The 57,671-nt window shown below is 41.4% G+C and carries 37 protein-coding genes; 31 read left to right on the top strand and 6 right to left on the bottom strand.

Features of this window, described 5'->3' with window-relative positions; all coding sequences use genetic code 11:
- Window positions 1-401 precede the first annotated feature (401 nt).
- From BLR37_RS10160 to BLR37_RS10190, 7 genes are all read left to right on the top strand, one after another.
- A complete protein-coding gene (locus tag BLR37_RS10160; protein WP_090768064.1) occupies window positions 402-716 on the top strand; it encodes a hypothetical protein in 315 nt (104 codons plus the stop codon).
- A 278-nt stretch (window positions 717-994) separates the two neighbouring features.
- Window positions 995-1,672, top strand: coding sequence for a TolC family protein (locus BLR37_RS10165; RefSeq protein ID WP_090768066.1), 678 nt, complete (start codon window positions 995-997; stop codon window positions 1,670-1,672).
- A gap of 5 nt (window positions 1,673-1,677) precedes the next feature.
- The gene (locus BLR37_RS10170) at window positions 1,678-3,831 is read left to right on the top strand and encodes a GumC family protein (protein WP_143009560.1); all 2,154 of its coding nucleotides are present in this window, start codon (window positions 1,678-1,680) and stop codon (window positions 3,829-3,831) included.
- Window positions 3,832-3,840: 9 nt separating this feature from the next.
- Window positions 3,841-5,298, top strand: a complete 1,458-nt coding sequence (locus BLR37_RS10175; protein ID WP_090768073.1) for an O-antigen ligase family protein — start codon at window positions 3,841-3,843, stop codon at window positions 5,296-5,298.
- Window positions 5,282-6,481 (top strand): glycosyltransferase family 2 protein, encoded by a 1,200-nt coding sequence (locus BLR37_RS10180; protein WP_090768076.1) that lies wholly within the window; start codon window positions 5,282-5,284, stop codon window positions 6,479-6,481. Before BLR37_RS10175 ends, BLR37_RS10180 begins: the two co-directional genes overlap by 17 nt.
- A 97-nt stretch (window positions 6,482-6,578) precedes the next feature.
- Window positions 6,579-7,802, top strand: a complete 1,224-nt coding sequence (locus tag BLR37_RS10185) for a glycosyltransferase (RefSeq protein WP_090768080.1) — start codon at window positions 6,579-6,581, stop codon at window positions 7,800-7,802.
- A gap of 35 nt (window positions 7,803-7,837) precedes the next feature.
- Window positions 7,838-8,752, top strand: a complete 915-nt coding sequence (locus BLR37_RS10190; protein WP_090768083.1) for a glycosyltransferase family 2 protein — start codon at window positions 7,838-7,840, stop codon at window positions 8,750-8,752.
- Between the two features lie 3 nt (window positions 8,753-8,755).
- On the opposite strand, the gene BLR37_RS10195 is transcribed toward BLR37_RS10190, so the two are convergent.
- On the bottom strand, window positions 8,756-9,505 hold the full coding sequence (locus BLR37_RS10195; protein ID WP_167356586.1) for a glycosyltransferase family 2 protein: 750 nt from the start codon (window positions 9,503-9,505) through the stop codon (window positions 8,756-8,758).
- A 112-nt stretch (window positions 9,506-9,617) separates the two neighbouring features.
- Between BLR37_RS10195 and BLR37_RS10200 the strand changes: the two genes are divergently transcribed.
- Window positions 9,618-11,144 (top strand): lipopolysaccharide biosynthesis protein, encoded by a 1,527-nt coding sequence (locus tag BLR37_RS10200; protein WP_090768089.1) that lies wholly within the window; start codon window positions 9,618-9,620, stop codon window positions 11,142-11,144.
- Window positions 11,141-11,875: a glycosyltransferase family 32 protein gene (locus BLR37_RS10205; protein WP_090768092.1), complete on the top strand. Its 735-nt coding sequence runs from the start codon at window positions 11,141-11,143 to the stop codon at window positions 11,873-11,875. The genes BLR37_RS10200 and BLR37_RS10205 overlap by 4 nt, the downstream gene beginning before the upstream one ends.
- Before the next feature lie 10 nt (window positions 11,876-11,885).
- Here the strand turns inward: BLR37_RS10205 and BLR37_RS10210 are convergent, their stop codons facing one another.
- On the bottom strand, window positions 11,886-14,102 hold the full coding sequence (locus BLR37_RS10210) for an ATP-binding protein (protein WP_090768095.1): 2,217 nt from the start codon (window positions 14,100-14,102) through the stop codon (window positions 11,886-11,888).
- 444 nt (window positions 14,103-14,546) lie between these two features.
- On the opposite strand from BLR37_RS10210, the gene BLR37_RS10215 reads away from it, so the two are divergent.
- The 5 genes from BLR37_RS10215 to BLR37_RS10235 all read left to right on the top strand — a co-directional run bounded on the left by BLR37_RS10215 (window position 14,547) and on the right by BLR37_RS10235 (window position 25,581).
- Complete coding sequence (locus tag BLR37_RS10215) at window positions 14,547-14,951, top strand: response regulator transcription factor (protein WP_039471118.1); 405 nt, start codon at window positions 14,547-14,549, stop codon at window positions 14,949-14,951.
- Complete coding sequence (locus BLR37_RS10220; protein ID WP_208599629.1) at window positions 14,951-16,153, top strand: sugar transferase; 1,203 nt, start codon at window positions 14,951-14,953, stop codon at window positions 16,151-16,153. The genes BLR37_RS10215 and BLR37_RS10220 overlap by 1 nt, the downstream gene beginning before the upstream one ends.
- A gap of 169 nt (window positions 16,154-16,322) precedes the next feature.
- The gene (locus BLR37_RS10225) at window positions 16,323-20,654 is read left to right on the top strand and encodes a PAS domain S-box protein (RefSeq protein WP_090768097.1); all 4,332 of its coding nucleotides are present in this window, start codon (window positions 16,323-16,325) and stop codon (window positions 20,652-20,654) included.
- 355 nt (window positions 20,655-21,009) lie between these two features.
- Window positions 21,010-23,214, top strand: a complete 2,205-nt coding sequence (locus tag BLR37_RS10230) for an alpha-galactosidase (RefSeq protein ID WP_090768100.1) — start codon at window positions 21,010-21,012, stop codon at window positions 23,212-23,214.
- A 9-nt stretch (window positions 23,215-23,223) separates the two neighbouring features.
- Window positions 23,224-25,581: a family 20 glycosylhydrolase gene (locus BLR37_RS10235; protein WP_208599630.1), complete on the top strand. Its 2,358-nt coding sequence runs from the start codon at window positions 23,224-23,226 to the stop codon at window positions 25,579-25,581.
- A gap of 75 nt (window positions 25,582-25,656) precedes the next feature.
- Here BLR37_RS10235 and BLR37_RS10240 read toward each other — a convergent pair whose 3' ends face one another.
- Window positions 25,657-27,084 carry a Gfo/Idh/MocA family protein gene (locus tag BLR37_RS10240; protein WP_090768104.1) on the bottom strand — a complete coding sequence of 476 codons (1,428 nt, stop codon included), beginning with the start codon at window positions 27,082-27,084 and terminating at the stop codon, window positions 25,657-25,659.
- A gap of 373 nt (window positions 27,085-27,457) precedes the next feature.
- Window positions 27,458-30,526 (bottom strand): beta-L-arabinofuranosidase domain-containing protein, encoded by a 3,069-nt coding sequence (locus BLR37_RS10245; protein WP_090768107.1) that lies wholly within the window; start codon window positions 30,524-30,526, stop codon window positions 27,458-27,460.
- Between the two features lie 316 nt (window positions 30,527-30,842).
- Here BLR37_RS10245 and BLR37_RS10250 point away from each other — a divergent pair, with 316 nt between their 5' ends.
- Together BLR37_RS10250 and BLR37_RS10255 are read left to right on the top strand one after the other, a co-directional pair.
- Entirely contained in the window at window positions 30,843-32,420 is a 1,578-nt protein-coding gene (locus BLR37_RS10250) for a phage tail sheath family protein (protein ID WP_167356587.1), read from the top strand.
- Between the two features lie 25 nt (window positions 32,421-32,445).
- Window positions 32,446-32,907, top strand: coding sequence for a phage tail protein (locus tag BLR37_RS10255; RefSeq protein WP_090768110.1), 462 nt, complete (start codon window positions 32,446-32,448; stop codon window positions 32,905-32,907).
- A 43-nt stretch (window positions 32,908-32,950) separates the two neighbouring features.
- On the opposite strand, the gene BLR37_RS10260 is transcribed toward BLR37_RS10255, so the two are convergent.
- Complete coding sequence (locus BLR37_RS10260) at window positions 32,951-34,315, bottom strand: DUF6055 domain-containing protein (RefSeq protein ID WP_090768113.1); 1,365 nt, start codon at window positions 34,313-34,315, stop codon at window positions 32,951-32,953.
- A gap of 271 nt (window positions 34,316-34,586) precedes the next feature.
- On the opposite strand from BLR37_RS10260, the gene BLR37_RS10265 reads away from it, so the two are divergent.
- Window positions 34,587-36,761: a family 43 glycosylhydrolase gene (locus tag BLR37_RS10265; protein WP_090768116.1), complete on the top strand. Its 2,175-nt coding sequence runs from the start codon at window positions 34,587-34,589 to the stop codon at window positions 36,759-36,761.
- A 7-nt stretch (window positions 36,762-36,768) separates the two neighbouring features.
- On the opposite strand, the gene BLR37_RS10270 is transcribed toward BLR37_RS10265, so the two are convergent.
- Window positions 36,769-36,984 (bottom strand): S1 domain-containing protein, encoded by a 216-nt coding sequence (locus tag BLR37_RS10270; protein WP_090768118.1) that lies wholly within the window; start codon window positions 36,982-36,984, stop codon window positions 36,769-36,771.
- 416 nt (window positions 36,985-37,400) lie between these two features.
- Here BLR37_RS10270 and BLR37_RS10275 point away from each other — a divergent pair, with 416 nt between their 5' ends.
- From BLR37_RS10275 to BLR37_RS10335, 14 genes are all read left to right on the top strand, one after another.
- Window positions 37,401-38,252: a DUF5694 domain-containing protein gene (locus BLR37_RS10275; RefSeq protein WP_090768122.1), complete on the top strand. Its 852-nt coding sequence runs from the start codon at window positions 37,401-37,403 to the stop codon at window positions 38,250-38,252.
- 110 nt (window positions 38,253-38,362) lie between these two features.
- Window positions 38,363-40,153, top strand: a complete 1,791-nt coding sequence (vgrG, locus tag BLR37_RS10280) for a type VI secretion system tip protein VgrG (protein ID WP_090768125.1) — start codon at window positions 38,363-38,365, stop codon at window positions 40,151-40,153.
- Window positions 40,154-40,170: 17 nt separating this feature from the next.
- The gene (locus BLR37_RS10285; protein WP_090768128.1) at window positions 40,171-40,470 is read left to right on the top strand and encodes a PAAR domain-containing protein; all 300 of its coding nucleotides are present in this window, start codon (window positions 40,171-40,173) and stop codon (window positions 40,468-40,470) included.
- Window positions 40,471-40,764: 294 nt separating this feature from the next.
- On the top strand, window positions 40,765-41,328 hold the full coding sequence (locus tag BLR37_RS10290) for an RNA polymerase sigma-70 factor (RefSeq protein WP_039471095.1): 564 nt from the start codon (window positions 40,765-40,767) through the stop codon (window positions 41,326-41,328).
- Window positions 41,329-41,403: 75 nt separating this feature from the next.
- Window positions 41,404-42,570, top strand: coding sequence for a FecR family protein (locus BLR37_RS10295; protein ID WP_090768131.1), 1,167 nt, complete (start codon window positions 41,404-41,406; stop codon window positions 42,568-42,570).
- A gap of 294 nt (window positions 42,571-42,864) precedes the next feature.
- On the top strand, window positions 42,865-46,275 hold the full coding sequence (locus BLR37_RS10300; protein WP_167356588.1) for a TonB-dependent receptor: 3,411 nt from the start codon (window positions 42,865-42,867) through the stop codon (window positions 46,273-46,275).
- 27 nt (window positions 46,276-46,302) lie between these two features.
- Entirely contained in the window at window positions 46,303-48,060 is a 1,758-nt protein-coding gene (locus BLR37_RS10305) for a RagB/SusD family nutrient uptake outer membrane protein (protein WP_090768137.1), read from the top strand.
- Between the two features lie 215 nt (window positions 48,061-48,275).
- Window positions 48,276-48,443, top strand: a complete 168-nt coding sequence (locus BLR37_RS25330) for a hypothetical protein (protein WP_156131365.1) — start codon at window positions 48,276-48,278, stop codon at window positions 48,441-48,443.
- A gap of 25 nt (window positions 48,444-48,468) precedes the next feature.
- On the top strand, window positions 48,469-48,861 hold the full coding sequence (locus tag BLR37_RS10310; protein ID WP_090768140.1) for a VOC family protein: 393 nt from the start codon (window positions 48,469-48,471) through the stop codon (window positions 48,859-48,861).
- Between the two features lie 559 nt (window positions 48,862-49,420).
- Complete coding sequence (locus BLR37_RS10315; RefSeq protein WP_090768143.1) at window positions 49,421-50,503, top strand: efflux RND transporter periplasmic adaptor subunit; 1,083 nt, start codon at window positions 49,421-49,423, stop codon at window positions 50,501-50,503.
- Between the two features lie 23 nt (window positions 50,504-50,526).
- Window positions 50,527-53,694 carry an efflux RND transporter permease subunit gene (locus BLR37_RS10320; protein WP_090768145.1) on the top strand — a complete coding sequence of 1,056 codons (3,168 nt, stop codon included), beginning with the start codon at window positions 50,527-50,529 and terminating at the stop codon, window positions 53,692-53,694.
- Window positions 53,687-55,123, top strand: coding sequence for a TolC family protein (locus BLR37_RS10325; RefSeq protein WP_090768148.1), 1,437 nt, complete (start codon window positions 53,687-53,689; stop codon window positions 55,121-55,123). Before BLR37_RS10320 ends, BLR37_RS10325 begins: the two co-directional genes overlap by 8 nt.
- Window positions 55,124-56,023: 900 nt before the next feature.
- Window positions 56,024-56,485, top strand: a complete 462-nt coding sequence (locus BLR37_RS10330) for a VOC family protein (protein WP_090768151.1) — start codon at window positions 56,024-56,026, stop codon at window positions 56,483-56,485.
- Window positions 56,486-56,506: 21 nt separating this feature from the next.
- Entirely contained in the window at window positions 56,507-57,646 is a 1,140-nt protein-coding gene (locus BLR37_RS10335) for a serine hydrolase domain-containing protein (RefSeq protein WP_090768154.1), read from the top strand.
- Window positions 57,647-57,671: the final 25 nt, after the last annotated feature.

The raw sequence follows: 57,671 nt of genomic DNA on the forward strand, positions 1-57,671 counted from the left end.
ATTATTTATTCGCTGGCATTGTACAGGCCTAATTTCTCTGCCAATATAGAGGCTTACTTCAACTATAGCAATGAAAACAGATGATTCTCTGGAGTATAATTTTTATCCTGATGTGTATTGCGGTGAGCATTGCAGTTGAGGCATACCTTAATCGCAATAAATAACATTTCTTTCGGGATAATAACCAACTCTGGCTGTGTTTTTTTTTAATCGAATTTATTATTTACTCCATTTAGATGGTTGTATTTTCCTAAGGCTGATGAAGTTCAGTAAAGAGCCTTTTTTAAGTAGGTAATAGTCATTATTAGGCTTTAAATTGTGCAAAAATAAAATCTTTCTCTTTTCCAATACGTTACCTCTGGCGGGTTTGCGGATGTTTCAGAAGATGGTAATTTTGCCCTATGAGGGTTACGGTAGTTGCTATTTTAGAGACAGATTTCAAACAAGATCTGGCTTTGGCTAAGATTATGAACAGCAGGTTGCTCAGGGTAGCAAAAGAACTGCAAGACATACACTTAGTGGGCTTACAAGGAAGAAGATCTGTGGTACATAGCCTTACCATTCAGCTAAGTTATAACCAAAAATATAAGATCCGTTACCGGATCATGAATGAAGTACCACCAACCGTAGCCTGCCTGGTGGCAGAAAGCTGTAGCCGCCTGGGCTACATACCCAACAGGAGCGTGGTACGGGAGCAGAGCAGCATGTTAGGCTAAAGAAGATTAACGCATGCAAAACCAGTTAACAGGGATGGTATTATTCGACCACAAATAATTGCGTAGGCAAAGCAGCGGTTAATTATGCAGCATAACAAGTAGTTAGCACTAACTTTGTCTGATTTATAAGCAGTACACAAGGCCTAAATGTGGCTTAAGGTGCTGCCAAGCAAAAAAAAATGCCGGTTTTTAGGAAAACAACATTCTATTTAATTAGATTTGAAGTGTATCCTAAAAAATACTACCCTTTTGGAGGGGAATGTTAAATCCCACAATCAATGACCCGGTTTATCCTATTATTTGTTACATTTTTTTATACGATCTCTGCTGTTAATGCTCAGGAAAGCTTTATCGGTGATATCAACTACCAGTTATTAGAGAAATACGTTGATCTGGCCCTTAAAAATTACCCCAAGCGTAAAATGTATAAAGCCAGCGAACTTAGCGCCAAGGCTAAAATCGGCGTGGCAAAAGCGACCTACCTGGATGCATTTACAGCATCTTATAATTACAGTCCTAACAATGCGGCCAGGTACAATACCGCAAATCCCTATACCTTAAACGGCATACAATTCGGGATTTATTTTAACATCGGCATTTTGTTCCGCACGCCGGCACTGGTAAGGCAGGCTAAAGAAGAACACAACGAGAAGTTTTATCAGGCCCAGGAATATGATATCCTGCTCAGGTCTGAAGTTAAAAAAACGTATTACGAATACCTCCGCGAGAGTGCCGATTTGCGGGTAAAAGCGCAAACTTATATCGACAATAAAGCTGCCAGCGATGGCCTTCGATACAAGTTCGAAAAAGGAGAGGTGAGCCTGGATGATTACACCAAAGCCAAAACCTTGACCTCCTATGCTAATTCTGAAAGGCTGCTTGCCGAGCTTAATCTCTTAAAAGCTAAGGAAGAGTTGGAAGCGCTGATTGGTGAAGAATTAAAAAACGTGAAATAAGACAAATGAACATACAGAAATCCTTAGATACAGTAATCAGATACAGGTGGATTATCATCGCGATCTTCATTTTGACGATAGTTGTTAGCTTTTTTGTCTTGAGAAACCTGCCAAAAGATTATAAATCTGAAGCCAAACTCTCAACCGGTTTGCTCGATCCATCCAGGCAGCTGGCACCCGATCGCGCCAGTTATACCGGACCTGATATCATCATTAAACTTAATCAACAGTTTTCAACGATTATGGACATCATGCGCATGCCCAAGAATATCAGTTTGCTGTCTTACCGCCTGATTTTGCATGATCTGAAAGATGAAAAAACATCATTTAAACCCTGGAGTGCAGAGCTGAAAGCTTTAAGTGATGCAGAAAGACAGGAAGCGATTGCCTCGTTTGAAACACGTTTGAACAGCAAACAGGTGCTTACACCACTCGATAACGGTAAAATAAAACTTTATCAGCTGGTAACTTCAATGGGTTATGAGGAGAAAAGTCTTAATAAAAAACTCGATATTAACCACGAGCAAAACAGCGATTTTATTTCGGTAGCCTATACCTCTAACAATACGCTGCTTTCGGTTTTTGTGGTAAACACTCTTTCCAAAGATTTTATCAATAATTACAGTCTGGAGCAAATCCTGAATAAAAATACAGCCATTGTAGTGCTCGATTCGCTGTTGAAAAAGAAAGAAGCTGTAATGAACGAGCGGATAAAGCAGTTAAAAGACTATAAAATCCGTAACGGTGTGCTCAATCTCGATAAGCAATCGCAAATTGTTTATCAGCAGATTACCGATAACGAGAACAAGCGGAATCAGGCCCTGATTGACAGACAGGCCGCGCAAGCCGCATTAAAAAGTGTAAATGATAAACTGGCGAGCAGAACCAGCGATAAATATCTCGGTGCAGAAGTAATTGAAGATAACCGTGCCATTATTAACTTAAAAAATAAAGTTCAGGCCGCCGAAGATAATTATTTGCGTAACGGTTACAAACCTGCTGATAAAAAAACGGTAGATTCATTACAAGTGCTGCTGAGTTCAAGATTAGTCCAGTCTAATGATCAGTATGTAAGCGATCCGCTTATTGCCAAACAAAGTCTTGTTCAGCGCCGTATCTCGCTGGGAATTGAAGTGGAAAGGGCAACTGCCGGCATAAACGATATTGATAAGGAACTGGCCAAGCTGAATGCCAAATTTACCGGGATGGTTCCTTTTGATGCGGGCGTATCAGACTACGAACGCAATGCTGATGTAGCCACAAAAGAATACCTGGAAATTTTAGCGCGTTATAATCAAACCAGTCTCGATAAAAATGTAAGTTTACGCCTGCAATTGGTTCAGGAGGGGATACCAACTCTCCCTGAATCGTCAAAGAAAATGATATACATGGCGCTGAGTGCGATTGCCAGTTTCGCAATTTGCTTTTGTACCATATTTCTGATCTCTGTTTTAGACTATTCGGTTAATAACGGAACAGAATTAAAGTCTGAACTGAATGCAAAGCTTATCGGTGAACTGGATTTCATCAGGGCGGGTAGCGACAGTATTCCTCAAATTTGGTCAGGACAGCAGTCTGAAAGTGAATATGCTGTTTTTAAGAACCAGATAAGGGCACTGCGTTTCGAGCTTGATAACCAACTTTTTAACCACAATGAGAAAGTATTGGGCTTAACAGGTTTTGGCGCTTCAGGATCGCAGTCATTTACAGTATTAAATTTAGTCTATGCCTTTGCGCAGCTCAATAAAAAAGTCTTACTCATTGGGAATCAGGAGCTCGTATCAGCTTTGCAAAAGTTAAAGGTACCTGTAAATCAATCCCTGAAAGCAGTATTACAGGCTGCAGATATTGTTGAAAACAAGCCTTTTACTTTCGTTAGTTACGATCTGAACGGGCAATCACTTCTGGAAATAAAAGACCGCGAAGGGCTTTCATCAATTTTTACTGCGATTAAAGATCGCTTCGATTTAATTATTGTGGCGCTTGATTCTATGGAAGACGATGTAGATAATCGCGAGTGGATGTCGTTTATAGGATTGTACGCAGCAATTTTTGTAGCAGGATCTGCATTGCACGATAAGCAGAAAAAAGCACTTGCCGCATTAAACGGAGATGAAAATTTTGCAGGCTGGATCGTTACCGGAGTGAAACAAAAATAGTCAGCAGTTATGCTTGAAAAGTTAAATGCATATATCGTTGACCACAAGAAAAAGATTGTTTTTTTTATGGTCTCCCTATGCCTTTCGGTTCTGGTAGCTGGCTCTACTTATTCATTTGGGGTTTTAGGGCCATTACTGGTGTTGGCTTTCGCTGCGCTGGGTACATTTTTGATTGCACTTTTCCATAATCCACGTACCGGCTTTTGGGTGTATTTAACCTATTGCTTTATCCTCGGCTTTTTAGTCAAGTCTTTTTTAAACATACCTGTCGGTTTGGCCCTCGATGCCATATTGGTGCTTACCTGGGCCAGTATGCTGGTTAATGTAAAACATTTCGATTGGAATAAACTAAAAAATGATCATGTTATAATCGCTCTTGTTTGGTTTATCATTAGCTTTTTACAGCTTTTAAATCCCTATGGCGGTAGTATTGCAGCCTGGTTTAACGAGCTGAGGTTTGCCGCACTGAGCTGGCTGCTTATCGCGCCATTTGTGTTCCTGCTATTTAACCGGATAACTGATTTGAACAGGTTTATCCTGGCAGTGTTACTGCTTTCGCTTCTGGCCACATTATACGGTATGAAACAGCTTTATCTCGGGCTTTCAACGGGAGAACAAACCTGGTTAAACGCGGGTAATGCAGGTACACACATTATTAACGGTAAACTCAGGGTATTTTCGATGTATTCTGATGCAGGGCAATTTGGTGCTTCGCAGGCAATTATGGCTGTTATTGCTTTAACATTGGCTACAGGGCCCTTCGGCTTCACTAAAAAAGTAATTTTTGCCCTTTTTGCATTGGTTTTCTTATATGGTATGGCCATATCTGGTACCAGGGGTGCCCTGTTCGCTTTGGCCGCAGGACTTTTTGCTGCACTTTTTTTAAACAAAAATTTCAAAGTATTAATTGTAGGTGTAGTATTTTGTTCAGCAGGTTTTAGCATATTAAAGTATACGACTATTGGCGATCATATTTTCCAGGTTAACAGGCTGCGGAGTGCCCTGGATCCCAAAGATGCATCATTAGGCGTGAGATTGGATAATCAGCATAAATTGAAAAGCCTGCTCGATGATCTACCCTTTGGCGCTGGATTGGGCATGAGTGGGATGAATGGTACCACTTATAATTCGGATCGGCCCATAGCCAATATTCCGCCTGATAGTTACTGGGTAAAAGTTTGGGTAATGTATGGCGTGGTAGGACTTGTAATCTGGTTTGCGCTTACCAGTTATATTATTGGAAAATGCAGTGGCATTGCCTGGAAAATCCGCGATCCGAAGTTGAGGGTAAAAATGATTGCCCTTACTGCTGGCACCGTGGCTTGTTTTATTTGCAGTTATGGTAATGAAGTGATGAATGGGATGCCTTCATCGGTAATTATGTTTATGTCGTGGTCATTCATTTTCATCGCGCCGGCGCTTGATCAAAAGTTAATAGAAGGAGGAACGGATGGCGCTGATATATGATGTGATACACCTATTTTTGTGGGTTCTGGCTGTTTACCTGTCATTTAATTGCCTGTATCTGGCTTTTTTTGCACTTGCCGGACTTTTTCCTTTAAAACCTGCGCAAAAAACAGCCGCTACATATAAAAAAATAGCCGTGCTGTTTCCTACCTATCATGCAGATGAGGTGATAATAGAAAGCACACATGCAGCGCTTACACATGATTATGATGGAGAATTCGAAATTGTGGTTATTGCTGATGGATTAATGCCACAAACCAATGCCCAACTTAAGGCGATGGGTGCAGAGGTAATAGAAGTGTTTTTTGAGAAAAGTACCAAAGGCAAAGCATTGTTATATGCAATGGAAAAACTTAAAGATCGCGCTTTTGATATTGCCCTGGTGCTCGATGTAGATAATTTAATGGGTGCTGATTGCCTTAATGCGGTAAATAATGTATTTGAGCAGGGGCATCAGGTTGTTCAGTTACATCGCACAGCGAAAAATTTGGATACCAGTTTTGCCTTTCTCGATGCCTGCAATGAAGAAGTCAATAATCATATCTACCGCAAGGGACAAGCTGTGCTGCGGCTTTCTCCTGCCTTGATCGGCTCCGGAATGGCTTTCGATTATACTTATTTTCACTCCCTGTTAAAAAAAGTTGGCGATACCGTTGGTGAAGATAAAAAAATGGATTTCCTGATTGCCGGCGACAGGGTGGAAGTAGCCTACCTGAACGATGTTTTTGTTTATGATGAAAAAGTGAGCAATGCCAGTGTGTTTACCACACAAAGAACACGGTGGATCGCATCACAAATAGAGTTTTTACGTACCTATACGCTAACAGGGTTGAAGGAACTGTTTAAGGGGAACATCGAATTTTTTAATAAAACCCTGCAAACCATGTTAATGCCGCGCATATTATTGCTGGGCTTGCTGTTTGTGATGACGCTACAATCGTTTTTCAACCCCTTTGGACCAGCAAAAGGATTATGGCTAACTTTGTTTGCCAGCATCTGTATAACTTTGCTGATTTCGGTACCTAGACGATTTTATGGAGATAAAAGACTTTATCTGGCCATTTGGCAAATCCCCCGGGCTATGATTGGGATGGTGATTGCACTATTTAGCATCGGAAAGGTCAAAAAGTCTAACTTAGCAACACCGCATCAAAATACAAACACCAGCGAAAATAAAACTTAAGTTATGCCGATACTACTACTGATTATTACCGGTGCTGTTGCCGGCATTTTTGGCTTTATTAAAGGAATAAAAACACCAAAACAAAAAACATAAACCAATGGCTATTTTAAATAACAGGGATATAATCATTGTAGGGCAACAGCCCTGGGATACCCCCATTGGTAGTAATTGTAAGGATTTGGCGCTGGAGTTTAGCAAAAACAACCGCGTATTGTATGTTAATGCACCACTGGATAGAAAAACGAGCCTGTTGCAGCGCGATACAGATGGGGTAAAGAAAAGGTTGCGTATCATTGCTGGTCAGGAAGAAGCTTTAACCGAAGTATCCTCAAATCTCTGGGTTTATTATCCTCAGGTTATAGTAGAATCGGTAAACTGGATCAGGTTCAGTACGCTGTTCAGGTGGTTAAACAAAATTAACAATGGCAGGTTTGCCAAATCCATTCAGGATGCCGTTAAGCAACTGGGCTTTACAAACTTTATCCTGTTTAACGATAACGATATTTTCAGGAGTTTTCATTTAAAAGAACTTTTAAAACCTGCGGTAAGCGTTTACTATTCGCGCGATAATGTTGTGGCGACGCCTTACTGGAAACGCCACGGTGGTTATATGGAGCCTGAATTAATTGCCAAAAGTGATTTATGCGTGGCCAATTCGGTTTATCTGGCAGGCTATTGCCGTAAGTATAATCCCAATTCTTTCTACGTGGGTCAGGGTTGCGATTTGCAGCTTTTTAGTAATGGCGAAGCTTTAACGGTCCCTGCAGATCTTTCAGTGATTAAAAAGCCGGTTTTAGGTTATGTGGGTGCTTTGTTGTCGATAAGGCTTGACGAAAAGATCCTGCTCCATCTGGCAAAAGAAAGACCTAACTGGAATATTGTGCTCGTAGGACCACAGGATGAAGATTTTAGCAGGAGTGAGCTTCATAAATTAAGCAATGTTTTTTTCCTCGGACCTAAAAAGCCCGAAGATTTGGCAGCCTACATTAAAGGTTTCGATGTTTGCCTCAATCCGCAGGTGATTAATCCCTTAACTATTGGTAATTATCCCCGTAAAATTGACGAGTACCTGGCTATGGGTAAACCCACGCTGGCTACCAAAACCGAAGCGATGGATATCTTTGCAGATCATGTTTATCTGGCCGATACCAAAGAAGACTATCTGCAACTAGCCGAAAAAGCCCTGGCAGAAGATAGTCCGGCATTGAGCCAGGATCGAATTAGTTTTGCGGCTACCCATACCTGGGAGGCCAATGCCCACGACATTTATAAAGCCATAAATGCGGTAGAAGGTGGTATGTTAACACATGAAGCAACATAGAATTTAAACAAGCAAAAAAACTGTAAATATCAGATATGCCATTAACCTCCATTATCACTGTTAATTTCCATCAAACGGCTGTAACCATAGCCTTGCTCGAGTCTATCGGCAAGTCTTATCATGCAGCAGATGTTGAAGTGATCCTTGTAGATAATGGTGCCGGTCAGGATCAGGCAGATGTGTTTAAACCTTATTTTGAAAATCTCCAATATATCCGCTCCCCAGAAAATCTCGGTTTTGCCGGCGGAAACAATCTGGGTATTAAACAAGCCAAAGGCGATTATATTCTGCTCTTAAATAACGATACCGAAATACCGGCCGGATGTTTAGAGACCATGCAGGCAGAATTGGATGACAATAAAAAAATAGGATTGCTTTCGCCCTTGTTACTGTATTTCGATCAAAAAGATTTGGTGCAGTACGCTGGTTTTACCCCTTTAAATTATATTACTGGCAGGAATGAAATTATTGGTGCATTTGAGCAAGACCGTAGTCAGTTTAACGAGAGTTATGCAACAGGCTTTTGCCATGGTGCGGCAGTAATGTGCCGTAGGGCAGATTTAAGCAAAGCCGGTTTGATGGATGAAAATTATTTCCTCTATTACGAAGAGCTCGATTGGTGCGAGAAATTTAAACGAATAGGCCAGGAGATCTGGTTTACCGGCAAAACCCGGGTTTACCATAAAGAATCAGTAAGTGTAGGGAAGGGGAGCCCCCTAAAGGTTTATTTCAATACCCGAAACAGGATGCTGTTTATCAGGAAAAACACAGGCTTTATAACTACCTTATTGTTTTCGCTATACTTTACCTTAATCGCCTGCCCAAAAGCGATATTTGGTTACCTTTTACAGAAACAGAATAATCTGGCAAAAGCGGTGCTTAAAGGGCTTTGGTGGAATTTTACGCATGCAAAGGACAGCAAGAATTTGGGCTGGGCTATTACGCATTAAAGCTCATCTTAATCTTTTCAGGCTTGCAGAAACCGCATATCTCCCCAACAGGATTGCCGAGCGGAGAAACCCAATGCCTTCGCTTTCCCTGAATATTTTCCAGGTATAGCCAATTGCTTTAAGTTTGTTTGATGAAACAGAGTTTTGTCTAACCCGATAAAAAGCCAGTGGCTGGTTAATGCCATAACCTTGTCCGCATCGTTTTAGCAATTGAAGCAGAAAGATCCAGTCTTCGTGACCGGCACGGCTAAACTTTAAATCGCCAATGGCACTTTTCAGCATCATCGAAGTCGAAAAAATAACCACATTATGCGCAAGCAGGGCGTTATAATTCACCGAAGCGGGCACAGGGATCTGCCCTGAAATTTGTTTCCCCTGCTCATTAATGCGTTTATAGGCACAAAATGTAAGCGGCAGCAGTTCTTTTTCCATCAAATTTACCTGCCTGCTAAGCTTGTCTTTCAGCCAGATATCGTCACTATCCAGAAATGCAATATATTTTCCCTTTGAGGCTGCCATACCTATATTTCTGGCATTAGCTACTCCGCCGTTTTCGTTGAGTGCAATCAAATGTATACATTCGTGTCTCTTAGTGAATACCTCCACAATCTGGCAGGTGTTATCGCTTGAGCGGTCATCTACAACGATCACTTCCCAGTTTTTATAGTCCTGGGCAATTACAGATTCCAGTGTTTCTCTTATAAAGGCAGCTGAATTATAACAGGGGGTAACAATTGATACAAGTGGCTCCAATCTTTTCGGGTTAAGTCTTTTTGTGTGACCAAAATAGCTAAAATTTTGCGATAAATGCATCTTTGCGCTCACAATATTCAAATAAAACCGTTACTTTAGGGCAGCTATTGATATGGATAGAAGACGTTTTGTAGTTAACCTGGTCTCCAATTTTTTTAGTGCACTTTCGGGTGTAGGTATTTCGTTCTTTCTTACACCTTACATTGTAGCACACCTGGGCAAAGAGGCTTATGGCTTCTTTCCTTTGTCTAATAACTTTGTAATGTATGCAGGTATTATTACAACTGCTTTGAACTCCATGTCGAGCAGATATATTACCATCAGCCTCGAAAAAAAGGACATCAAAGAGGTAAATGTTTATTTCAACTCCATCCTGTTTGGTAATTTGCTCATATCACTGGGCTTTATCGTGTTAAGTGCCTTATTCTGCCTGTTTATCAATAATATTCTTGATATCCCGGCGGCACTTTTTCATGATGTACGCCTGTTGTTTGTATTTATCCTCTTTAGCCTCATCATTAATGTTTCTTCTGCCGTTTTTTCGGTTGCGGCATTTGCGGTTAACCGGTTCGATAAGCTGGCTTACATCAATATCATATCCAACGTGCTAAAACTGGCTGCGGTTGCGTTCCTGTTTTATCTCTTTAAGCCGCAAATCTACTTTTTAGGGGTAGTAACCGTGTTGACGGCAATTTATATGTGTTTTGCCAATTACAGGCTTACCAAAAAACTGTTGCCCGAAGTGGTAATCGACCGATCGTTTTTTTCCTGGAGTGCACTTTCGCTCATAGCGGGTTTCGGTATGTGGAATTCGCTCATAGCCTTATCAAACGTAATTAATACCCAGCTGGATTTATTGATTGCCAACCACTTTTTTGGTGCTTCGGGTATGGGTTTTCTTTCGCTTACCAAGTTTATCCCCAATGCCATTTACATCCTGCTGGGGATTGTTGTACCCATATTTCTGCCCGAAATGCTAAAAGCCTATGCACAGGATGACATGGAAAAACTTAAAAGCACGCTAAACCTCTCGTTTAAGGCCATTTTTATAGTTGTGCTGTTACCTTTGGCCGTATTTTTTGTTTATGGCGGCGATTTTTTCAGGTTATGGCTGCCTACGCAAGATTCCAGTGCGCTCCATTTACTTTCGGTTATCACTTTGCTGCCCTTTATTGTTCACGGCACTGTAGAAACGGTACACCATGTTTTTATCATTACCAATAAGCTGAGAATTGCATCGATCTGGGGCATTTTCATCGCTGTGCTCAACTTTATATTGGTGATCTTACTTTGCCTGTACAGCAGCCTGGGGATATACGCCATACCAGCTGCTGCGGCTATAAGCGGAGTGTTTAGTCACCTTACTTTTACGCCAATTTATGCCGCGCACTGCCTCAATGAGAAAAGGAGTTATTTCTTTTTAAAGATTATCAGGGGCCTGGCAGGTTTTACCTTTTTAATTGCGGTTACCTATGGCTGGAGAAGAGCAGACTTAATTACGGTCAACTCTTGGTTTACCTTTATCCTCAATTGTATATGCATCGGTCTCGTTTTGCTCGTAATTACTTTGTTTATGCAGTTTGATCGGGTAACACTGACTGATGGTTACAGGAAGATCCTTAAAAAAGTAAAGTTATGATACCAAAAATAATCCACTATTGCTGGTTTGGTAAAGGGGTAAAGCCCGAACTTGTGACAAGTTGTTTGGCTTCTTGGCAAAAATACCTGCCTGATTATCGTATTGTGGAATGGAACGAAGAAAATTTTGATATCAGCAGTTACCGGTATAGTGCAGAAGCTTACCGCGAACGTAAATTTGCCTTTGTTGCTGATGTTTGCCGCCTATTTGCATTGAAAAGTATGGGGGGGATTTATCTCGATACAGATGTGGAGTTCTTAAAGCCATTGGATGAAGCCATGCTCAGTAATGTGGCTTTTACGGGCTTTGAAGATAATCTTTTGCTTTCATCGGCCATTATGGGGAGTGAGCCCGATAGCCGCTGGATTAATGATTTGCTAACTTATTATGATGACAGGAGTTTTTACCTGCCCAACGGAAAGCCAGATGTCTTGCCCAATACCGAAAGCATAACTGCTTTTATGAAAGCAGATAAGGGATTGCAATTAAATAATTCCTTTCAGCAAATTGAAGGTTATTGTACTGTTTATTCAAGCGAATTTTTTAGTCCTAAAAGCTGGAAAACCCTGAAAATAAAAGTTACAGCAAATACCTGTTGCATACACCATTTCGCGGCTTCATGGATTGCTGACTCAGATTACAGCCTGATAGGCAAACTGTCTAACCGTTTATTAGGTAAAAGAGTCTCCAATTTTTTAGCTAAAATATACAGGGACCTCCTGGGGCGTTAAGATTTCCGGCTTATTGATTGTTCCTGATAGTAATTTCTTCCGTCAATTCTGCTATCACCTGGTTCAGTACATCGTTTACTTCTTTAATCATTTCAGCCAGGTTAGCAGCAGAAACATGCCCCTCGTCCACGGCTTCGATTTCCCTTATGGTACGTTGAAGTGGCAAAATGGCCAGATGATCGATGGTAGATTTGAGTTTATGGGCCAGTTTTGATACCTGTTCCAGATCCCCTTCGTTGTGTGCATGGTTGAGTTGATTCAAAGAATCAGGCATCTGTCCGCAAAACATTTCGATCATTTTGGTTACAAAATCTTCCCGTCCTTTACTGATTACACGCAGGCCATCGAGGCTATAGAGCGGTAAATCGTTAACAGGAGCAACAACGGGGCCTGCCTTTTCCTGAATCCACTTGTCAATCACACTAACCAGTAACTCTTCGTTTATCGGTTTGGTAATATAATCGTCCATACCAGAGGCTAAACATTTTTCTCTTTCACCTTCAATGGCCGAGGCGGTTAGCGCAATGATTACGCCAGCGTATCCGCGCGCTCTGAGGGCCTTGGTGGTATCATATCCGTTAAGTACTGGCATTTGTATATCCATTAAAATAATGTCGTACACTTCCTCATCCAACATGTCAAGGGCTATTGCACCATTATCGGCAATCATTACCTGCGGACCATAGCCAAGCAAAACGGTACTGGCCACCAGGCGGTTCATTTCGTTGTCGTCTACAATTAGAATTCTGCGTCCGGCAAATAAATCTTCGTTATGCACAACCTTTGTTTCTGCCGGTATATCTGCAGTTTTCCCTTTCTCCAGTTTAATTACAAAAGAAATTTCGGAGCCCAGGCCTTTCTGGCTTTTAACATTGAAATAGCCTCCCATTTGGGCTACGAGTTTTTGCGAAATGCTCATGCCCAAACCCGTACCGCCGTATTTACGGGTTACCGATTCAAATTCCTGGCTGAAATTATCGAATAAGCGGCTTAAAAACTCGGGATCCATCCCAATTCCGGTATCTTTTACCAATACCTCTATTTCCTGGTGGGTATCAGTATCTTCAAGTACGGTAGCCGTTAACAACACCGATCCTTTTTCGGTAAATTTAATGGCATTGGTCATTAAATTAAGCACAACCTGCGTAATCCGGTAGGGGTCGCCAATCAGCACCGAAGATATTTCTATATCTTTAGGTGGAATGTAGTCGATTTCAAGTCCACGTTTAACAGCTTTGTGCGTAATTACCTGCATCACTTCGCTAAATACCATGGGCAGGCTGAAGCCAATATGCTCGAGGTTCAGCTTACCGGCATCGATTTTAGAAAGGTCTAAAATGTCATCAATAATAACCAAAAGACTTTTAGAAGCGGTTTGAACGGTTTGGAGATAATAATCCTGTTCGTCGGTAAGTGTTGTTTTAGAAAGTAGATTTGCCATACTGATAATGGCATTCATCGGCGTTCTGATTTCGTGACTCATATTGGCCAAAAACATGGCCTTAATACTGGCAGCACGTTCAGCATCTTTTTTAGCGTTAATCAGTTCCTGTTCAAAATTTTTGTGCTCACTTACATCAAAACAGATACTGGCCCAGCCTATGTTTTGGTTACTTTCGTTGTAATTTGCCGCGCGGCCTGCCAGCCATAACCTTTGATTGCCCTGTGCATCAGTAAATACAATCTCATGTAATTCGGCATCCTTATCTTCCGATTCCTGATTAACCACATCTTTTGAGAAAAAATCATTGTTAAACAGCAGATCGGGCATTTGATTGCGTATACTGGTCAAATCATAGCCAGACATATCGCAAAAGCGACTATTGGCATAACGTATGCGCCCTTCGGCATCCATTTCTATAAAGCCGAAGCCCATATTACCCAAAATCAGGTCGAAATGGTAAGTATTGGGTATGGACAGAATATCTGTAGTATAGTTTATGCCTGCAAAAAATAAAGAAGACTGATCTGCAGACTTTTCCCAGCTGCCACTTATTTGCTCATTTCCGTGCCTGATGTAGCTGGTTTTGCCCAAAGGTGGCTGCCCATCTCCATTTAATTCCTCCAGCTCAAAATAATCGTACAGGTTTTCGTTCAGGCAATCTTTACAAAGATCCTTCAATTTATCGCCAATATGTAATATCTTCATATCGCCATCCAGCAGGATAAAATAAGGGAAAAGCCTGTTCAGTTGAGCAGGTTCAAGGGATAAAGAAAAGCCGTTCATGAAGATAGATTTTATTACTGGCTAAATTTATAAAAAAATAACCCGCTATAACAGTACCCGGATAAATTTCGTATCTAAAAGCCCAATTTATCTATTAAAAAATTAGTTACAAACCGGTAATGCTACCTGTACATCCGCTAAATGTTTTTTGTACGGTTAAAAATATTGACTTTTGTCAAATATGACGCTCACCCACAGGGTTTTATGTATTCTTTAAGCGTTGATGAAAATAATAGGGAATAATCCGATTTTTTTTTATAATTGTACTACGACATTGATATCATCAAATTCAGACTGCTGGCATTTAAAAATCAGCTGTTCTTTTTTGAATTTAAAACTGGTCATAGTGATCATAGTGAAACCGTTTCCGTCTAGAATTGTTTTACTATTATCTTTTCCAGGCTGGTTTTATTAAAAATCAATTGACTACAATTCATCCCAATAATGACCCAGATCAATAATCCAAAAACTCGTTTACTCCTGGTTGAGGACGACGAATTTATGCAAGCCATACTGGAGGAAATCCTTGCAGCAAACTATCAGATCGATATCAGGCCTGACGGATTGAGTGCATTGTCTTTTCTGCAGAGTGGAAATATACCTGACCTTATCATATCTGATCTGAATACGCCGAATATGAATGGTCTTGAGCTAATTGAACAATTAAAAGTTAGCGATTTTTTTCATTCCCTGCCTATTATGATCCTCTCTGGCGAGGAAAGTTCCGATAAACGGATTAAATGCCTTGATGCGGGGGCAGATGATTTTGTAATTAAGCCCTTTAACCCCGCGGAGCTCGAAGCCAGGATAAAAATGGTATTAAGGCGCGCAGGTAAAAATCTTTCGTAATGGAAAATGCTGTGAAGCCTGATCAAATGAATAACCCGATCATTGCCCTGGTAGGTTTTGAAAAGGATTTTCAGCACATTGATTTTGATGCCTGTAATTTTGGCAATCTACACATTGTTCATTTTGAAAATGGATTAAGGCTTGTGCAGGAATGGACAGAACAACAGTTAAATGTTGCAGCTGTTATTTCCAATAGTGAAATCCTCTCGAACGGTGGACTTTCTTTGCTCGAAACATTGAAAAAGAGGCAAATGCCTTCAACACCCTTTTTTCTGGTTGTACGGTATTTCAATGCAAACTTGAGGATATTGGCTTTAACAGCAGGAGTTTCAGATGTTTTCAGGTTACCGGTTGAAAAAGAACGTCTTGAAAAACGGCTAAACTTCCTGGTACAACACTGGACTTCGTTAAACCGCGAAGTTAAGATAATCAGCAGGCCGGTGTACCGTATCGGATTTGCCAAGCGATTGTTCGATGTGTTTTTTGCTGGCTTAGCGTTGATTTTACTGTTTCCAGTATTTCTAATTGTGGCTATTTCGATATGGGTAGAATCGAAGGGACCTGTGTTTTATTATTCTTTACGGAGTGGTACGGGGTTTAAAGTTTTTCGGTTTTACAAATTCAGGTCGATGTATGTTAATGCCGATCAGAAGGTTAAAGACCTGAAACACTTAAATCAATATGATCTCGACCAGGAAAAAAAAGAAGTCCGGAAGCCAGAATTGCAGCTTTGCAACTCGTGTGTGGCGTTAGGCAAATGCCAATATCCTGTTTATGCCGATGGGGCTCAATGGTGTGAAAAGGATGATCTGTACATCAATTCGCAAAAGAGCGGATCGGCGTTTTTTAAAATAGCCAACGATCCGAGGGTAACCAGGGTGGGGCATTTTATCCGGAATACCAGTATAGATGAGTTGCCGCAACTTTGGAACGTGATAAAAGGTGATATGAGTATTGTAGGAAACAGGCCATTACCCATTTATGAAGCAGAGAAACTCACCACCGATAAATATGTATTGAGGTTTGCCGCACCAGCCGGAATAACGGGTTTGTGGCAGGTTGAAAAACGAGGCCGGGGTGAAATGAGCGAGGAAGAGCGGCTGGTACTCGATAATACTTATGCATTAAAACAAAGTTTCTGGAACGATATCAGGTTGATTTTAAAAACTATACCTGCGCTTTTCCAGAAAGAAAACGTATAGCAGCAAAGTATAATTGTGAGATAAACAAGCTGCTTATTCATTTGCATGATTAAAAACAGCTCATAAAAAGGAAACCCCTGTGGCGCAGCTGCTATTTTTTTCACATCTTTAAGCGGTAACCACCATCTGTAGGCCTGATATAAGGGCCGTTGAATAAAACATTATTGGAATGCAAGAAGATCTAACCATACGTTTAAGGAAATCCTATAGTGACGAGATCATAGGGAGGGACCGTGAAAGTGATTTTGACAGGATTGCTGAGATGGCAGCTTTGATTTGTGAATGCAAAATTGCATCCATTTCCTTTTCAGATGGTACCCGGTTATGGCATAAAGCAGTGAAGGGCCTGGTTGCAACAGAAATAGCTGCAATCTCTGACTTTTGCGAATATCCCCTCATTTCAGGTGAAGTTTATATCGTAGCAGACACCTTTTCCGATCAACGTTTTAAAGGTCATCCCGATTTGGGAGATGAAAAAACGATAAGGTGTTATTTCGCTTATCCCTTAAAAGATAAAAACGGGATTGTATTGGGAGCTTTATCGGTTATGGATACGGTTCCCAAAAATATCACAGCTGCTCAGCAAAAGTTGCTTGCTATGTTGGCAGAAGGGATTACCTCACTCATTCAGGGTAGGCTTAAAAGAGCTGAAAACAGGAATATTGGTCTGCTTTTCGAGCAATCAGACGATCTGATTTGTATTCTGGACCGGAATCTGAAATTTAAGCGGATGAACCCAAGTTTCGATAAAAAATTAGGGTGGACTGAGCAGGAACTTTTCCATAAAACAATTCTTGACATTGTTCCTGAAGATGGTTTAGAACAAGCCGGCAGCATTTGGAGCAATCTGAAAAACCGTGTACAAGGAGATGATCCTACGCATCAGCTAGCAACAAAAGATGGTGGGTTCAGGATGATTGAGTGGACGGCTACTGTTGAGGAAATTAACGGTGATGTATTCGCCATTGGCCGGGACGTAACTGCCGAAATGGAAAAGAACCAGGCTTTAAAGGTGAGCGAGCAGAAATTAAAAGCATTTTTTGAAAGCTCGCAGGGATTAATGTGTACGCATGATGTAGCAGGAAACCTGATTTCGTTAAATCCTGCCGGGGCCAGATCGCTCGGATACCGCAGGTCGGAGTTGATTACTAAAAGCCTTTTTGATATTATTCCAGCCGAAAGACATCCAAATTTACGCGATTATCTGAGAGATATAGTTGAAAAGGGGCATTCTACCGGTTATATGATTATTAAGCGTAAATCGGGCGAAGAGCGTTTATGGCTATATTCTAATATCCTCCAGAAAGACCTCCAGGGCGAACCTTACATCGTTGGCAATGCAGTAGATATCACAGATCAGAAAAAACTGGAAGCCGATTTGATCCATACCAAAAACCAGCTCGAAGAAACCAGCAGTTTGGCAAGAATAGGGGGTTGGGAGCTTAATCTTAAAGATCAACAACTCCATTGGTCAAAAATAACCCGCGAAATCCACAGTGTACCTGAAAGTTTTATCCCTACCATAGATAATGCCATTGATTTTTATCCGCCTGGCCCCAACAGAGATAAATTACAGCAAGTGATTGATGAATGTCTGCGCAGTGGCAAGGAATATGATGAAGAGCTCCAGATTACCGATTTCAAAGGTCGCGATATTTGGGTAAGGGCCATAGGTAAAGCTGAAATGGAAAACGGCGCTCCGGTGAGGATGTATGGTACCCTGCAGGATATTGATGTATATAAACGTGCGCAGCTTGAAGTTATAGAATCGAAGAAATTGCTCGATGAGGTACTCTCTGCAGCTACTGGTGTGAGTATTATTGCAACCGACCTTGAAGGAACAATTACAGTTTTTAATAAAGGCTCAGAACGAATGCTGGGTTATACGGCCGATGAAATGGTCGGAAAACAAAGCCCAATCATATTTCATGACGAGAAGGAGGTAGAAGAAATTTGCGCCGATTTCAGTTCTGCCAGCAATACTGAAGTTTCGGGCTTTGGCTTTTACGCGCAATGTGCAGATAGCCCTGAAGAGGAAAGGATTTTCACCTTTATCACCAAAGACGCAAAGCGGGTACGGGTATCACTATCTATTACCGCTATTCAGAACAGTAATGGCGAAACGGTTGGGTATCTCGGTATTTCGGTAGATATTACCCATAAAGAGGCGATTCAACAGGAGTTGGCGCTCGAAAAAGCACTTTTGCTGGCTTTTATCGAAAATGCCCCGGCATCAGTGGCCATGGTTGATAACAATATGCAGTTTTTGATTGCGAGCCGTACCTGGATAAAAGCCTATACACAGATTGAAGGTAGCATTAAAGGCTATTCTTATTATGAAGTGTTCCCCGAACTTTCACAAGAGCGTAAAGATGTGCATCAGGAAGTTTTAAAAGGGCGGACAATTAAAAAAGATGAAGATGTTTATGTTGAACCTATAAATCACGGTTTACAACATATTGCCTGGGAAATGACCCCATGGTACACCGCAGATCAAGCTATCGGTGGCATGATGATCTTTACGCACGATATATCTGCCGCTGTACAGCACCGTCAGGAGCTAACTGCCGCCAGGTTACGTGCCGATATTGCCAATTTTGCCAAATCAGAATTCCTGGCCAATATGAGCCACGAGATCAGAACGCCACTTAATGGGGTAATTGGTTTTACAGATCTGGTATTAAAAACACAGTTGAATGGTACCCAGCAGCAGTACCTGAAAATTGTTCATCAATCAGCAAACTCACTGTTGGGAATCATTAACGATATCCTTGATTTTTCAAAAATCGAGGCGGGTAAGTTTGAGCTCGATGTAGACCGCTGCGATCTTTATGAACTGGCCTGGCAGGCGAGCGATATAACCAATTATCAGATCCATACGAAGAACCTCGAGATGCTGTTAAACCTCCATCCCGATCTGCCGAGATTTATCTGGGCTGATGCCATCAGGCTGAAACAGGTATTGATTAATTTGCTGGGCAACGCAGCCAAATTTACAAAAGAGGGCGAAATTGAGCTTAAAATAGAATCGCTGCAAAGCGAAGAAGATCATCACCTGATCAGATTTTCTGTTCGGGATACGGGGATCGGGATTGCAAAGGCCAAACAGGCTAAAATTTTCGAAGCCTTTTCGCAGGAAGATTCGTCTACCACCAAGAAATACGGTGGAACAGGCCTTGGCTTAACCATCTCCAATAAATTGTTGCACATGATGGAAAGCCGGCTAAATCTGGAGAGTGAGCCGGGTGTAGGCAGTACCTTCTATTTTGATGTAAAGCTCCGTGCAGAGCAGGGAGGGCTGATTGAATGGATGGGGATGGAAAGCATCAGCAAGGTGCTGATTGTGGATGATAACGACAATAACCGGGCTATATTAACGGATATGCTTGCGCTGAAAAATATCGGCTCAGACCATGCTAAAAATGGCTTCGAGGCACTTCAGCTGCTGGCTGGTGAAGAAACCTACGATGCTGTTTTGCTGGATTACCACATGCAGTATATGGATGGCCTGGAAACCGCTGCCAAAATCAGGGAGAATTTTTCTGATGATGTTGGAGAGATTCCTTTAATCCTTTTACATAGCTCATCAGACGATGGAAAGATTATAAAAGCCTGCAACGATCTGCATATCGATAACCGTTTGCTCAAACCGATCAAAATGAACGATCTTTATCTGGCCTTAACCAGAATAAGGACCCGTGAAGCATTTGATCAAAACAGGCCTTACGCTGCTTTGGCAAATCAGAGACAAAACCAGAATTACCGGTTCTTGATCATTGAAGACAATGCCGTGAACAGGTTTCTTACGCGCTCGCTGCTGGAAGAATTATCGCCTGGAAGTATGGTAACTGAGGTAGAAAATGGCGTTTTAGGCGCTGAGCTTTGTCAGCAGCAAACCTTCGACCTTGTTTTTATGGATATCCAGATGCCTGAAATGAATGGATACGAATGCGCCCGTAAAATAAGATCGCAGGAAGTAGAAACAAGGGTGCCTATAATTGCCTTAACTGCGGCAAATGTAAAAGGCGAAAGAGAGAAAAGCCTTGCTGCCGGTATGGATGATTTTATTACCAAACCGGTTTTAGAAGAACATATTGCAACTATACTCGATAAATGGCTGGTACGGCCTGCCGATCCGCTTACTGACGAAAATGATGACGGAAATACACCGAAATCACATTTTAATATCAGCAAGCTGGATTTATATTTTAAGGGCGATACGGTAAAGCTCCGTAAAATTATCAGAATAACAATTGATCAGCTGCATGCTGCACTTAAAGAATTAGACTGCCAAATCGGTACCGAAGACTGCGAGATCGTAATTTCACTGGCGCACAGGCTTTACGGCATGTCGAGCTCTGCAGGTCTCGAAAATCTGGCCTGGATTAGCGGACAGCTGCAAAATATCTCCTGTTCTGATGCTGCTTTCCCGCAGGTGGTCGATGAACTAAAGCTGGCAATTAAAGCTGCGCTTCCAATTTTGGAGGTGTATATTCAATAACAAATTTTAACCGCTTAAAAAAAGAAAGCCTTTAAATCTGAGATTTAGGGGCTTTTGTGTTTCGGCTTAAATCATACTAAACCTAATTTGTTGTGCTGTTAATGCTTGAGCTGATTTTTCTTATGCCAATATCGCTCAATGATTTGATGAAATAATTAAACATTCAAACAAATAAAAAAGCGCTATTTGAAATCAACCAAATATCCCATCCATGTGTACAATTCATAGCCTTCAACAAGCTTTTAAACAGGTATATATCAAAGCTTTTTATCCTGTCTCCAGCAGGTTTGCAGAATAGTCACCGATCTTTATTATTTTAGACACACTAAACAAGTAGTAAACAAATCAAACACAAATGAAACTGAGAAAATTACCGATTTTATTATTAACGCCATTAATTTTTAGCGGGATGCCCAGGGCATTTACGCAAAATATTCCGATACAGGATTGGCTGGTTAAACCTGTGGCTGCCAAAGCCCAGGTGATTAAAAGTACCGATGGAAAAGATCTTGTTTTACAAAACGGACTGGTGAAACGCGTTTTCAGGCTTTCGCCCAATCTGGCCTGCATCGATTATACCAATTTAAGCACTGGTCAGCAATTGTTACGATCGGTGAGGGAAGAAGCCCGATTAACCATTAACGGCAAAACATACAACATAGGCGGACTAACCGGGCAAACAGAAAAGGCCTATTTACTACCCGAGTGGGTTGATGGATTTAAAGCCGGTGCAATCGATTTTAGATATGTTAGCTATGATGTTAAGCCCATTACACCGCGCATAAAATGGAACGATAACCGTTTTTGGTCACTGGCGGCCAAACCCGCGACTGGTAAAACAGTTTCCTTTTTGTACAAGCCACAGGCAGAAGAACTTAGCGGGCTGGAAGTTAACGTGATATATGAAATTTATGATGGTATTTCGCTCATTGTGAAGTCGTTAAAGGTTGAGAATAAAGGAGCCAAACTGTTTAAAATAGATCAGGTGGTGAATGAAGTTTTGGGCATGGTAGAAGAAGAAAGTTCGGTAGAAGGGAATTTCGAAATCATGAAGAAACCCAGCGGAATTTATTTTGAAACCAATTACGCCTTTAATAATTCGATGAATTATGCCAATAGTGATCAAACCACACATTGGAAAGCCGATTCTACCTATACCTCACAGGTACATTACCGTTATCAAACGCCTGTACTTTTAGAAATTTACCCAGAAAAAGCCAAAGGGATTGAATTGAAGGCAGGTGCTACGCTTAATTCCGTTCGTACACACGAATTGCTGATGAACAGGGATGACAGGGAAAGCTGTGGGCTGGCTGTTCGGAAAATGTACCGTACGGTAGCACCCTGGACCTCGGCCAATCCTATATTTATGCATTTGGTATCGAAGAATGAAAATCAGGTACGTACCGCCATTGATCAATGTGCAGCCACAGGTTACGAAGCACTTATTGTTAGCTTTGGCAGTAACTTAAACATGGAAGATACCACGCAGGCAAACCTGAATAAATGGAAAGCACTTGCTGATTATGCTCACAGTAAAAATATAAAAATTGGCGGCTATTCTTTATTTAGCTCCAGAAGTATAAGTCCGGATGACGATGTGGTTGATCCTAAAACGGGTAAACCAGGAGGTGCCTTTTTTGGCCATGCGCCTTGTTTTGGAAGCAAGTGGGGGCTTTGGTATCGCGATAACATTAAAAATTTCTATACCCAAACCGGTTTCGATATCTGGGAAAATGATGGTCCTTATCCGGGCGATGTTTGTGCTTCGACCACACACCCGGGGCATACAGGTTTAGATGATTCGCAATGGAAACAAATGGAAATCCAGAAAGAATTATATACCTGGCTTAATGAAAAAGGGGTTTACATTAATGCGCCCGACTGGTATTTTTTAGATGGTACCCATAAAATTGGTTTAGGCTACCGCGAGGTGAATTTTTCTTTGCCCAGAGATCACCAGAAAATACTTAACCGGCAGAATATCTTCGATGCAACCTGGATTAAAACACCATCGATGGGCTGGGGTTTTGTGCCACTTACACAATATCAGGGCGGAGGAAGCGCAGCAACATTAGAACCGCTTGCCGAGCACTTAAAAGATTATGAGCAGTTAATGGTGCAGTATTATGGTGCTGGTGTGCAGGCTTGCTATCGTGGCCCGCGTTTATACGATACCGAAGAAACCAAACAAACCGTTGTAAACGTAATTAACTGGTACAAAAAGTACCGCAATATCCTCAATTCGGATGTAATCCACTTACGCCGTGCCGATGGACGCGATTGGGATGGCATATTACATGTTAATCCCGATCAGAAAGAAAAAGGTTTAATGATGTTGTACAACCCCACCAAAGAAAAAATAACAAGAACCATTAAAGTGCCTTTGTATTATACCGGCTTAACCGACATGGCAAAGGTTAAAGAAAAAGAAGGCAGCTTTAAAAACTATAAATTAAACAGAGATTATACCATCGACCTCACGTTTACGATCGCACCGGAGAGCTATACCTGGTTTGTAATAGAAGGATCAACCAGTACTAAAACATCTGCTTTATAACATCTATTTATGAAATTAAAAACAAGTTTAAACAAGCAAATCAGCGCCGTAAAGATAACCGGAGCGCTGCTTTGTGCACTATTCATGGGCAATAGCGTATATGCCCAGGAAGAACAAAAACTAACAGCTGCCGATTCTACAGCATTTAAAACTGTTATTTCAGCTCTGTCTATTCCTGGTCAGCTGGCGCCTGGCACCCGTCAGCTGGTGCTGCCTAAACCGGCTTCTGGCTATACACTTTCACTCTATGGATCGAGCAGAAAAACGGTAATAGATGTAAAAGGAAAAGTTTATGAGCCCTTAACCGATTGCGAAGTTGAGTTGGTATTGAGGCTAAGGAACACCGAAAATAACCGTGCTTACGAATTTCAGCAAACTGTTAAAGTGCCCGGGAAATACCGCCCCCAGACCGGCGAAAATGCACAGCCCTTTGTTATTCCTACTTTGCGGGAGTGGAAAGGTGGAAGTGGTCATTTCAAATTGCTGGCAAACAGCAGAATCATTGTTGATCCGAAAGCTAAAAAACTTTTAACGCCGGCAGCAGAAATTTTACTGAAAGATTTGAAACAATTAACCGGCTACAAAACTTTAAATATAGGTGCAGGAAAAGCTAAAGCAGGTGATATTGTGCTCCATATTAATGCGGCGGAGCAAAATCTTGGAGAAGAAGGTTATACGCTTAATATCGATCAAACGATTCAAATTAACGCCCCATATTACAAAGGTGCTTTTTGGGCTACCCGAACCATTTTGCAATTGCTGGAGCAAGATCCCGCACATAACCAGATTGTTAAAGGTGTTACGCACGATTACCCTAAATACGAAGTAAGGGGTTTTGTGCTCGATGTAGGCCGTAAGTTTTTTACGCTCGATTTCCTGAAACACTATGTGAAAATGATGGCTTATTATAAAATGGGCGATTTTCATATTCACTTGAATGATAATGGATTTAAGCAGTTTTTTGGCGATGACTGGAGCAAAACCTATTCAGCATTCAGGCTCGAAAGTACTACTTACCCCGCACTAACTTCTAAAGATGGCTATTATACCAAAGCTGATTTTAAGGAATTGCAAAAAACCGCACAACTGTATGGTATACGCATTATCCCGGAAATTGATGTGCCTGCGCATGCACTGGCTTTTACCAAAGTGTTCCCTGAAATTGGAAGTAAGGCTTATGGAATGGATCATTTAGATATCAGTAATCCGAAAACTTACGATGTGATCGATAATGTTTTTAAAGAATATATTGGCGGAAAAGATCCTGTATTTGTGGGCGCTGAAGTACACATCGGTACCGACGAATATGCCAAAAAGGAAGCTGAAAGTTTCAGGGCATTTACCGATCATTATATCAGGTATGTAAAAGGCTTTGGTAAAAGGGTACGACTTTGGGGCGCATTAACCCATGCTCAGGGCACAACGCCGGTAACTGCCGATGATGTAACTATGAATGCCTGGTACAATGGTTATGCAGAACCTAAAGAAATGGTGCGTTTGGGTTACGATCAGATCAGTACGCCTGATGGATGGCTCTATATTGTGCCCGCTGCCGGTTATTACTATGATTTTCTGAATGTTAAACGGCTTTATAATAGCTGGGAACCCAATCAGATTGGCAACGTAGTCTTTCCGATGGGACATCCTAAAATCAGAGGCGGTATGTTTGCTGTATGGAATGACCATGTAGGAAACGGAATTACCATGAAAGATGTGCACCAAAGAACCTTTCCGGCAATGCAGGTGCTGGCAGAGAAAATGTGGACTGGTAAAACCAATCAATCTAACTGGGATAATTTTACACAAAATGCTACACATGTAGGCGAAGGACCGGGATTGAACATGCGGGCTATAGTTCCTGCCGTTGGGGCCGATTCGCTGGTTTACCAAGATCGACTGGTTAGAAAACAAGCCAGATCTATTGCTTTGCCTTTATATGAAATTGGCTATCCGTATAGCGTTGCCTTTACCTTGCAGGCACCAACTGCAAGTGTTGATAGTGTTACCCTGTTTAAATCAGATAATGCAAATGTGTATTTGCTTAAACAAGATGGTTTAAAACTGGGTTTTAGCCGCGAGAATTATACCGATGTTTTCGATTTTAACTTTGAAGCTGGCAAAGCTTATAAAATTGTAATCACCGGTAATGAAAAAGGTACCTGGATTTATGTAGACGGAAAGCTGGTTCAAAAAATGGAAGGTAAAAAAATCAGTTTTACCAATACCAAAGATAAAATGAACCGGATGCAAACGCTGGTATTTCCTTTAAAGCAGGTAGGCGATACCAATAAAGGCGGCTACGGATTGGTATCTGATCTCAAGGTTTACAATAAACGATTAAATGAATCGGCAATAGCGGGTTTATAAGTTAATTCGCTAAACCAAATAAAAAGCCTTTAAATCTTGCGGTTTAAAGGCTTTTGTGTTTTTCGTATTTGAAAGTTATACTTTATAATATTGTTCCCATCCCTGGCGTGGTGGAGGACCAATTAATAAATCGTTTGCATTTTTACTGCTGGTAATAATTTTCTTTTTTCGATCGAAAACAATTTTCTCGCCTGTCCATTGGGCCAATACACCCAGGCAAAACACCTGACTTAAAGGACCTGCAATTTCGAAAGGTGAACGCGTTTTCTCTTCACCTTTACAAGCTTTTAAGAAATTGGCAAAGTGATTTGACGGACTTGGTGGCACAAACGGTAAACGCGAAGCCATTTCTTTAGCCTTTTCTTCGGGGATGATAGACAGGGTACTGCCATGTGAACCACCTTTAAAAGTTAAATCTTTGCTGTAGATAATTTTTCCCGGGTTTAGCTTGGCAGAGGTAGCTGCACCATTGCTTGGTGGCGGGATGTTTGGGTCTAATCCTTGTACGCCATAACCTGCAGGTATTGGAGGAAGGTTATCGATACCATCATACCATTTAATTTCGACAGGTGGCATGCTGCCGCGCTTAGGGAACTTGAACGATAGGGTTGAAGACATCGGATAAAAGAAATTATTGTGTCCGTCGAGTTTCACAGGATCTACTTCGTAAGGCAGCCCTAAATCAAGGAACTGGTGCGAAGTATCGAGAATATGTGCTCCCCAGTCGCCCAATGCGCCCATACCAAAATCGAACCAGCACCGCCACTGGCCATTTACAAAATCTTTGTTATAATCATGGCCTTGCGTTTGCATTTGCCATATATTCCAGTCGAGTGTCGATGGAGGTGTTTCTGCTGGTGGGAACGACGTGATTTTTGGGTTCCAGCCATGCCAGCGCCGTGGCGAATTCATGTGTGCGGTAATGGCGGTAACATCTTTAATAATGCCAGCATCAACCCATGCTTTATATTGGAAATAATTGGCTTCCGAATGTCCCTGATTACCCATTTGGGTAACCACTTTACGGTTTTTCTTCGCAGCCTTCATCATCAGTTCAACCTCGTTAAAAGTGCGAGCCATTGGTTTTTCAACGTATACGTGTTTACCCAGGCCTATGGCCATCATGGTAATCGGGAAATGTGAAAAGTCTGGTGTACCTATAGAAACAGCGTCGATCTGGTTGCCCATTTTATCAAACATCTGTCTGAAATCTTTAAAACGAGGCACATTTGGAAACATTTTAAGAATAGGCAAGGTGTGCGGTGCTTCCATATCTACATCGCATAATGCAACAATATTGGCCAATCCGGTATTATAAAGCTCGCGGATAATATCGCCACCACGGTTACCAATGCCAATACAGGCCAGGTTAACCTTTTCTCCTGCCGCAAAACGGGGGATAGGTTGCCCTTTTGCAAATAAGAAGCCCGGCGCTGCCACAGCGGCTGAGGCCAGTAAGGCTTGGGTTAAAAACTTTCTTCTGGAATAATTACTATCGCTCATGTTATATGTTGGTTATAGCGTTGAAGATAGCAAAAACACAATTAAAGTTAATACAGGCAAACCGGGCGGGACTTATTAAAATCGTTTATAACGAAGCGATATTTTAATTTCAATCGATGTAAATTATATTTTTTCGCAATCTGGATGGAGTGTAACAATTTTGGTAAATTATCAGTTATCATTTATCAGTTTGCAATTTTCAGTTTGCAGTTGGATTGGACTATTAACCAATAAACAATAATCAGTTTGCGGTTATCAGTTTACAGTTTAGGCTATCGACCATGGACTATTAACTAATAAACCAATAATCAGTTTTCAGTTGGATTAGGCTATCGACCATGGACTATTGACCAATAAACCAATGACCAATGAACTACTTTAACGTAACATCCAGATAAACTGAGTGCCTGCCATAGGTATCATAAAATGGTTTAAAGTTAACGCCATCAATAGTGAAATTCAGTGTTGCAGGATCTCCTTTTATGGATTTACTGATGTCGGCAGCATCAAGTGTAACTTTGCGCCAGTCTTTTCTGGCTTCAGGCTCCTGGGCTGCAAGCAACACCGGGCCGTAAAATAAGCTGGCAACGTTCTGCTGGTCCATTACCGGATCGAGGTGAAAGGTGAATGGCATTTTCAATTCAATCACATCGCCATCTTTCCAGCTTCGGCTTAAAGTGAGGTAAGTGCCTGGTTTGGCATCAACTTTTTGTGCTATGCCGTTTATTCTAACAAAAAAGCCTTTGTTAGCCCAACCCGGTACCCGCACATTCACATCGAATTTACCACTGCCCTGGATCGTTAAGCGACTATTGTCAGCCTTGGGGAAATCCGTAGTTTGCGTTATTTTTATTTTGCGGGTAGTCCAGTCTAAAACAGAAGGGATAAACAGGTTTACATAGAGTGCTTTATCGTCCTTAGCTTTAAAATAAATAGAATTCTGGAGCTTGGTGCTGCTTTCCAGCGCAGTGCCGTTACAGCAGGTAAAACCAGTCATGTCGGCGTTGCCAAATTGTTTTACCGATCCCGGCCTTAAGGGAATATGATAGGTATTGGCCGGACTATTTTCGGCTACAGATGCCAGTATATCATTGTATAAAGCACGCTCATAATAATCCATAAACTCGGCGCGCTGATCGAAAAGAAAAAGATCTCCGGTTAGTTTTAGCATGTTATAGGTGGCACAGGTTTCGTTTTGCCCACCTTCCGAGAATCCATTTTCATATAGGGTACCCGGTTGGGCCACAAAACATTCGGCATTTGCCGGATTCCGTGCACCGGCAACCCCGCCGATGCTGTACATATAATCGCTAATCATTTTGTGCCAGAAATTATCAGCAATATTGTAGTATTCGGGATTTTTAGAAGCCCGATACATTTCGATGCTGCCCACAATTTGCGGAATATGTTGATTGGCATGTAAACCACGGAAAATATCAACGTTTTTAGCCAGACCATGAATATGCGTGGTATCGCCAAAAAATACCTTAACATTATCAAATAGTTGGGCAGTTTTAAGGTATTCGGCTTTTCCGGTAATCTGGTACAAATGCGCCATCGATTCGTTCATGCCCCCATATTCGCCGGCAATGTAGGTGTTCCACATTTTAATGAGCGTTTCTTGTGGCAGCTTGCTCAGGCGGGCATTTACCCAGTCGCCCATTTTGGTAGCAATTTCGAGTGCTTTTTTATTACCTGTTACCTGGTAAATGTCTATCAAGCCAGCCAAAATTTTGTGTAAAGTGTAGTAAGGTGCCCAAACCTGGTTTTTCTGACCACCATATTTCGCGCCTTGCTCCAGCATAATAAACTGATCGGGTGGGTAAGCGCTGATAAATCCTTTGCCCCAGTTCCAGTAATCTGTTCTTATTCCCGCTCCGCTCAGGTCAGAATCAAAGGCAGTCTTGCCCGGTCCTACGGGCACAGCAGCAGGATCAGCTACATATTGGCCGCTCTCTTTTTGAGGTTTGCCTGATAACTGCGATAAATCGTAAAGGGTATTAACCATATAATCGATTTTTTTGGCGAAGTTGGAATGAAGTGCCGCATCGTATCCTGTACCCGCATAGGCCTGTGCAATGGCCGAAAGGTAATGGCCGGTTGCATGGCCCCTTAATTTGGTATCTTCACTATCCCAAACGCCAAGTGGCTTTGCACCTTCAGGCTGTTTTTGGCCAAAAGCATGCCTGAACATATACAGAAACGAATTGGGGTCGGTTTTTGCCAGTGTTTCAATAAATTTATCGCGGTTTTTGGTAAAACTGGTGCCCTTTCCTTCGATATTGGTTTTTAAGGTAACCTGATCTAAACCAAAAGCCTCGAGTTTAGAACTTGGTAAAGTCGCTTTACCTGCTTCTTTCACCGTAACAGCAGCATTTGCTTTGAGGTTTGTTCCCGGTACCAGCCCGGTAATCGTATATTGACCAGTCTTCAAAACAGTGCTGTTGTCGGTAGGAGCTGGCCATATCACCCGTACTTTTGGCCCGGTTTTTCCATCGCGGTAAGTACCATCAATGTAGGCCGGTAAACGGGGTAAATTACCAACAGTTGTAACCACAGCTACATCGGCAACTTTGGTTAAATATGCGTTGTAGAGTTGCGGTGTAGCTGCCGAAAATTTTTGAAGGTTATCTTCTTTTTTCGCCGTGGTGTTTACAGTACTTTCATTACCGCTTTTAAGGGCATTACGGTAAATGTAACCAACTTGTCTGAAGCTCAGCGGAACACGGTAAATCCTGAAATCGTGTATCAGGGCATTCAGGTAAGGATCAGTTGGTAGTAGCGATTTACCAATGTAAAGTAGGTTTTTATCTTTCTGTGTCTGTGCGAATACTGTCGTTAAATCGAGTGGAATATCTTTTGTTTCGCTGGCGATTTTGCCATTAAGGTAGGTAGTGATTGATTTGGAAGGAATATCAACCACGATGGCCAGGTTTACCCATTGGTTAAGCGGCACGGATTGGGTAGCTACTGCGTTTTTTATTCCTTTGGCTGTGGAAACAGCTGCCTGAAAACCATCCTGCGCATTGCTGCCTGCCGGTGATGCCGAAAAATGTTTGTTTGCATCTTGTCCAAAATCAAAGAAACGTTGCCCGCGCTGGTTCGATCGTAAATAAACCCAGCCGGTAATGCTGATCGATTCCATATCTGTGAGCACATCTGCCGGCAGTGCAATAAATGAATTTCCTTCACCTGTGAGCGATAAAACCTGCCCGAATTGATTATCATTTACAAATTTGGCCCCATTGCCAAAAAGTTTGGCATGCAGGTTATTGCGCGACCAGTCTTTTGCATCGCCGTTAAATTTGTAACGTGCACTCATGGCTGTTTCGCCAACACCATCCAATATCTGATCGCCATTTTGGGCCTTAACACTGGTAATAGTGGTTAAAAGGCCGATACATAAAACCGAACGGAGCAGTTGCTGATATATTTTCGTCATAATAATTAAAGGATGGTGGATTAAACAATCTTACTTCAGCATTGCCGCAGGTTTTGATTGCCTGTAAATTGATGATAAAATTAAAAACAAGCCCGGTGTTTTTATACTTCTTTTTTAGCTAATGGCTACAGGATATTAACAAATGTTTGAGTTAAGACGTTTTTTACCTTCGGGAACTTGTTATTTGTTTGAACCCATGCAAAATAAGGTGAAAATACGCCCCATGCGGCTGCAACCTTTCTCTTTCTTTTTGCTGATATTCGTGCTTGTAAGCTTTCAGTTAAAGTGTAATTCAAACCATTACTGCTAAATTATCATGATCGAATCTAATATTAAAACTCCCGGTGTTTACATTAACGAGCAAAATGCTTTTCCGAACAGTGTAGTTCAGGTGGCTACAGCTGTTCCGGCATTTATAGGCTATACACCACAGGCCATGTACGAAGGTAAATCGTATACCAATGTAGCCACTAAAATTACCAGTTTTGCCGATTTTATGGCTATTTTTGGCTACCCCGATCCGGCCCTTCCGGCCAGTCCGGCGGTACAATACCATCCACAATATTATCTTGTTAAGCAAAATACTAAGCCAATAAATCAGGATTATATTACGGCTAACGGTGCTTATTATTCCGTTTTACCCGATCCCAATACCATTTATTATCTGTATAACAGCATCATGCTGTTTTATCAGAATGGAGGTGGCGATGCTTACATAGTTTCAGTGGGTACGTACGGCCAACCATCAGGGCAACCTGTTGCTGTTGGGCAGCCATTGGTAAACCCAAATGTATCGTTAACCGATTTACAAAATGGTGTTGCCCTTTTACGTAATGAGCAGGAACCTACCATGTACATTTGTCCCGAAGCTACTTTGTTATCGGTACCTGAAAATGCTACGCTGATGCAAAGTATGCTGGCACAGAGCGAAGTAATGCAAACTGCAATCAGTATTTTCGATGTGATTGGCGGTCGCAATCCCGATCCTTTAAACTATACTGTCGATATCGAAACATTCAGGGCAGGTACGGGGCAGCAGGGTTTAAGTTATGGGGTGGCTTATTATCCTTTTATAGGTACCACAATTATGCAAAATGCCGATATTAACTATACCAACCTTTTCGGTGGCGATATTAAACAACTGGCGCCTATACTCAATCCACCAGAAAATCCTGATCCTGTTTCTGCTGCAATCTTACAGCAGATAGAAAACCAGGGTACGGCACCGTTAACCATAGTGCAATACAACAATGCTTTATTAAATGCCAGTAAACTTTATACGGGTATTATTAATCAGGTATTGAAGCAGGCTAATGTACTCCCTCCAAGTGGTGGCATGGCCGGTGTAATCACCACTGTTGATAACCAGGAAGGGGTATGGCAATCTCCTGCGAATACTTCAATTGTAGGGGTGGTAAATTTGCCTATCCGTTTATCGGATACCCAGCAGGCTTCGCTTAATGTAGATGCTGTTTCGGGTAAATCTATCAATGCTATCCGTTTCTTTAATGGTATAGGTATTTTGGTTTGGGGCGCACGCACGCTGGATGGGAATAGTCAGGATTGGCGTTATATCGCAGTAAGAAGAACGATGATTATGATCGAACAATCATGCAAGTTGGCTACGCAAGCTTATGTTTTTTCGCCAAACGATAAAAATACCTGGGAAGCAGTAAAGGCTACAATTGGCAGTTTCTTAACCTCACTATGGAAACAGGGAGGACTGCAGGGGGCGAGTGCTGCAGATGCTTTTTCGGTAGATTGCGGATTGGGAACTACCATGACAGGCGATGATATTTTGAACGGGTTTATGAATGTTGTTATAAAAGTAGCTGTAGTACGGCCGGCAGAATTTATCGTACTCACTTTTCAACAACAAATGCAGAAAAGTTAATTTATTAAAGTTAAAATATATAATTATGGCAAATGATGGAAGCACAGAGGGTGCAACATGGCCGCTACCTAAATTCAGGTTTGAGGTAGATTTGGGTTCAGCATTACAGCGAATTTCGTTTCAGGAAGTATCAGGCCTGGACGTGGAAAATCAGCTTATCGAATACCGCAAAAACAACAATCCGATTTTTTCTGCTGAAAAAATGCCGGGATTAACTAAACATGGCAATGTAACCATGAAGAAAGGCATTTTTGTTAACGACAATACTTTTTGGGATTGGTATTCGGCGATTAAAATGAATACGGTTAAAAGATGTACGGTATTAATTAAATTGCTTGATGAAACAGGTAATGTTACCATGCAGTGGCAGTTAAGCAATGCCTTCCCAACCAAAGTAAGCGGCAGTGATCTCAAATCTGAAGGCAATGAAGTTGCTGTTGAGTCACTCGAAATCGCGTTTGAACAATTGACCATTACAAATGGTTAATTATTGTTTGGCAGATCAACATCTGTTTGATCTGCCAAACTGTTTATTTCGCAAGGCTTGTACCCGTTAGTCTGATTTTATAAGGCCATTGCTCATCATTTTCGTCTTTGCCATCTGTAATGTGCTCCCAATGCGTACTTGGTGCGCCACTTACCACCAGCCATAAATAGGTTGTTCCCGCCGGTACATTAAATTTAACCGAACTTTCATGGTCGGTATGAATTTTTCCATAAACAGGTTTCCCGTCTTTTTGTACTGCCACAAAACTGTATCTCCAGCCTGCATCATTCAGGTTTATATTTCTAAAACCATCGGCACCAGCTATCCCTTTAAAATCGAGTTTAATGGTACTTGCTTTTTGTGGAACCTTTAATTGTATGCCGTTATAGCCATAATTTTGCGGACAGTTAGTCGACTTTATCTGGTACCAGCCACTGGCCAATGAATCTAAAACAGTAAAATGTTTGTTGGCGTAAGATTTACCCGCTTTTTTCGCCTGGTCTAAATCCCAGGTTATAAATCTGGCTGCAGCCTCGTGCATTTCATCATTAAATTTAGTTTGGCTGGTATTGGTAATCCGTTTGTAGGCCATCACCGCATCTTCGCCTTTTAGTGCCTGCTGCCATAACTTACCAATAAATTTAACACCATGTTTATTGGCCCAATATTCGAGCACATAAGGCGAGTGGTACTGATTGGTTTCATGTAGAAATGCATAATGCGTCTTTTTTAAATAGGATTCCAGGTGGTAGTTTTCAAAAGTCATCCATTCGGGGTAAACATGCCAAAGCATAAACTGTGAGGTCATTTCGAAAATGGGCTGGCCACGACTGCCTTTTGGAGATGAGGTAAAAGCCCACGATCCATCAGCATTAACCAGGTATTGGAAACAATGGCCAATCTCGTGTGCGAGGGCACCAAAAGGTGCTTTGCTAATGCGCGTAATGGGTGTCCAGGCGATGCCGATTTTATGTTCTTCACCACCACCAAAGGCCGTACCTTCTTTACCTTTAAATACAAAAATTAAAAGCTTGTAGCGGTCTGTTACCGATTTGCCTTTGTTTACAAAAGCCAGGCTATCCACATAGAAATTATAGAAACGATCGCATTCTTTTAAAATGTCGTTCATATTTAAACGAAGTGCAGGATCGGGGTTTTGTGATAGATCGGGGCCAAATGCTTTAGACCAGAAAATAGCGAGGTTATCCGATTCTACCATTCTTTGGTAACTATATTCGCTCTCTGCATTGTCGAAATCATTTCCTTCCGGTACCATCCAAACTTTAGCAGGAATGTAGCGTTGTTTAGCTGTCTGACTGTAGGTGCTGTTACAGAAAAATATGCTTAGCAGTAAACAGAAACTTAACAAAAAATGAGCGGAAAGCGTATTGTTTTTTATGGGACACATGGTGAAAGATTTAGTTTTACTGTGGGTTAAAACCAGAGCAGTTAATTGTTGATTAGTATGCTAAAATAGCTGATTTACCTAAGCCACAATTGGTGTTTTTTTGCAGGTGATAGCAGGATTTTAACAAGAACTACAGCCTGGTTTGTTCGATGTGTAACTGGGTATGGCTTCGCAGTTAAAATTAAGGTACATCAGGTTAATATTTATGAACGTTACGGGTATGTTTAAAATCTATCTTTGATCATCATCCAATCATTTAGTTAAATGTAAAATGAAGAAGAAATACCTGCCTTTTTTAAATATTGTATTTTTAATAGCACTTGTCATTGCGCTGGTAAAAGGCTGGCAAAAAACGCAGGCGCAGGAAAGGGCACCTCATGCAGTTAATACCAAATTAAATCCGTTGTTGCCTGGTTATTTTGCCGATCCAACCATTAAAAAGTTTGGCGATACCTATTATATCTATTCTACTACCGATAATATTATGCTGGCCTCGGGCGCGCCAACAGTATGGTATAGCAAAGATTTTGAGAATTGGTACAATTATACCATGGATGTGCCTTCTTTTACTACAATCCCATTGGTTAACTTTTGGGCGCCTGATATTGTTGAGCAAAATGGCCGCTATTATCTTTATTTCGGTAATTGCGAAATGGGCTGTAATATTTACGGTTACGTATCAGATACACCCATTGGCCCCTGGAAAAAACTCAACGAAAATGATAAACCTGTCATAGCGCATAACTATCCCAGACAAGGTTTTCCTTCATTGGATGCCCAGTTTTTTACCGATACCGATGGTAAAATTTATGGCTATTGGGGCACATGGGTACATTACAATGGTGGCTATGCCGTAGGCGAGCTGGATGCGCAAAGCATGAAAGATATGAAGGGGCCGAAAAATATCCCTTTAGCGCAAACACCCGGACCTTTTGAGGCCGCTTACATGATGAAAAAGGGAAACAAGTACATTTTGATGTATTCTGGTGCTTCCTGCCACGATGAAACCTATAATGTGCGCTATGCTTATGCCAATACACCTTATGGCCCCTTTACTCCGGGAGCAAATAATCCGGTTCTGAGTACCAATGCCGATAAAAGTGTACATGGACCGGGGCACCACTCCGTATTACAGGATGGCGAAGATTATTACATCGTTTACCACAAACACGATTACCCGATGACACGTGGCGGGCTTTCGAGGCAGGTATGTATCGATAAAATGGTTTTTGAAAATGACTCGACCATTAAAACCGTCGACCCCAAAAATACCGGCTATATCAATCCTTCCAAACAAAAGGTACCGGTTAACCTGGCATTAAATAAACCTGCTACTGCATCATCAGCTTATCATTTGGTGGGGCAAAATACTGATTATACCTATCAGGCAGCACTGGCAACCGATAATAACAATGCCACCCTCTGGAAGGCTGCAAGTAACCGGTTTCCACAGGATTTAACTATCGACCTTGGCGAAGCAAAGCAGGTGAAAAGGGTATTTACACAGTTTGAATTCCCTACATTTTATTATCAATACATTTTGCGGTACTCCATTGATGGTAAAACATGGAAGGTGTTTTCAGATCGGTCGGCTAACCGCACACCTGGCAGCCCGATGATTGATGATCATGATGCAAAAGCACGCTATATTAAATTAACCGTAACAGGTACCGAAAAACAGGGCTTGTATGCCGCCGTTTGGAATATAAAAGTTTACGATTCACTTTTTGATATTCCGCTTGCTGTAAAAAGTAAAAGCTCGGTAAATGGCCCGGCAATAAGCAGTAAAAACGCAATGCTTCTCCATCTTGATGTGGCAAAAGTTTCTTCAAATAAAGCTGTTACTACCCTGCAAAATACAGGCACTTTGGGTGGCGTTTTTAAAAGTGTTGGCGAGGTTCCGCTTCAAACTGATGAGCTGGGAGTAAAGGCGCTAAAATTTGGTAAGGGCTTCCTAACCTCCGATCAACCGGTTCCGCAACAGCTGGCCTGGAATGGTTCGTACACCGTGGCAACCTGGGTTAAAAATCCTGAAGTAGATAAAGCTGGCGAATGTTTAATGTCGTGGTGCAACAGAAATGCTGTTCGCTTAGCCAACTCCTACAATGCCATGTATTACAACAGCGCAGGTTATGGTGCAGCTGGCCACCTCGACTATCATTTTGATATGAAATTTAACAAACTACCTAAAGCCAACCAATGGCACTACCTGGTACTCACTTTTGATGGGATGGTAGAAAAAATTTATGTTGATGGCGTGTTGGATAACCAGCAAAATATGACATTAAGCTCGGCAATTAAGCAAGCTAAATTTATCATCGGTGCTTCAGATGAAGGCGAGAATTACAGCGGGTTTATGGCCTCCTTAAAAATGTACGATTATGCGTTAGGTGCAGCTGAGATTAAAAAACAGTGGCAACAAAGTAACCCTTTAAATAGAAAATAAAACCGGCTTAACCCGTCATAACCGCTTCATTCGAAGCAATAGATTGAACATCAGTGGCAAACAAACCATCAGTACCGAGGGCAATATCAAATTCAACTATACTGCCCGTCTGAATTGAGTGGTGGGTATAGTTCAGCGGAAAAGAAATATCTTGCTGATTCTCGTCTTCGATAAAACCCTTTCCCAACAGTATATCGATGTGTGTAACAATACCTTTTCTCATGGCTCGTTTAATGGTGTGTATGATATGAATAATAAATTAATTTGCATCCGGATAATCAATTCTGATTCCGAATTTGTGAATATAACAAGTTTGTTACGTAAAATCAATACTTACCCAGTACTTTAAATTTCCTTCACTATTTTTTCATTTTATGGGCTGAAACAGCGTGTATGCTGAACCTGATTTTTTATTGCAGATTTTGTCAATCACTGATCGGGTGGTAATCGCAGAAAAAAAATATCACTATATTGTGATTTATTATTTCTTTGTTTTATTTTCGCGGCAAGTAGCATTTATTTTAATATAGAACTCCTCTGAAACAATAATTAATAGTTGCTTTCAGTAGGATAGTAGAATAAATCCCTTCTCAAGGTTTCAAATTATAAAGTCTGCTTTCGTTAAATTCATACCCTAAAATGCCTTTGCTTAAAAATATCCTCCTGATCAACCTGTTGGTATACTTTTTCTTCTCATCTGTAGGTTTTTCACAACACAAAACCAATGTGGTGCTTATTGGTGTCTATCATTTTAATAACCCGGGTTTTGATGAAGGAAAAATGAAAGACCGGAATATTTTGAGCGATGAAAACCAGCAGGGATTAAGCCGGATTACAGATAAACTGATTAAAAAGTACCATCCGGATAAAGTTTTTGTGGAATATGATGCAGCCAAAAACAATATGCTTAATGGCATGTACGCGCTTTATCAAAAGGGAAAACCATTTTATCGTGCTGATACGTTGAATGCTTTTTACAAACGATTTTATAGTGAAAACGAGACTTTTCAGCTGGGGTTTAGGTTGGCGAATAAAGCAGGTAATGATCGCATTTATGCCATGGATTATGATGAGGTGCCTATCCGTTTTGATTTAATCAAAGCTAAGTTACAGGAGAAAGGTGTTTTTACTTTTGCCGATTATCAACATAAAATTGCTGAGCTCGAAGTATTTATGAATGCTTGCCTGAGTAAGCCGAAGCTGGAAGATGTGTTGCTTGGTCTTAACTCGCCCGAACAATATAAACTGAACAAAGGGCTTTACATTTCTTTTCTGAACAGGGTAAACCCGGCTACTGATTTTTTTGGTTCTGATTTGGTGGCCAATTGGTATAAACGCAACCTGATCATGTATGCCAATATTCAGAACCAGACCGCCGAGCAGGATAAAAATATCGTCATTATTGTAGGCGCTGGTCATGCCGCAATGATGGAAGATTTTATTAAGGCCGATACAAGATTTAATCTGGTGAAGCTTGATGGTGTTTTGTAAATACTACCCGTAAAAAAGGGTGAAAATACGTTGAGCCCTAAGCATACCTTTTTTATTTCTTTTGCTGATATTTGGTTTAATCATTTAATTAAAGCAATCATCCCTTAATAATGCCAGCATCAGCAAATCTTTCAGGTGGCTTAACTAGCTTCAGTGTTAAAGTTTCAGGTAACCTTATTCCCGATAGTTTACGGGTACTTTCCATACAAATAGATAAAAAAGTAAACCACATATCAGTGGCAAAACTTACTATCCTCGATGGCTCGGCAGATCAGGGGACATTTGATGCCAGTTCATCATTCACTTTTGTACCGGGTAACCCAATCACCATCGAAGCAGGTTATGATGGTAAAAATGTTTTAATCTTTTCAGGGATTATTACTGGTCAATCTATTCGTATTGATGATTTTATTGGTTCGGCGCTTGAGGTTGAATGCAGGGATGAAGCCGTAAAAATGACGATTGGCAAAAAGAACAATACTTTCTTACAGCAGAAAGATAGCGATATTATAAATACGCTTATTGGCAATTACAGCGCATTAAAGGCCGATGTAAGCAAAACCAGTTTCGTTTGGCCGAGCCAGGTACAATATAATTTAAGCGATTGGGATTTCATGGTATCACTCGCCGGAATGAACGGGCTTATTGTTACAACATTAAACGGCGTCGTATCGGTTAAAGCTCCTGATTCTAATGCCAATCCGGTAATTACAGTTCGCTATGGCGACGGATTAATGTCATTTAATGCTAATATGGATGCTTTAACCCAGCTAAAAAGTGTATCGGCCAATAGCTGGGATTATAGCATACAAAATATTAATAGCGCCGTAGCAAATGGTCATTATAACGGTCCCGGTAATATTTCATCGGGTAAATTGGCAGAGGTGGCCAGTCCCGACGAATACCAGTTGCAAACTATCACCCGGATGGAAAACGAGGCGCTTAACAATTGGGCAAAAGCAAGGATGTTACAGGCTGATTTTGCTAAGATCAGGGGCGAAGCCAAATTTCAAGGCACTTCTCTAGTCGATCCGGGTAAGTTTATTACCTTAAGTGGTCTTGGCGAGAGGTTTAATGGCGATTACATTATTTCGGGCATTACCCATCATATTGCTGATGGCAACTGGATCACATCGGTTTCAGTAGGACTTTCTCCGGAATGGTTGATCGAAAAACCTGATAGTAGCATCGAATCAGGGATTTTGAGCGCCAGTAGGGGCTTATTTAACGGTACGGTGAAACAAATCTATAATGATCCTGAATCGCAGTACCGCATTCTGGTCGATGTACCTGTTTTTAATCAGCAAGGTCAGGGAATCTGGGCCAGGCTGGCTAATTTTTATGCTACCAGTGGTGCTGGCGCATTTTTTATGCCCGAAGTAGGAGATGAAGTGGTATTGGGTTTTTTAAATGACGATCCACGTAGTCCGGTAATACTCGGTAGCATGTATAGCAGTTCAAAACAAACACCCGCAAAGGGACTTAACCCCGACGAAACAAACGCAATTAAAGCTTTTGTTTCCAAATCCAATATCAGTATCAGGTTTGATGACAAAAACAAGGTATTAACCATTGCCACCCCCGCACAGAATTCCATCGTTTTTAACGATAAAGACAAAGAAATCTCCATTCAGGATGAAAACGGTAACCATATTACCATGTCGGCAAGTGGAATTAGTCTCAAAAGCCCTAAAAATATCAGTATCGAAGCCGATCAGATGGTAACTATAGCAGGTGGTCAAGGTGTATCTGTTAAGGCCAACGGGGGAGATGTGAACATAAGCGGCATGAACATTAAACAACAGGCCGAAATGCAGTTTTCTGCCGGAGGATCGGAGATTACCAAAATAGAAAGCGGAATGGAATTGACACTTAAGAGTGCCATGATCATGATTAACTAATTTAAAAGAACAGCAATATGCCACCAGCAGCAAGATTAACTGATTTTCATGAATGTCCCATGGCCACACCAGGGCCAGTGCCTATACCTCACGTTGGCGGACCCATTGTAGGTCCGGGCGAACCTACCGTACTTATTGGTGGTTTACCCGCCGCCAGGGTAGGTGATACGCTGGTTTGTGTCGGTCCGCCCGATAGTATTATTAAAGGATCTGCAACCGTTATGATTGGCGGCATGCCAGCGGCCAGAATGGGCGATCAAACTGCTCACGGCGGCACAATTGTGTTAGGCGCATTTAATGTAATGATAGGCGGGTAAAACCGCAGTAAATCTGCTTTACATTCTTAAAGCATAGATTTTTATATGCTTCTTAATTTAGGGGCGAAAAACTTCTGCTACTACTGCAGGTTTAGTCGTTTTTACTCCCTATTTGGTTGAAAATATTGTTTTTTGTCTTGATTGCGAAATTATTTTCTTTGAACAAACGTTTGCGTGAAATTATTGTTTGAATTTGATTATTAAATTTTTTTATAATTGTAATAAACCTATTACATCCGGCTAGCTCAACTACAGGCTAACCAGATAATCGTCCCCTTTAATGAGGTTATTGCTATGCGCGATTATAGAAATTTTAACGACGAACAATTGTTATCTTGCTTGAGGGAAGGAAACCATACTGCATTTACCGAAATTTATAACCGGTACTGGAAAAGGATGTTCGAAATAGCTGCGCGTAAAATAAACGATTTAGACGAAGCTGAAGAAATTGTACAGAGCATTTTTGTTTCACTTTGGCAGCGCAAAACCGAATTGCAGGTTACTGGCTCGTTAAATGCTTACCTGGCCGTATGTATCAAATACCGCGTAATTAAACTGCTCGACAAAAAAAGAAACGAACAAAAATACCGAGATAGCCTTGACAGTAGAATGCTGACGGATGCATCAACAGAAGACTGGTTAAGTTTTCTCGAACTCAAAGATAAACTGGCCGAGCTGGTTGCTGTTTTGCCCGATAAATGTCAGCTGGTGTACAAAATGAGCCGCGAACGCGGAATGCCCCAAAAAGAAATTGCCACAACCCTCAATATTGCCGAAAAAACAGTAGAAGCCCATCTCGGAAAGGCGCTTAAGACTTTAAAAGCTGGTCTGAATCATTTTTTAACGACTTTGTTATAAAAAAATAAAATATTTTAATATCCGACTAAGGGATTCATCACACATAGGGTACATGTAAGTATAAACCTATTGAAGATGAACGATCTCGAACACAATGAAAATGATTATAAAGCACTCGCTTCTAAATGGCTCAATGGAACCATTACGCAAGAAGAGGAGATTCGCTTTGCTTCCTGGTACAATCGGGAGGAAAATCAGAAACTCGCTATACCCGAAGAATTTGCCGCAAACGAATCAGTACATCGTAACCGGATGCTGGCTGAAATTAACAAAAGAATCGGCGCAAATAAAAAAATGCAGTTATGGCCGAAATTGGTTGCTGCCGCTTTAATTGGCGCTTTATTTATTTCGGGGCTCTATCTGCTTATCCGCCCGTTTGCAAAGGATGAAGCCGCAATGATCGTGTTAAAGAGGCAGGATATACCCGCCGGAAAAAATAAAGCAATACTTACCTTAGCCAATGGCAAGGTACTTGCACTATCCGATTTAGCTGTTGGAGCACAAAGCCGGCACGACGGTGCCATTATTACCAAAAACAGCGATGGACAGTTACAATATCAGGTAGTAGATGCTGAAAATAATACTACCGAAATCGCTTATAATACCATCAGCACACCAAGGGGAGGTCAGTATCAGGTAAGCCTGCCCGATGGTACAAAAATATGGCTCAATTCGGCCTCATCATTAACATTTCCGACAAGTTTTAAAAAACTCGGCGAACGTAAAGTGGAACTTAACGGCGAAGGCTATTTTGAAGTGGCTAAAGATAAAACCCGCCCGTTTCGCGTAGTTTCTAACCAGCAAACGGTAACGGTTTATGGTACTCATTTTAACATCAACGCCTATGGCGATGAAGATGAAAAGGTAACTACTTTACTTGAGGGTAGTGTAGATGTAAACCATGTGCTGCTCCAACCCAATGAACAATCGGTAATTAAGGGCGGCCAGGTTAAAGTACAGCCAGCCGATGTTGAAACAGTAATGGCCTGGAAAAACGGCTATTTCAGGTTTGAAGAAGAACGTCTGGATGTAATTATGAAAAAGGTATCGAGGTGGTATGATGTAGATGTAGAATTTGACAATCCAGCTTTAAAAGAACTCGAATTTGGCGTGGTAACCAGCCGCTCGGGAAATCTTTCTGGCATACTTAAAATGCTCGAAATGACCCATGAAGTTTATTTTACAATTCGCGACAAAAAGATTACGGTCATGAATTACGCAAAATCCGATCATGCCCGTTAGCATGGACATTTAACGCAATAAAACCAATTAACTATTAAACCAACTAACCAAATGAAGATGAAAAAATACCAGACTTGAAGTGCAGTCTTTAGAAATCCGGGAGCATCTCACTGCTCCCGAAAACGTTCTAATGTCAAAAAACAATTGAGTTAACTATTTCTTAAACGTTTCGCAAAGTGATTAAAGCATCCGACCGCTGTCACTTTGTCGAATAAACAGAACAATCAAATGTATAAAAATTATACTAAAAATTTTTGTATGCCCCCGGGCTACGCCTTTAAATTAAGTTTAGCTATGAAATTAGCAGCGGTGTTGCTCTTCGTAACGATTATGCAGGTTGGTGCAACCGGATTTGCACAGAATATCAATTACCAAAAAAAGAGTGCTTCACTCAAACAGGTGCTTAACGAAATCAATAAGCAAACTGGTTACAGTGTGGTATGGTCGGCAAAAAAAGCCAAAAATTTAATGTTAACTGAGCTCAGCTTTAAAAATGCTAGTTTACAAACTGTGCTCGAAAAATGTCTTGAAGGACAGCCTTTGTCTTATGTTATCGAAAATGGAGTTGTTGTAATCCGTACAAAAGTGCCAGCGGTACAACCCATCATTGAATCGGCCAGGGCATTTATCGATTTAAAGGGACAGGTGGTAGACGAAAATGATGTTCCCTTGCCCGGCGCGAGTATCAGGGTTAAAAACGGCAACAAGCAAACCATTTCAGGGTCAGATGGTAAGTTTGTTTTAGCAGGAGTTGACCGTGGAGCAATACTTTTGGTAAGCTATATAGGTTATCAGGAGAAAGAGGTTAGCGTAACTTCATCTGAGATGACAATCCGTTTAAGTACCAAATCATCCGAACTCAACGATGTAGTGGTAGTAGCTTACGGTAGTCAGTCTAAAACCAGGCTTACCGGTGCCGTTGCGCAGGTAAGTGGCAAAGATTTGCAAAACAGGCCGATTACCAGAATCAGTCAGGCACTTCAGGGCCAGGTAGCCAATCTAAATATCGGCGCAACTACGGCCGGTGGGGCTCCTAATGCTACCCAAAGTTTAAACATTCGTGGTTATACCGGATTGGGAACTTCTGGCGGGCCGCTAATTGTTGTAGATGGTGTTCAGGGGGTTGATATCAACAGCATAAACCCTGATGATATAGAGAATATCAGTGTTTTGAAAGATGCGGCATCTGCTGCAATTTATGGATCCAGCGCGCCTTATGGAGTAATACTCATCAGTACCAAAAAGGGTAACAAATCCTCAGCGCCAACCATTTCCTATAACAATAACCTTTCCATATCAGAGGTAATTAATTTACCTACAATGGTTAATTCGCTTGATTTTGCCACCATTTATAACGAAGCTTTTGCCAATGCACAAAGAGCGGCGTTTTTTGATGGACCAACTATTCAGCGTATTAAAGATTATCAGGCTGGCATACTTACTACCGAAACCATTAAAAACCCCGCGCCGAATACCAACGAATATTTTTCGTGGAATGCCGGAAATGCCAATAACGACTGGTTTAAAATTTATTATAAAGACCATGCTTTTAGCCAGCAGCACAATATGAGTGTAAATGGTGGTTCTAACTCATCAACCTACTTTGTTGGGGCAGGGTATAATGACAGGAACGGTATGTATAATTATGGAGATGACAGTTACAAACGTTATAACCTGCGGGCTAATCTGAGTTCTGATGTAACCAGCTGGCTTACGTTTAATTTACGCACTAGTTTCTCCCGTCAATTGTTTAATTCTCCAAATTTGTACGCCGGCCAGACAGGTGGAGGAGATCAGGCGTATATGCATCAGATTGCCCGTAAATTCCCTACAGTTGCCGTATACAATCCTGATGGCAGGTATTCGGATGAGAGCAACATCCTGCTTCATGAAGAAGGTGGCCGGAACAACCAGATTACCGATCAGGGATTGTTAAGTGGAGAGCTTAACTTTAAACTTGCTAAGGGTTGGACAGCTACTGCTAACTATACTTTTGATGCACAGTATTACGACCAAACTTCACATTTAAAAACTTTATACACCTTTTTGCCCGATGGTTCTCAGAAAACAGTAGGAGGAACTACACCAAACTCTTTCGGCCGTTACAACGAACGCAATCAGCATGAGGTAGTTAACGTATTTTCGAAATATGAGAAGCAGTTTCAGGATCATTATTTTAGCATCCTGGGTGGTTACGTAAGCGATTATGTTGGTTTTCAGTCCTATTCAGCCAGCAATAGCAATCTTTATTCAGATAATATTCCATCACTTTCTACCGCCTACGGTACTACACCATCCATATCTGATTTGGTTCGTAAACTGAGCTCACAGGGTGCTTTCGGAAGAATTAACTACAATTACAAAGAAAAGTATCTCTTAGAACTTAATGCCAGATACGATGGAACTTCGCGCTTTTTGGAAAATGTACGTTGGAAACTTTATCCAGGTGTTTCGGCGGGCTGGAATATTGATAAAGAATCGTTTTTTGAGCCAGTTAAAAAATATGTAAACACCTTAAAGTTCAGGGGGTCTTACGGGCAACTTGGAGATCAGGTATTTTTAGATACCAATTATTATCCGTTTTATCCAAGCTTAGGTACTTCCAGACCAACAGCTACCAGCTGGTTATTTGGAGGTACCCAACAAGCGTCAGTAGCATTACCGGCTTTGGTTAACGATCAGTTAACCTGGATTACCAGCTCTACATTAGATTTTGGTGCCGATGCAACCTTTTTCAATAACCGGTTAAGTGCTTCGTTCGATTGGTATATCAGAAAAGCTACTGATTTTGCCGGTCCTTCGGCTGCATTACCAGCCATTTTGGGTACAACCCCACCTAGTGTAAACAACTCAGCCATTAAAACAAAGGGTTGGGAACTTTCATTGGCCTGGAGAGATAAAATCGGATCTGTTAGTTATGGTTTAAAAGGGGTATTAAGCGATTATACAGCTAAAGTTACCCGTTATCCTAATCCAACAGGGCTTTTAAATACCTGGTACGAAGGATTGGATATGGGCGAAATATGGGGTTACGAAACTGTTGGCCTTTTCCAAAGTGTTGCAGAAATTGCCGGTGCACCTTCACAAAACCTGATTTACAATGGACCCTTAACACCTGGCGATGTTCGCTATGCTGATCTTAACGGCGATGGAATAATTAGTCCCGGAGCTTCTACCGTATCCAATCCCGGCGACCGTAAGGTAATCGGAAATTCAACTCCGAGATACAGTTATGGTGTTACGGCTGATGCCAGCTGGAAAGGTTTTGATGCCATGATTTTTGTACAGGGAGTAGGAAAAAGAGATGTAGCCATTGGCGGCAACTATTTCTGGGGAATTGTAGGAGATGAATGGCAGAGTTCGTTGTTTACCACTCATTTAGACCGGTGGACGCCACAAACACCAGACGGCTATTATCCGAAATATTACATGAGCAGCGAAAACAATAAAAACCAGCAGACCCAAACCAGGTACCTGCAAAATGGTGCGTATTTAAGGATTAAGAACGTACAATTAGGCTATACCCTGAACAAAAGCCTGGTCGAAAAACTGAAACTGGGCCGTGTAAGATTTTACCTCAGTGTAGAAAACCTGGCTACCATTACGAAGTTTACCAAAGCGCTTGATCCTGAACTTTTCTTGTCATCAGGAAAGGTGTACCCAATGCAGAGAAATTACTCTGCAGGATTGAATGTTACTTTTTAACCAACAAAAATATTAAAGGATACAATCATGCAAAACAGAATATATATCACAATCCTTATGCTGGCACTGTTTCTGGCTGCCTGTAAAAAGGATTTTTTAGATAGAACACCAGAAACAAGCATTAGTGAGGCCGAATTCTGGAAAACACAAAACGATTTACAGCTATATGTAAATAACTTTTATACCGCATTTCCCTCAACAATAGGCGCTTTTGGTACAATTGGCCCGTACGGTTTAGATGCTGATGATGGTAGCGACAATATGATTACCATGTCGGTAAACGGCAATATGAACGGCGTGCGTATCATACCAAGCTCAGGTGGCGGATGGGCCTACGGCGATTGGAGTACGCTTAGAAACATCAACTACTTTATGGTAAATTACAATAAAGTGAATGCCAGCTGGGATAATCAAAAAACCTATGTGGGCGAAGCTTTGTTTTTTAGGGCATGGTTCTATTTTAGCAAGTTGCGCCAGTTTGGCGATTTGCCTTGGGTGAATAAACCTCTCGATATTACTTCTGGTGAACTTAAAACACCAAGATTGTCAAGAGCTGTGATTGTCGATTCTATCATGAACGACCTCGATCGTGCAGTACAATATCTGCCTTCAAAGGCATCAGCACAAGCTTCCAGGGTGAATAAACAGGTTGCGCAGTTGTTTCAGGCACGCATAGCACTTTTTGAAGGTACCTGGGAAAAGTACCATGCAGGTACAGCTTTTGGTGTTAACGGTTCCGACGGAACTAAATTTCTGCAAAAAGCGGCAACAGTTTCAGCCGATTTGATTGCCAACCCAGGTGGTTATGCTTTAGTGGCTACCCCCGGTACAGATGGCTATTGGCGCATATTTAATCAGGTTAACTACAGCTCAAACACGGAGGTGATGTTATGGCGGCAGTATGATTTGAATATTAACGGAGGACATTACTGGCATAGGTATACCAATACAGGTGCCGGAAGGGGCTTAACCAAAAACCTGGTTGATTATTACCTCTGTACTGATGGTAAGCCTATTACTGGAAATGCTTTATACCAGAGCGATGCAACCTTATTAAATGTGGTTAAAAACCGCGATCCACGCATGGCGCAAACCATCTACATTAATGATGGCAATCATATTGTAACCAATAACAGGCCTAATGGTGCAGCGCCAAATATTTTTGATGTGCCAACTTTTTCGGCACCGAACGAGCAGAAACCAGCTACCGGTTATCAGGTTTATAAAGGCCATGATCCTGATTATAACCAGCAACAGGACCGCGGAACATCGGGCTATATCATTTTCCGTTTTGCAGAGGCTTTGCTCATTTATGCCGAAGCTAAGGCAGAATTGGGCAACATTACCCAAAACGATCTCGATATTAGCGTAAACAAACTCCGTGCAAGGGTAGGCATGCCCAATATGTTACTCGCAGCTATTACAGCCGATCCAAAATGGGAGTTTCCTGCTTTGAGCCCTGTTATTAATGAAGTAAGGCGCGAGAGGAGGGTAGAACTGGCTTGCGAAGGCTACCGTAAAGACGATATATTCAGATGGGCTGCTGCCGATGAGCTGATTGTGGGCTGGAAACCAAAAGGCGCTAAAATAGCCCAGTGGACCGGTGTGGTAGATTCAAAGTACCTAACTAGTTACCCGGTTGATGAAAATGGCTACATCGAGCTATTTAAAACCAACCTGGCTACAGGATACAAATTCAATTTGCTGCGCGATTACCTTTCGCCAATTCCGACAGATCAGATGGTGCTTAATCCGGATATTAAACAAAACCCGGGCTGGCAATAAACATAGGGACATTCGTTTTACAACGTAATCAGTATGCCCGAAAAACAAAACCTTTATTGGAAAAGGTTGGTTAGTTAGTGTCTCCGGTTTTCCGGAGGCACTTCTTTTTTTGCTTAAATAATTATTTGGATGCTAAAAACATTTCTTTCCAGATTTCCACAATGCTTGCGATTACAAGCTCCATTTCATAGTTTTGAACTATGCAGGAGCTTTCAATGTCGTTACAAATAGATTTGATGGAATTAAAGGCCAGATACAGCTTTATTATGGAAGAGCTCGATGCGCTGTTCGCCGATGCATACCTGTCTAAAATTGGCGCAAAGCAAAAGCTGGCCGATGAAATGCTGCGCGAAATTGAACGCATACTAAGCAAAGCTGAATAACTACTAATCCATTAAATTTATTGCCATGATAAAATATAGCTATACCATTTTATATGTAACCGATGTAGAAAAAGCTATTCTTTTTTATGAAAATGCTTTTGGTTTTCAGCGTAAATTTATCACCCCTGAAGCTGATTATGGCGAATTATTGACCGGCAATACCACATTATCATTTATTACCAAAACATTGGGAAATGCCAACCTGAAAAATGGTTTTTTAGCCAGTAGCTTAAATGAAAAACCGTTTGGAATTGAGTTGGGCTTCGCTACGCCAGATGTAGATACCGTAATCAAACAGGTTGTATCGGCCGGTGGCACAATTTTAGAAGAACCCAAACAAAAGCCATGGGGACAAACCATCGCTTATGTACGCGATTTAGATGGCTTTTTAATCGAGATCTGTACCCCAATGGGGTAATAAATAGAATCGTCATTTCGACTGGAGCCATCCGGTTTTCTCCGGTGGCGAAATGGAGAAATCTTTCTATACAGATTTCTCAACTCCGTTGCACTCCGCTCGAAATGACGATGCCTTTAGGAGTTGCTTCCACATACCTAACCCCGAAAGGATCGACAGTTATCAGTTAAGTTTATGTCATCTTAACTTTAATAAATTCCTGAGTACAAGAATTTCAAAATTTAAATTTGATTGCTTTTTTAGCTAATCACCTTGATTGTAGCACTAAAATCAGTTCGATTTTATCTTGTTTTCAGTAAAACCGCTCCAAAACTTCATGTTTATTGCCATAATAGGTTCTTTTTGCTGTAAAAGTTAATCCTTGCCACTTTAAACCTGAATTTCAACTTCATTTAAACTTCATAAATCTGTATTTATTTCGCTATCGAATTAAATCACTGCGTAACCCTGAATTATTGAACCTGCATCATGCCGTTTAACGGTATTGTAAATGATGAAGCGGTTGGCAAAGGAAAACTAATGAAAAAAAATAAATCAGATAACTAGTCAAAAAAACAAGATGAAGAGAAATGTAATGTGCCTCGCTTTGAGTGCTTTGCTTTACGTAACAGCGTGTACATCCAAAAAAGAAGAAAAAGAGGAAGTAGCTACTTACGCGGTAACCAGTCCGGTAAGAATGGATACTTCGTTTACCAAAGAATATGTTTCGCAAATCAAATCGGTGCGGAATATCGAAGTAAGGGCGCAGGAAAAGGGCTACCTGCAGAATATTTATGTAGATGAGGGACAGCATGTTAAAGCTGGTCAGCTTTTGTTCCGCATTATGCCTAAAGCTGCCCAGTCTGAACTGGCCAAAGCACAGGCAGAAACAAAATCTGCTCAAATTGAGCTCGAAAACACCAAGTTACTTTCCGATAAAAATATTGTTTCTAAAAACGAGCTGGCCATGGCCAAGGCAAAACTGCAATCAGCAAATGCCGAAACCGCGCTGGCTAAATTTCATTTATCCAATACAGAAATCAGGGCACCTTTCGATGGTACCATCGACCGTATTCCTTTAAAACTGGGTAGTTTGGTTGATGAGGGCGCTTTATTAACCAGCCTTTCTGATAACAGCCAGGTGTTTGCCTATTTCAACGTTTCGGAGCCCGAATACCTCAATTATCAAAGTGCGGCAAAGGTAAAAGGACAGCAGGAAGTAAGTCTTTTATTGGCCAATAACGAATTGTTAAAAGCCAAAGGTAAGGTAGAATTAATTGAAAGCGAATTTGATAACGAAACCGGAAACATCGCTTTCAGGGCCAGGTTCAATAACGCCGATAATCTGCTTAGAAATGGCGAAACCGGTAAAATACAGATGGTGGTGCCTTTAAAAAATGCATTGGTTATCCCACAAAAAGCAACTTACGATATTCAGGATAAGACTTACGTTTTTGTAATCGATAAAAACAATAAAGTGCACTCGAAAGCCATTACCCTGGCAGGCGATTTACCCGACTTATACATTGTTGGTGATGGCATTGATGTAGGTGATAAGATCCTGCTTGAGGGCGTACAGAAAGTTAAAGATGATGATAAGATCGCTTTCAAATTCCAGCAGCCTCAGGATGTGATTAAACAATTGAGATTGAAAACAGAATAATCTAAATCCTCCATACTTATTTTATGTTTAGTAAATTCATACAAAGGCCAGTCCTTTCTATCGTAATATCGCTTGTTATTGTGTTTTTGGGAGTGTTGGCCATCAGCTACCTGCCTGTTACGCAATTCCCGTCTATCTCACCACCCAAAGTAAACATTACGGCCGAGTATCCGGGAGCCAATAACGAGCTTTTAATTAAATCGGTTGTTATCCCTTTAGAGCGTGCGCTTAACGGGGTACCCGGAATGAAATATATTGCATCCGATGCCGGTAATGACGGTGAGGCTTCTATCCAGGTGGTATTTAACCTGGGTACCGATCCTAATCAGGCTTCGCTTAACGTGCAAAACCGGGTAGCCGCGGTTACCAATAAACTGCCGCCTTTGGTGGTACGCGAAGGGGTAAAAATTACCCGCGAGGAGTCTAACATGTTAATGTACATCAACCTGTACAGTAAAGACCCTAAAATGAACCAGAATTTCTTGTATAACTATGCCGATATCAATCTGCTTTCTGAGCTGAAAAGGGTTGATGGGGTAGGTTTTGCCGATATTTTGGGCGACAGGGATTATGCTATGCGGATCTGGTTAAAGCCCGATCGCATGCAGGCTTACAAAATTTCGGTTGATGAAGTAATGAAGGCGCTTGATGAGCAAAGTTTAGAAGCTTCGCCGGGTAAAACAGGTGAAAGTTCGGGTAAACGCTCGCAGGCATTTGAATACGTGTTGAAATATTCGGGCCGTTTTAATACCAAAGAGGGTTATGAGAATATTGTGTTAAGGGCAAGTGCCAATGGCGAATTACTTCGTTTAAAAGATGTGGCTGATGTTGATTTTAGTGCTGCTGCTTACAATTTATATTCTACCTTAAACGGAAAAGCTTCTGCCGCGATTGTTTTAAAGCAATCGTATGGTAGTAATGCTACGCAGGTTATTAAAGATGTTAAAGCCAAAATGGCTGAGATTAAGGCCAGTTCATTTCCTAAAGGTTTAGATTACGAAATCAGTTATGACGTTTCTAAATTCCTCGATGCATCTATCGAAAAGGTTATTCACACCTTGGTAGAGGCTTTCATTTTGGTAGGTTTGGTAGTATTCCTGTTCCTTGGTGATTGGCGTTCGACTTTAATTCCGGCCATTGCCGTTCCCGTATCGTTGATTGGTACTTTCGTATTCATGCAGTTCTTCGGCATTACACTCAACTTAATCACCTTGTTCGCTCTCGTACTCGCCATTGGGGTAGTAGTAGATGATGCCATTGTGGTAATTGAGGCAGTACACGCCAAAATGGAGCACGACAGGCGACTTTCGGTACTTAAAGCTACACAACAAGCCATGAAAGAAATTGGCGGGGCAATTATTGCCATCACCTTCTTAATGGCATCGGTATTTATTCCGGTTGCGTTTATGTCGGGTCCCGTAGGTATTTTTTACCGTCAGTTCTCTATCACCATGGCTACGGCAATTATCCTTTCAGGTATTGTGGCTTTAACGCTTACCCCTGCATTGTGTGCCATTATGCTTAAAAATAACCATGGCAAAGGCAAAAAGATGATGATCGATCGCTTTTTGGATGGTTTTAACAATGGCTTTGCCAAGCTTTCGGGTAAATATGAGCGGGTGCTGAGTAAAGTGGTAAGCCGCAGGATCTTAACTTTCGGTGTGCTGGTTGCTTTTTGTTTGGGTGTTTGGGGTTTAAGTGGTACCGTTCCTTCAGGTTTTATTCCCAATGAGGATCAGGGTATGGTATATGCCATTATCCAAACCCCTCCGGGATCTACATTAGAACGTACCGACCAGATTGCCGAAAAACTGCAGAAAATGTGCGAAGAGATTGACGGTGTTAAATCGGTTTCCTCATTGGCTGGTTACGAAATCCTTACCGAAGGTACAGGCTCTAACTCAGGTACCTGTTTAATTAACCTGAAAGACTGGGACGAACGTAAACACTCGGCAGTAGAGATTATTGAAGAGCTTGAAGAGAAATCAAAATCTATCCCGGGGGCAACCATCGAGTTTTTCCAGCCACCGGCAGTGCCAGGTTATGGTGCAGCGGGCGGTTTCGAACTTCGTTTACTGGATAAAGCAGGTAGCGGCGACTATAAAAAAATGGAAACCGTAGCCAACGATTTTGTAAAAGAACTGAATAAACGTAAAGAACTGTCATCGGTATTTACCTTCTATAGCGCCAGTTTCCCGCAATACATGCTTAATGTAGATAATGATATTGCTCAGCAAAAAGGAGTGAGTATTGATAATGCCATGAATACGCTGTCAACCTTTGTGGGTAGTAACTACGAAACCAGTTTTATTAAGTACGACAGGCAGTATAAGGTAATTGTGCAGGCTTTACCGCAATACCGTGCCCTGCCAGAAGATATCCTGAAGTTATCGGTTAAAAACGACCGTGATGAAATGGTACCATTCTCGGCCTTTATCAAAATGCAAAGGGTTTACGGGCTTTCAGAAATTACCCGACATAACATGTACAATGCTTCGGAGATTAGCGGTCAGTCGGCACCAGGTTACAGCTCGGGCGAGGCCATTAAAGCCATTACAGAAGTAGCCAAGAAAACCCTGCCAAGGGGATTTGGTATCGATTGGGCTGGTATTTCTAAAGATGAGGTATCGCGCGGTAATGAAGCCATTTACATCTTCCTGATTTGTTTGGGCTTCGTTTACCTGGTATTGGCCGCACAGTATGAAAGTTTCATTTTGCCGCTTTCGGTAATTCTTTCTTTACCAGCAGGTATTTTCGGGGCATTTGTATTCCTTAAATTATTGGGATTAGAAAATAACATTTATGCGCAGGTAGCCATGGTCATGCTGATTGGTTTGCTGGGTAAAAATGCGGTGCTGATTGTAGAGTTTGCTACGCAGCGGCACGCGCAGGGGGCATCGGTATTTAAAGCAGCTATGGAAGGCGCTACGGTACGTTTCCGTCCAATCTTAATGACTTCTTTTGCCTTTATTGCAGGTTTAATTCCTTTAATGATTGCCAGCGGGCCAGGTAAAATCGGTAACCGCACCATTGGTTCGGCTGCGGCAGGAGGTATGTTATTCGGAACCATCTTTGGGGTAATCGTAATACCAGGTTTATACTACATTTTCGGAACAATTGCGGCTAAACACAAGCTGATTAAAATTGAAGAAGAACATCCGTTAACTGAAGAAATTGAAAATAATGTTTAGGAAAAATATATATAAAGGCCTTGGATTGGTATTGCTATGCGCTGCATACTCTGCCTGTAAGCTACCTGAAGTAGCTCAACGTGCCGAAAATAAAAATGTACCTGCCGCCTTTAATAATGGCACGCAGGATACGGTTAGCACAGCCAGCATACAATGGCGTAAGTTTTTTACCGATCCTAATCTGGTAAACCTGATTGATACTGCGCTTAAAAATAACCAGGAGTTAAACATCACCTTACAGGATATTGAGATTGCCAAAAACGAAATCAAAGCCAGAAAAGGAGAACTTTTACCGAATGTAAGCTATGGCGTGGGAGCGGGTTTGGATAAAGTAGGTCGTTATACCAGTTCTGGTGCGGGCGATGCCTCAACAGAAATTACCCCAGGCAAAGAAGTACCAGAAATATTGCCTGATTATAAGTTCGGCTTACAGGCTAACTGGGAAGCCGATATCTGGCATAAGCTGCGCAACTCGAAAAAAGCAGCCATTAGCCATTACTTGTCTACTGTTGAAGGCAAGAACTTTGTAATCACCAATTTAATTGCTGAGGTAGCCAACTCTTATTATGAGCTGCTTGCTGCCGATAATCAACTGGAGATTGTTAAAAAGAATATCGAGCTGCAAAGCAATGCACTGGAGTTAATGAAAATCCAGAAACAAGCTACCCGGGTTACTGAATTGGCCGTGCGTAAATTCGAGGCCGAAGTATTAAGTTCTAAAAGCCTGGAGTTCGATATTCAGCAGAACATTACCGAAACCGAAAATAAGATTAACTTCTTGTTGGGCCGTTTCCCGCAACCCATCATCAGAGATAAAGCTAATTTTACCGATTTAGTGCCGGCAACCGTGCAAACGGGCTTGCCAGCACAATTATTGGCTAATCGCCCGGATATTAAAAAGGCTGAATTTGAACTTGCAGCAGCAAAACTGGATGTTAAAGTGGCTAAAGCACAGTTTTATCCGTCGCTGGGTATTTCGGCTACCATTGGTTACCAGGCTTTCAATCCATCTTATTTATTGAGAACACCTGAGTCGTTAATTTACTCTTTGGCTGGCGATCTGGCCGGACCGCTAATTAATCGCAATGCCATAAAAGCGGAGTATTTAACTGCTAATGCTAAACAGTTACAGGCGGTATACGATTACGAAAAAACCATTTTAAACGGGTACATTGAAGTAGCCAACCAAATGTCGAAAATCAGTAACCTGCAAAAAAGCTATGATTTAAAATCGAAACAGGTAACGGCACTAACCCAATCGATTGATATTTCGAACGATTTATTTAAAGCCGCAAGGGCCGATTATTTTGAGGTTTTAATGACTCAGCGCGATGCATTACAATCGAAACTGGAGCTGATTGAAACAAAAAAACAACAATTAAACGCAGTGGTAGATATTTATCATGCACTGGGTGGTGGCTGGAACTAGACCCTAACCTAAGTTCCTCAAAGCATAAGCATAGAATTCAAGTCAAATCCTTATTTGTACTGGCTGCTCCGGTTTTGGAGCAGCCTTTTTTGCTTTTGTTGTGCTGAGCGCAGCGAAGAATCTCTCTGCACTAATTTTTAGCCACGGATGCACGGAACGCACGGATTTGATCCCATAGTTTGTCACGCAGAGCGGAGTCGAAGCGCCTTAAGTTTAACCTGTCATTCCCTGCATGATCCGATAGCTATCGGATGGGAATCGTAAAGCGATCGCTATGTTATGCTTTAAGATTCCCGTTTTCACGGGAATGACGGATTACCTTAAGAGATCCTTTGTAAAAAAGCCATGACAGGAGTATTTTAATTAACAATATTCCCATTGTTAATCCGTCATTCCCAGCTTGATCCGATAGCTATCGGATGGGAATCGTAAAGCGACCGCGATGTTATGTTTAAGATTCCCGTTTTCACGGGAATGACGGATTACCGTAAGAGATCCTTTGTAAATAAGCCATGACAGGAGTATTTTAATTAACAATATTCCCATAGTAGTCCGTCATTCCCAGCTTGATCCGATAGCTATCGGATGGGAATCGTAAAGCGACCGCTATGTTATGCTTTAAGATTCCCGTTTTCACGGGAATGACGGATTACCTTAAGAGATCCTTTGTAAATAAGCCATGACAGGAGTATTTTAATTAACAATATTCCCATAGTTAATCCGTCATTCCCAGCTTGATCCGATAGCTATCGGATGGGAATCGTAAAGCGATTGCTATGTTATGCTTTAAGATTCCCGTTTTCACGGGAATGACGGATTGCCGTAGGAGATTCTTTGTAAATAAGCCATGACGGGAGAATTTTTATTCAAAATATTCCCATATAAGTATGATATTTAAACATGAAACAAATCTTCCTCACCACTGCTATTCTATTTTCTATCATTTTTAATAAGGCCATGGCGCAAAACAATGCCGGCAGTACACCTGCTGTTCTCAATCACATCGCAGTTTATGTAAGCGATTTAAAACAATCGACCGTTTTTTACGAAAGCGTTTTTAACCTGAAAATCATTCCTGAGCCATTTCACGATAACCGCCATACCTGGTTTAGCTTAGGCCCCGCTGGACAGTTACATCTAATTCAAGGCTTAAAAGGAACTCAAAATTTCGATAAGAACGAACATTTGTGTTTCAGTGTACCTTCGGTTGATGAATTTGTGAAAAAACTAAACGCCCAGCATATCAGTTTCGAAGATTGGGCAGGGAAGGAGAAAGGCATAACCTTACGTGTAGATGGCGTAAAACAAATTTACTTTAAAGACCCTGACGGGCACTGGCTCGAAGTAAACGACGCGAAATAATTTTTTACCAAACCTGTATTTATGAAACTCCATTTACCACAGTATAGCTTTAAGCTGTTTTTATTGTTGTTGATTCCGTCGCTATTGAAGGCCCAGGAAGTAGAAAATGATTTTAAGCAGCTGATGGAAAAATACAATGCAGTGGGCGCGGCGGTAGCGGTAGTAAAAGACGGTAAGCTTGTTTGCACCCATGCTTTTGGTTTAAAAGATCTCGAAAACAAAGTGCCGTTGAACAATCAGGATATTTTCAGGATTGCCTCCATTTCCAAATCTTTTTCCGCTACGGCAATCATGCAAATGGTCGAAGCCGGGAAGATTAGTCTGGACGATGATTTTGGCGATCTTGTTGGTTTTAAAATCAGGAACCCCAAATTTCCCGATCAGAAAATTACGTTGAAGATGGCTCTGTCGCACACCTCCAGTCTGAACGATTCGCAAGGGTATTTAAATCTGGATGTGATTAATCCCGATAAAAATCCCGATTGGACCAAATGTTATAATAACTATCTGCCGGGTACAAAATTCGATTATTGTAATCTCAATTTTAACCTCATTGGTACCATTCTCGAAAAGCAATCGGGCCAGCGTTTCGATAATTACATCAAAAAGCAAATCCTGAAACCTTTAGGGCTTTATGCGGGTTACTGTGTCGATTCGTTAGATAGTACGCGCTTTGTGAAGCTATATGAGTACCATGCCGATACCAAAACATATTCTCCATCGCCGGCTGCTTATGCACCACGGAGAACCGAAATTGCCAATTATGTAATGGGGTACAGTACACCAGTTTTTTCGCCAACGGGTGGAATGAAGATTTCTGCAACTGATTTGGCGAGATATATGATGATGCACATGAATTATGGCAAGGAGGAGGGTACTCGTATCATTTCTAAAAAGAGCGCGAAACAAATGCAAACAGCTCTTAGTGCCGATGAAGGCTATGGACTAGCGCTTCGAAGTGCTGAAAATTTAATTCCGGGTGTAAAATTAATAGGGCATACCGGTTCTGCTTACGGTTTGTACAGCACCATGTTTTTTAATCCGCAACAAAAGTATGGCTTTGTAATTATTACCAATGGCATTAATGCAACCTATACGGATGGCTTCCCCGATTTTAGCCGCGATGCCATTAATTGCCTGTACCAACATTTTATAAAATAATGTTGTTTGCTTAGCAAGGTTTTAA

Source organism: Pedobacter soli, assembly GCF_900101435.1.
Lineage (GTDB): Bacteria > Bacteroidota > Bacteroidia > Sphingobacteriales > Sphingobacteriaceae > Pedobacter > Pedobacter soli.

Excerpts from the sequence above, each read along its gene's own strand:
- BLR37_RS10235 (WP_208599630.1), top strand. The coding sequence starts at position 23,224 with ATGAAATTAAAAACAAGTTTAAACAAGCAAATCAGCGCCGTAAAGATA.
- BLR37_RS10255 (WP_090768110.1), top strand. The coding sequence starts at position 32,446 with ATGGCAAATGATGGAAGCACAGAGGGTGCAACATGGCCGCTACCTAAA.
- BLR37_RS25330 (WP_156131365.1), top strand. The coding sequence starts at position 48,276 with ATGTCGTTACAAATAGATTTGATGGAATTAAAGGCCAGATACAGCTTT.
- BLR37_RS10330 (WP_090768151.1), top strand. The coding sequence starts at position 56,024 with ATGAAACAAATCTTCCTCACCACTGCTATTCTATTTTCTATCATTTTT.
- BLR37_RS10190 (WP_090768083.1), top strand. The coding sequence starts at position 7,838 with ATGCCATTAACCTCCATTATCACTGTTAATTTCCATCAAACGGCTGTA.
- BLR37_RS10170 (WP_143009560.1), top strand. The coding sequence starts at position 1,678 with ATGAACATACAGAAATCCTTAGATACAGTAATCAGATACAGGTGGATT.
- BLR37_RS10305 (WP_090768137.1), top strand. The coding sequence starts at position 46,303 with ATGCAAAACAGAATATATATCACAATCCTTATGCTGGCACTGTTTCTG.
- BLR37_RS10175 (WP_090768073.1), top strand. The coding sequence starts at position 3,841 with ATGCTTGAAAAGTTAAATGCATATATCGTTGACCACAAGAAAAAGATT.
- BLR37_RS10285 (WP_090768128.1), top strand. The coding sequence starts at position 40,171 with ATGCCACCAGCAGCAAGATTAACTGATTTTCATGAATGTCCCATGGCC.
- BLR37_RS10300 (WP_167356588.1), top strand. The coding sequence starts at position 42,865 with ATGAAATTAGCAGCGGTGTTGCTCTTCGTAACGATTATGCAGGTTGGT.
- BLR37_RS10275 (WP_090768122.1), top strand. The coding sequence starts at position 37,401 with ATGCCTTTGCTTAAAAATATCCTCCTGATCAACCTGTTGGTATACTTT.
- BLR37_RS10160 (WP_090768064.1), top strand. The coding sequence starts at position 402 with ATGAGGGTTACGGTAGTTGCTATTTTAGAGACAGATTTCAAACAAGAT.
- BLR37_RS10215 (WP_039471118.1), top strand. The coding sequence starts at position 14,547 with ATGACCCAGATCAATAATCCAAAAACTCGTTTACTCCTGGTTGAGGAC.
- BLR37_RS10165 (WP_090768066.1), top strand. The coding sequence starts at position 995 with ATGACCCGGTTTATCCTATTATTTGTTACATTTTTTTATACGATCTCT.
- BLR37_RS10220 (WP_208599629.1), top strand. The coding sequence starts at position 14,951 with ATGGAAAATGCTGTGAAGCCTGATCAAATGAATAACCCGATCATTGCC.
- BLR37_RS10325 (WP_090768148.1), top strand. The coding sequence starts at position 53,687 with ATGTTTAGGAAAAATATATATAAAGGCCTTGGATTGGTATTGCTATGC.
- BLR37_RS10295 (WP_090768131.1), top strand. The coding sequence starts at position 41,404 with ATGAACGATCTCGAACACAATGAAAATGATTATAAAGCACTCGCTTCT.
- BLR37_RS10180 (WP_090768076.1), top strand. The coding sequence starts at position 5,282 with ATGGCGCTGATATATGATGTGATACACCTATTTTTGTGGGTTCTGGCT.
- BLR37_RS10245 (WP_090768107.1), bottom strand. The coding sequence starts at position 30,526 with ATGACGAAAATATATCAGCAACTGCTCCGTTCGGTTTTATGTATCGGC.
- BLR37_RS10240 (WP_090768104.1), bottom strand. The coding sequence starts at position 27,084 with ATGAGCGATAGTAATTATTCCAGAAGAAAGTTTTTAACCCAAGCCTTA.
- BLR37_RS10320 (WP_090768145.1), top strand. The coding sequence starts at position 50,527 with ATGTTTAGTAAATTCATACAAAGGCCAGTCCTTTCTATCGTAATATCG.
- BLR37_RS10205 (WP_090768092.1), top strand. The coding sequence starts at position 11,141 with ATGATACCAAAAATAATCCACTATTGCTGGTTTGGTAAAGGGGTAAAG.
- BLR37_RS10200 (WP_090768089.1), top strand. The coding sequence starts at position 9,618 with ATGGATAGAAGACGTTTTGTAGTTAACCTGGTCTCCAATTTTTTTAGT.
- BLR37_RS10260 (WP_090768113.1), bottom strand. The coding sequence starts at position 34,315 with ATGTGTCCCATAAAAAACAATACGCTTTCCGCTCATTTTTTGTTAAGT.
- BLR37_RS10335 (WP_090768154.1), top strand. The coding sequence starts at position 56,507 with ATGAAACTCCATTTACCACAGTATAGCTTTAAGCTGTTTTTATTGTTG.
- BLR37_RS10250 (WP_167356587.1), top strand. The coding sequence starts at position 30,843 with ATGATCGAATCTAATATTAAAACTCCCGGTGTTTACATTAACGAGCAA.
- BLR37_RS10210 (WP_090768095.1), bottom strand. The coding sequence starts at position 14,102 with ATGAACGGCTTTTCTTTATCCCTTGAACCTGCTCAACTGAACAGGCTT.
- BLR37_RS10185 (WP_090768080.1), top strand. The coding sequence starts at position 6,579 with ATGGCTATTTTAAATAACAGGGATATAATCATTGTAGGGCAACAGCCC.
- BLR37_RS10230 (WP_090768100.1), top strand. The coding sequence starts at position 21,010 with ATGAAACTGAGAAAATTACCGATTTTATTATTAACGCCATTAATTTTT.
- BLR37_RS10270 (WP_090768118.1), bottom strand. The coding sequence starts at position 36,984 with ATGAGAAAAGGTATTGTTACACACATCGATATACTGTTGGGAAAGGGT.
- BLR37_RS10290 (WP_039471095.1), top strand. The coding sequence starts at position 40,765 with ATGCGCGATTATAGAAATTTTAACGACGAACAATTGTTATCTTGCTTG.
- vgrG (WP_090768125.1), top strand. The coding sequence starts at position 38,363 with ATGCCAGCATCAGCAAATCTTTCAGGTGGCTTAACTAGCTTCAGTGTT.
- BLR37_RS10315 (WP_090768143.1), top strand. The coding sequence starts at position 49,421 with ATGAAGAGAAATGTAATGTGCCTCGCTTTGAGTGCTTTGCTTTACGTA.
- BLR37_RS10310 (WP_090768140.1), top strand. The coding sequence starts at position 48,469 with ATGATAAAATATAGCTATACCATTTTATATGTAACCGATGTAGAAAAA.
- BLR37_RS10265 (WP_090768116.1), top strand. The coding sequence starts at position 34,587 with ATGAAGAAGAAATACCTGCCTTTTTTAAATATTGTATTTTTAATAGCA.
- BLR37_RS10225 (WP_090768097.1), top strand. The coding sequence starts at position 16,323 with ATGCAAGAAGATCTAACCATACGTTTAAGGAAATCCTATAGTGACGAG.